This window comes from Reyranella sp. (genome assembly GCF_004297405.1).
GTDB lineage: Bacteria > Pseudomonadota > Alphaproteobacteria > Reyranellales > Reyranellaceae > Reyranella.
The window spans coordinates 1-54,258 of sequence record NZ_SCVC01000017.1 but is presented as its reverse complement, the minus strand read 5'-3'; the positions used below and the strand labels follow the sequence as shown (position 1 = coordinate 54,258).

Annotated in this window: 57 protein-coding genes, 2 tRNA genes and 1 riboswitch (1 of these 60 only partly in view); of the genes, 29 read left to right on the top strand and 30 right to left on the bottom strand. The window is 65.1% G+C overall.

Annotated elements, in window-relative coordinates; all coding sequences use genetic code 11:
* Window positions 1-289, top strand: the 3' portion of a protein-coding gene (locus tag EPO50_RS13500; RefSeq protein WP_296344816.1) for a hypothetical protein. 41 nt of this gene lie to the left of the window's left edge; 289 of the gene's 330 nt are visible here — the last part of the coding sequence; its start codon lies off the left edge, out of view; the stop codon is at window positions 287-289.
* A gap of 62 nt (window positions 290-351) precedes the next feature.
* Here EPO50_RS13500 and EPO50_RS13495 read toward each other — a convergent pair whose 3' ends face one another.
* The 3 genes from EPO50_RS13495 to polA all read right to left on the bottom strand — a co-directional run bounded on the left by EPO50_RS13495 (window position 352) and on the right by polA (window position 4,422).
* Entirely contained in the window at window positions 352-717 is a 366-nt protein-coding gene (locus tag EPO50_RS13495) for a helix-hairpin-helix domain-containing protein (RefSeq protein WP_296344815.1), read from the bottom strand.
* Between the two features lie 122 nt (window positions 718-839).
* On the bottom strand, window positions 840-1,457 hold the full coding sequence (locus tag EPO50_RS13490) for a glutathione S-transferase (RefSeq protein ID WP_296344814.1): 618 nt from the start codon (window positions 1,455-1,457) through the stop codon (window positions 840-842).
* A gap of 34 nt (window positions 1,458-1,491) precedes the next feature.
* Entirely contained in the window at window positions 1,492-4,422 is a 2,931-nt protein-coding gene (gene polA / locus EPO50_RS13485; protein WP_296344812.1) for a DNA polymerase I, read from the bottom strand.
* A gap of 59 nt (window positions 4,423-4,481) precedes the next feature.
* On the opposite strand from polA, the gene EPO50_RS13480 reads away from it, so the two are divergent.
* The 4 genes from EPO50_RS13480 (at window position 4,482) to EPO50_RS13465 (ending at window position 10,890) form a co-directional block, all read left to right on the top strand.
* A complete protein-coding gene (locus EPO50_RS13480) occupies window positions 4,482-5,387 on the top strand; it encodes an ABC transporter substrate-binding protein (protein ID WP_296344810.1) in 906 nt (301 codons plus the stop codon).
* 120 nt (window positions 5,388-5,507) lie between these two features.
* A riboswitch (yybP-ykoY riboswitch) is annotated at window positions 5,508-5,672 on the top strand.
* 14 nt (window positions 5,673-5,686) lie between these two features.
* Window positions 5,687-6,271, top strand: a complete 585-nt coding sequence (locus EPO50_RS13475; RefSeq protein WP_296344809.1) for a TMEM165/GDT1 family protein — start codon at window positions 5,687-5,689, stop codon at window positions 6,269-6,271.
* Between the two features lie 268 nt (window positions 6,272-6,539).
* Window positions 6,540-7,730 carry an efflux RND transporter periplasmic adaptor subunit gene (locus tag EPO50_RS13470; RefSeq protein ID WP_296344806.1) on the top strand — a complete coding sequence of 397 codons (1,191 nt, stop codon included), beginning with the start codon at window positions 6,540-6,542 and terminating at the stop codon, window positions 7,728-7,730.
* A 10-nt stretch (window positions 7,731-7,740) separates the two neighbouring features.
* The gene (locus EPO50_RS13465; protein WP_296344804.1) at window positions 7,741-10,890 is read left to right on the top strand and encodes a multidrug efflux RND transporter permease subunit; all 3,150 of its coding nucleotides are present in this window, start codon (window positions 7,741-7,743) and stop codon (window positions 10,888-10,890) included.
* Here EPO50_RS13465 and EPO50_RS13460 read toward each other — a convergent pair.
* From EPO50_RS13460 to EPO50_RS13450, 3 genes are read right to left on the bottom strand one after another with little or no spacing between them, the layout of a single operon-like run.
* Complete coding sequence (locus EPO50_RS13460; protein WP_296344802.1) at window positions 10,864-11,619, bottom strand: DUF4336 domain-containing protein; 756 nt, start codon at window positions 11,617-11,619, stop codon at window positions 10,864-10,866. The genes EPO50_RS13465 and EPO50_RS13460 overlap by 27 nt on opposite strands.
* A gap of 28 nt (window positions 11,620-11,647) precedes the next feature.
* Window positions 11,648-12,814: a GTP-binding protein gene (locus EPO50_RS13455; protein ID WP_296344800.1), complete on the bottom strand. Its 1,167-nt coding sequence runs from the start codon at window positions 12,812-12,814 to the stop codon at window positions 11,648-11,650.
* A 22-nt stretch (window positions 12,815-12,836) separates the two neighbouring features.
* Window positions 12,837-13,697: a CHAD domain-containing protein gene (locus EPO50_RS13450; RefSeq protein WP_296344797.1), complete on the bottom strand. Its 861-nt coding sequence runs from the start codon at window positions 13,695-13,697 to the stop codon at window positions 12,837-12,839.
* A gap of 197 nt (window positions 13,698-13,894) precedes the next feature.
* Here EPO50_RS13450 and EPO50_RS13445 point away from each other — a divergent pair, with 197 nt between their 5' ends.
* The 3 genes from EPO50_RS13445 to EPO50_RS13435 all read left to right on the top strand — a co-directional run bounded on the left by EPO50_RS13445 (window position 13,895) and on the right by EPO50_RS13435 (window position 15,389).
* Window positions 13,895-14,407: a flavin reductase family protein gene (locus tag EPO50_RS13445; protein WP_296344795.1), complete on the top strand. Its 513-nt coding sequence runs from the start codon at window positions 13,895-13,897 to the stop codon at window positions 14,405-14,407.
* Between the two features lie 84 nt (window positions 14,408-14,491).
* Window positions 14,492-14,566 (top strand) — tRNA-Gln (locus EPO50_RS13440).
* Between the two features lie 106 nt (window positions 14,567-14,672).
* Window positions 14,673-15,389, top strand: coding sequence for a YfdX family protein (locus EPO50_RS13435; RefSeq protein ID WP_296344794.1), 717 nt, complete (start codon window positions 14,673-14,675; stop codon window positions 15,387-15,389).
* A 54-nt stretch (window positions 15,390-15,443) separates the two neighbouring features.
* Here the strand turns inward: EPO50_RS13435 and EPO50_RS13430 are convergent, their stop codons facing one another.
* Complete coding sequence (locus EPO50_RS13430) at window positions 15,444-16,004, bottom strand: DUF488 family protein (protein WP_296344792.1); 561 nt, start codon at window positions 16,002-16,004, stop codon at window positions 15,444-15,446.
* On the bottom strand, window positions 16,001-16,888 hold the full coding sequence (locus EPO50_RS13425) for a LysR family transcriptional regulator (RefSeq protein ID WP_296344790.1): 888 nt from the start codon (window positions 16,886-16,888) through the stop codon (window positions 16,001-16,003). Before EPO50_RS13425 ends, EPO50_RS13430 begins: the two co-directional genes overlap by 4 nt.
* Window positions 16,889-16,981: 93 nt before the next feature.
* Between EPO50_RS13425 and EPO50_RS13420 the strand changes: the two genes are divergently transcribed.
* Window positions 16,982-17,728, top strand: a complete 747-nt coding sequence (locus EPO50_RS13420) for a sulfite exporter TauE/SafE family protein (RefSeq protein ID WP_296344788.1) — start codon at window positions 16,982-16,984, stop codon at window positions 17,726-17,728.
* Window positions 17,729-17,746: 18 nt separating this feature from the next.
* On the opposite strand, the gene EPO50_RS13415 is transcribed toward EPO50_RS13420, so the two are convergent.
* A complete protein-coding gene (locus tag EPO50_RS13415; protein ID WP_296344786.1) occupies window positions 17,747-18,136 on the bottom strand; it encodes a pore-forming ESAT-6 family protein in 390 nt (129 codons plus the stop codon).
* Between the two features lie 112 nt (window positions 18,137-18,248).
* Between EPO50_RS13415 and EPO50_RS13410 the strand changes: the two genes are divergently transcribed.
* From EPO50_RS13410 to EPO50_RS13395, 4 genes are read left to right on the top strand one after another with little or no spacing between them, the layout of a single operon-like run.
* A complete protein-coding gene (locus EPO50_RS13410; RefSeq protein ID WP_296344784.1) occupies window positions 18,249-18,686 on the top strand; it encodes a PaaI family thioesterase in 438 nt (145 codons plus the stop codon).
* 1 nt (window position 18,687) lies between these two features.
* A complete protein-coding gene (locus tag EPO50_RS13405) occupies window positions 18,688-19,182 on the top strand; it encodes a PaaI family thioesterase (protein WP_296344782.1) in 495 nt (164 codons plus the stop codon).
* 28 nt (window positions 19,183-19,210) lie between these two features.
* Complete coding sequence (locus EPO50_RS13400) at window positions 19,211-19,849, top strand: HAD-IA family hydrolase (RefSeq protein ID WP_296344781.1); 639 nt, start codon at window positions 19,211-19,213, stop codon at window positions 19,847-19,849.
* A 5-nt stretch (window positions 19,850-19,854) separates the two neighbouring features.
* Window positions 19,855-20,979 carry a DSD1 family PLP-dependent enzyme gene (locus EPO50_RS13395; RefSeq protein ID WP_296344780.1) on the top strand — a complete coding sequence of 375 codons (1,125 nt, stop codon included), beginning with the start codon at window positions 19,855-19,857 and terminating at the stop codon, window positions 20,977-20,979.
* On the opposite strand, the gene EPO50_RS13390 is transcribed toward EPO50_RS13395, so the two are convergent.
* The 3 genes from EPO50_RS13390 to EPO50_RS13380 form a co-directional block, all read right to left on the bottom strand.
* Window positions 20,980-21,678 carry a helix-turn-helix transcriptional regulator gene (locus EPO50_RS13390; protein WP_296344779.1) on the bottom strand — a complete coding sequence of 233 codons (699 nt, stop codon included), beginning with the start codon at window positions 21,676-21,678 and terminating at the stop codon, window positions 20,980-20,982.
* A 90-nt stretch (window positions 21,679-21,768) separates the two neighbouring features.
* On the bottom strand, window positions 21,769-22,128 hold the full coding sequence (locus tag EPO50_RS13385) for a DUF6285 domain-containing protein (RefSeq protein ID WP_296344777.1): 360 nt from the start codon (window positions 22,126-22,128) through the stop codon (window positions 21,769-21,771).
* Window position 22,129: 1 nt separating this feature from the next.
* On the bottom strand, window positions 22,130-23,167 hold the full coding sequence (locus tag EPO50_RS13380; protein WP_296344775.1) for a phosphotransferase family protein: 1,038 nt from the start codon (window positions 23,165-23,167) through the stop codon (window positions 22,130-22,132).
* 78 nt (window positions 23,168-23,245) lie between these two features.
* On the opposite strand from EPO50_RS13380, the gene EPO50_RS13375 reads away from it, so the two are divergent.
* The 10 genes from EPO50_RS13375 (at window position 23,246) to EPO50_RS13330 (ending at window position 34,025) form a co-directional block, all read left to right on the top strand.
* Window positions 23,246-23,692, top strand: a complete 447-nt coding sequence (locus EPO50_RS13375; protein ID WP_296344772.1) for a MaoC family dehydratase — start codon at window positions 23,246-23,248, stop codon at window positions 23,690-23,692.
* A 10-nt stretch (window positions 23,693-23,702) separates the two neighbouring features.
* Entirely contained in the window at window positions 23,703-24,650 is a 948-nt protein-coding gene (locus tag EPO50_RS13370; RefSeq protein WP_296344770.1) for a bifunctional riboflavin kinase/FAD synthetase, read from the top strand.
* Between the two features lie 262 nt (window positions 24,651-24,912).
* On the top strand, window positions 24,913-27,711 hold the full coding sequence (gene ileS, locus EPO50_RS13365; protein WP_296344843.1) for an isoleucine--tRNA ligase: 2,799 nt from the start codon (window positions 24,913-24,915) through the stop codon (window positions 27,709-27,711).
* A gap of 34 nt (window positions 27,712-27,745) precedes the next feature.
* Window positions 27,746-28,204: a signal peptidase II gene (lspA, locus tag EPO50_RS13360; protein WP_296344768.1), complete on the top strand. Its 459-nt coding sequence runs from the start codon at window positions 27,746-27,748 to the stop codon at window positions 28,202-28,204.
* A gap of 58 nt (window positions 28,205-28,262) precedes the next feature.
* The gene (locus EPO50_RS13355) at window positions 28,263-28,844 is read left to right on the top strand and encodes a DUF3035 domain-containing protein (RefSeq protein WP_296344766.1); all 582 of its coding nucleotides are present in this window, start codon (window positions 28,263-28,265) and stop codon (window positions 28,842-28,844) included.
* A 155-nt stretch (window positions 28,845-28,999) separates the two neighbouring features.
* Entirely contained in the window at window positions 29,000-30,223 is a 1,224-nt protein-coding gene (locus EPO50_RS13350) for a pitrilysin family protein (RefSeq protein WP_296344764.1), read from the top strand.
* Entirely contained in the window at window positions 30,220-31,542 is a 1,323-nt protein-coding gene (locus tag EPO50_RS13345; protein WP_296344762.1) for a pitrilysin family protein, read from the top strand. Before EPO50_RS13350 ends, EPO50_RS13345 begins: the two co-directional genes overlap by 4 nt.
* A 15-nt stretch (window positions 31,543-31,557) precedes the next feature.
* Window positions 31,558-31,698, top strand: coding sequence for a hypothetical protein (locus tag EPO50_RS13340; RefSeq protein ID WP_296344760.1), 141 nt, complete (start codon window positions 31,558-31,560; stop codon window positions 31,696-31,698).
* Window positions 31,699-31,710: 12 nt separating this feature from the next.
* Window positions 31,711-33,543 carry a DNA mismatch repair endonuclease MutL gene (mutL, locus tag EPO50_RS13335; RefSeq protein WP_296344758.1) on the top strand — a complete coding sequence of 611 codons (1,833 nt, stop codon included), beginning with the start codon at window positions 31,711-31,713 and terminating at the stop codon, window positions 33,541-33,543.
* Entirely contained in the window at window positions 33,540-34,025 is a 486-nt protein-coding gene (locus tag EPO50_RS13330; RefSeq protein ID WP_296344756.1) for a hypothetical protein, read from the top strand. Before mutL ends, EPO50_RS13330 begins: the two co-directional genes overlap by 4 nt.
* A 51-nt stretch (window positions 34,026-34,076) precedes the next feature.
* Here the strand turns inward: EPO50_RS13330 and EPO50_RS13325 are convergent, their stop codons facing one another.
* The 5 genes from EPO50_RS13325 to EPO50_RS13305 all read right to left on the bottom strand — a co-directional run bounded on the left by EPO50_RS13325 (window position 34,077) and on the right by EPO50_RS13305 (window position 38,301).
* On the bottom strand, window positions 34,077-35,477 hold the full coding sequence (locus tag EPO50_RS13325; protein ID WP_296344755.1) for an MATE family efflux transporter: 1,401 nt from the start codon (window positions 35,475-35,477) through the stop codon (window positions 34,077-34,079).
* 145 nt (window positions 35,478-35,622) lie between these two features.
* Window positions 35,623-36,231, bottom strand: a complete 609-nt coding sequence (locus EPO50_RS13320) for a histidine phosphatase family protein (protein ID WP_296344753.1) — start codon at window positions 36,229-36,231, stop codon at window positions 35,623-35,625.
* Window positions 36,228-36,797 (bottom strand): 16S rRNA (guanine(966)-N(2))-methyltransferase RsmD, encoded by a 570-nt coding sequence (gene rsmD / locus EPO50_RS13315; protein ID WP_296344751.1) that lies wholly within the window; start codon window positions 36,795-36,797, stop codon window positions 36,228-36,230. Before rsmD ends, EPO50_RS13320 begins: the two co-directional genes overlap by 4 nt.
* Complete coding sequence (locus tag EPO50_RS13310; RefSeq protein ID WP_296344749.1) at window positions 36,797-37,588, bottom strand: pseudouridine synthase; 792 nt, start codon at window positions 37,586-37,588, stop codon at window positions 36,797-36,799. The genes rsmD and EPO50_RS13310 overlap by 1 nt, the downstream gene beginning before the upstream one ends.
* Window positions 37,585-38,301, bottom strand: coding sequence for a gamma-glutamyl-gamma-aminobutyrate hydrolase family protein (locus EPO50_RS13305; RefSeq protein WP_296344747.1), 717 nt, complete (start codon window positions 38,299-38,301; stop codon window positions 37,585-37,587). Before EPO50_RS13305 ends, EPO50_RS13310 begins: the two co-directional genes overlap by 4 nt.
* 47 nt (window positions 38,302-38,348) lie before the next feature.
* Between EPO50_RS13305 and EPO50_RS13300 the strand changes: the two genes are divergently transcribed.
* Window positions 38,349-38,807, top strand: a complete 459-nt coding sequence (locus tag EPO50_RS13300) for a nucleoside deaminase (RefSeq protein WP_296344745.1) — start codon at window positions 38,349-38,351, stop codon at window positions 38,805-38,807.
* On the opposite strand, the gene queG is transcribed toward EPO50_RS13300, so the two are convergent.
* On the bottom strand, window positions 38,775-39,962 hold the full coding sequence (gene queG / locus EPO50_RS13295; RefSeq protein WP_296344743.1) for a tRNA epoxyqueuosine(34) reductase QueG: 1,188 nt from the start codon (window positions 39,960-39,962) through the stop codon (window positions 38,775-38,777). The genes EPO50_RS13300 and queG overlap by 33 nt on opposite strands.
* Window positions 39,962-40,450 carry a preQ(1) synthase gene (gene queF, locus EPO50_RS13290; RefSeq protein ID WP_296344741.1) on the bottom strand — a complete coding sequence of 163 codons (489 nt, stop codon included), beginning with the start codon at window positions 40,448-40,450 and terminating at the stop codon, window positions 39,962-39,964. The genes queG and queF overlap by 1 nt, the downstream gene beginning before the upstream one ends.
* Between queF and EPO50_RS13285 the strand changes: the two genes are divergently transcribed.
* Window positions 40,449-41,633 (top strand): FAD-dependent oxidoreductase, encoded by a 1,185-nt coding sequence (locus EPO50_RS13285; RefSeq protein ID WP_296344739.1) that lies wholly within the window; start codon window positions 40,449-40,451, stop codon window positions 41,631-41,633. The genes queF and EPO50_RS13285 overlap by 2 nt on opposite strands.
* Window positions 41,634-41,671: 38 nt before the next feature.
* A complete protein-coding gene (locus tag EPO50_RS13280) occupies window positions 41,672-43,252 on the top strand; it encodes an ABC transporter substrate-binding protein (RefSeq protein ID WP_296344736.1) in 1,581 nt (526 codons plus the stop codon).
* Window positions 43,253-43,292: 40 nt separating this feature from the next.
* Here EPO50_RS13280 and EPO50_RS13275 read toward each other — a convergent pair whose 3' ends face one another.
* The gene (locus EPO50_RS13275) at window positions 43,293-44,108 is read right to left on the bottom strand and encodes an N-acyl homoserine lactonase family protein (RefSeq protein WP_296344734.1); all 816 of its coding nucleotides are present in this window, start codon (window positions 44,106-44,108) and stop codon (window positions 43,293-43,295) included.
* A gap of 170 nt (window positions 44,109-44,278) precedes the next feature.
* On the opposite strand from EPO50_RS13275, the gene EPO50_RS13270 reads away from it, so the two are divergent.
* Window positions 44,279-44,548: a hypothetical protein gene (locus EPO50_RS13270; RefSeq protein WP_296344732.1), complete on the top strand. Its 270-nt coding sequence runs from the start codon at window positions 44,279-44,281 to the stop codon at window positions 44,546-44,548.
* 57 nt (window positions 44,549-44,605) lie between these two features.
* Here the strand turns inward: EPO50_RS13270 and EPO50_RS13265 are convergent, their stop codons facing one another.
* Genes EPO50_RS13265 through EPO50_RS13250 form a run of 4 tightly spaced genes read right to left on the bottom strand, consistent with a single transcriptional unit; the run spans window position 44,606 to window position 48,618 of the window.
* Window positions 44,606-45,583 carry a tripartite tricarboxylate transporter substrate binding protein gene (locus EPO50_RS13265; RefSeq protein ID WP_296344730.1) on the bottom strand — a complete coding sequence of 326 codons (978 nt, stop codon included), beginning with the start codon at window positions 45,581-45,583 and terminating at the stop codon, window positions 44,606-44,608.
* A gap of 7 nt (window positions 45,584-45,590) precedes the next feature.
* Window positions 45,591-46,223 (bottom strand): glutathione S-transferase family protein, encoded by a 633-nt coding sequence (locus EPO50_RS13260; RefSeq protein ID WP_296344728.1) that lies wholly within the window; start codon window positions 46,221-46,223, stop codon window positions 45,591-45,593.
* 28 nt (window positions 46,224-46,251) lie between these two features.
* The gene (locus EPO50_RS13255; protein ID WP_296344726.1) at window positions 46,252-47,121 is read right to left on the bottom strand and encodes an NAD(P)-dependent oxidoreductase; all 870 of its coding nucleotides are present in this window, start codon (window positions 47,119-47,121) and stop codon (window positions 46,252-46,254) included.
* Between the two features lie 51 nt (window positions 47,122-47,172).
* Window positions 47,173-48,618 (bottom strand): L-lactate permease, encoded by a 1,446-nt coding sequence (locus EPO50_RS13250; RefSeq protein WP_296344724.1) that lies wholly within the window; start codon window positions 48,616-48,618, stop codon window positions 47,173-47,175.
* Window positions 48,619-48,731: 113 nt separating this feature from the next.
* On the opposite strand from EPO50_RS13250, the gene EPO50_RS13245 reads away from it, so the two are divergent.
* Both EPO50_RS13245 and EPO50_RS13240 read left to right on the top strand, forming a co-directional pair.
* A tRNA-Thr gene (locus tag EPO50_RS13245) sits at window positions 48,732-48,807 on the top strand.
* Between the two features lie 617 nt (window positions 48,808-49,424).
* Window positions 49,425-50,201, top strand: coding sequence for an FkbM family methyltransferase (locus EPO50_RS13240; RefSeq protein ID WP_296344722.1), 777 nt, complete (start codon window positions 49,425-49,427; stop codon window positions 50,199-50,201).
* A 179-nt stretch (window positions 50,202-50,380) separates the two neighbouring features.
* Here EPO50_RS13240 and EPO50_RS13235 read toward each other — a convergent pair whose 3' ends face one another.
* The 6 genes from EPO50_RS13235 to EPO50_RS13210 form a co-directional block, all read right to left on the bottom strand.
* Window positions 50,381-50,884: a peptidoglycan-binding protein gene (locus EPO50_RS13235; protein WP_296344721.1), complete on the bottom strand. Its 504-nt coding sequence runs from the start codon at window positions 50,882-50,884 to the stop codon at window positions 50,381-50,383.
* Between the two features lie 24 nt (window positions 50,885-50,908).
* A complete protein-coding gene (locus EPO50_RS13230; protein WP_296344720.1) occupies window positions 50,909-51,841 on the bottom strand; it encodes a hypothetical protein in 933 nt (310 codons plus the stop codon).
* Between the two features lie 149 nt (window positions 51,842-51,990).
* Window positions 51,991-52,575 (bottom strand): protein-tyrosine-phosphatase, encoded by a 585-nt coding sequence (locus tag EPO50_RS13225; protein ID WP_296344718.1) that lies wholly within the window; start codon window positions 52,573-52,575, stop codon window positions 51,991-51,993.
* A 177-nt stretch (window positions 52,576-52,752) separates the two neighbouring features.
* Window positions 52,753-52,926, bottom strand: a complete 174-nt coding sequence (locus tag EPO50_RS13220; protein ID WP_296344716.1) for a lasso RiPP family leader peptide-containing protein — start codon at window positions 52,924-52,926, stop codon at window positions 52,753-52,755.
* Window positions 52,927-53,064: 138 nt separating this feature from the next.
* Window positions 53,065-53,928 carry a TauD/TfdA family dioxygenase gene (locus EPO50_RS13215; RefSeq protein WP_296344713.1) on the bottom strand — a complete coding sequence of 288 codons (864 nt, stop codon included), beginning with the start codon at window positions 53,926-53,928 and terminating at the stop codon, window positions 53,065-53,067.
* Between the two features lie 95 nt (window positions 53,929-54,023).
* Window positions 54,024-54,258 (bottom strand): OmpA family protein (locus EPO50_RS13210; protein ID WP_296344711.1); only part of this gene is annotated, 235 nt, incomplete at its 5' end.

Below are 54,258 nucleotides of genomic sequence, written 5' to 3'. Positions count from 1 at the left end.
CGCGGCAAGCGCCGAGGCCCAGACGCCGCCACTCAATTTCGATCAGGCGGCCTACGTCACCTGCAAGGAAGCGCACGCCATGCAGCCCGAGGCGCGCAAGCAGCTGGCGATCTTCTTGGCCGATCATGCCGCGCGCTATCGCGGCGTCGTCGTCCCCGATGGCGAGATGGGCGTGCAACTCGGCCATCTGGTGCGTGGCGGCTGCACGCTGGCGCCCGATGCCTATCTCTTCACGGTGATCGACCGGGCGCTCGTGGCCGAGCTGAAGAAGCTGCCAAAGCGGCGGTAACGCTGCATCTCGAAGATCGAGAGAAAGGCCGGGGGACCAACCCGGCCTTTTGCTTTGGTCGGTCAGTTCTTCTTGGCGGGCGTCGACGTTGGTGCCTGTGCGACCTGCTTGGCGATGATCCGGTCCTTGATCTTATCGTAGACGGTTTGCGGCACGAGGCTCTTGTCGACGAGTTCATTCTTGGCGCGATAGGGGCGGCCCTTGATGATGGCGTCGCTGCGTGCATCGCCGATTCCATCGAGCGTCATGAGCTGCTGCTTGGTTGCCGTGTTGATATCCAACGGCTCCGTTGTCTTGGCGTCGGCGGGCTTGGGCGCCGTCGTTGCGGCTGGCGGCGTGGCGGGTTTGGTCTGGGCGAATGCTGAGTCGGACAGGCCGACCAGCGCGCCGATCATCGCGAGTGCTGCCAGATGCGAACGAAAGTTCATGTCGGTAGCCTCCTTCCAGAACAACCCCAGGATTGGGGTTGTTCATGGAACGCCGGCGTCACGACCCGTTCAAGCGCTGGTGCTGCAGCCGCAGTGAAGCCCGTGGATGAAGCGCGAAGGCTTCAGGTCATCTTGACCATGACATGCCTGGCATAGGCTGGCCGCGCGGTGAGGCGGTCGTACCAGGCCCGAACGTTCTTGAGGTCGGGGCGTTCGATGTCGAGGGCGTACCAGCGATAGGCAAAGCAGCCGGCGGGAATGTCGCCCATGGTGAAGTGCCCGCCTGCCACGTAGCGGCGACCGTCGAGCCAGCCATCGAGGCGGGCGAACAGCTTGCCGGCATCCTCGGCCGCCTTCTTGATCGCAGCTGTGTCGCGCTTCTCTGGAGGAGTGCGGATCAGGCCCCAGAACGCAATGCGCATCGGTTCCGAAATGGTGCTGAGCTGCCAGTCCATCCAACGGTCGGCCTCGCTGCGCTGGCCGGGATCGCTGGGCCACAAGGTGCCCGCCGCATACTTGGCCGCTAGATAACGCACCGCCGAATTGCTCTCCCAAACGATGCGGCCGCCATCGTCGATGGTCGGTACGACGCCGTTGGGATTCATCTTCAGGTACCAGGCCTGGTCGTTGCCGCCGAACGCGCCACCGACATCCTCGCGCTCGTACTTGACGCCGCATTCATCGGCAGCCCACAGCACCTTCTGTACGTTGATCGAGTTGGCGCGGCCCCAGATCTTCATGTCGACATACTCCCCGTCTCACAACACATGAGCATCAATGCGCGGCCGCCCAGTTGTCGCCGACGCCAGTCTCGACGACCAGCGGCACGGTGAGGGAGGCGGCGCCTTCCATTATCTTGCGTGTCACGTCCTTGGTCTTGTCGAGCTCCTTCTCGGGAACCTCGAACAGCAGTTCGTCGTGCACCTGCAGCAGCATCTTGGCCTTGAGTTTGGCCGCGGTCAGCGCGCCCGGCAGCCGGATCATCGCGCGCTTGATGATGTCGGCCGCGCCACCCTGCAGTGGAGCGTTGATCGCCGCGCGTTCGGCGAAGGCCCGCATGCCCTGGCTCTTGTCGTGAATGAAGCGCAGGTGAATCTTGCGACCGAACGGCGTCAGCACATATCCGTGCTTGCGTGCGTATTCCTTGGTGTTGTCCATGTAGTCGCGGATGCCGGGATAGCGCAGGAAATACTTGGCGATGTAGTCGCGCGCCTCGGCCTGGCCGATGCCGAGCTGGTTGGCGAGGCCGAAGGCGGAGATGCCGTAGATGATGCCGAAGTTGATCGCCTTGGCGCGGCGGCGCATCAGCGGGTCCATGCCCTTGACCGGCACGCCGAACATCTCGGAAGCGGTGATGGCGTGGATGTCGTCGCCGCGTTCGAAAGCCTGCTTCAGCGACGCAATGTCGGCGACATGCGCGAGCAGTCGCAGCTCGATCTGCGAATAGTCGGCGCTGAGCAGCTTGCAGCCGGTCTCGGCGATGAAGGCCTGACGGATCTTGCGGCCTTCCTCGGTGCGCACGGGGATGTTCTGCAGGTTGGGATCGGTCGAGGCGAGCCGTCCCGTTGCGGCGCCTGTCATGTGATAGGAGGTGTGGACGCGGCCTGTCTTGGCGTCGACCTCGCGCATCAGCGCATCGGTGTAGGTGCTCTTGAGCTTGGCGAGCTGGCGATGCTCCAGGATCTTGACCGGCAGCGCATGGCCTTGCGCGGCGAGATCGTCGAGTACCGAAGCGTCGGTTGCCCAGGCGCCGTTCTTGTTGCGCTTGCCGCCCGGCAGCTTCTGTTCGTCGAACAGGATCTCGCCCAATTGCTTGGGCGATCCGACGTTGAATTCGCGGCCGGCAATCTTGTGAATTTCGGTCTCGAGTTCGGCGAGGCGCTTCTCGAAGTCCGCGCTGAGCCTCTTGAGCTTCAGCGCATCGACCTTGATGCCGGCTGTCTCCATGCCGAGCAGCACGGGGATCAGGGGGCGTTCGATCGTCTCGTACAGGGTCGTGACGCGCTCGGGCACCAGACGTGGTTTCAGCCGCGCCCAGAGCTGCATGGTGACGTCGGCATCCTCGGCGGCATAGTCGCGGGCCTTGTCGATCGGCACCTTGTCGAACGTCACCTGCTTGGCGCCGCTGCCTGCCACGTCGGAGAACTTGATGGTCTTCTGACCGAGATGCAGCTCGGCCAGTTCATCCATGCCGTGATTGTTCTTTCCGGCATCGAGTGCGAAGGAGATCAGCATCGTGTCGTCGACCGGGCCGATCTCGATGCCATGTCGGCGGAACACCGCCATGTCGTACTTGATGTTCTGGCCGACTTTCAGCACCGCCGGGTCTTCCAGCAGCGGCTTCAGCTTGGCGATCGCCGTCTTGAAGGGGATCTGCCCGTCCAGCAGCTTGCCGGCATCCTTGTCGCCGCCGTCGCCCAGGAGATCGAGCGCACCCTGCACGGCGCCGCCGGGGACGCGGTGCATCAGCGGCAGGTAGGCCGCGCGCCGCTTGGTCGAATTGACGTCGCCCCACGGGCCTTCGAGCAGCGCCAGCGAGACGCCAACGAGGCCAGCATTGTTCGAATCGAGTCCGTCAGTCTCGCAATCGAACGCCACCGTGCCGGCGCGGGTCGCCTCGGCGATCCATTCGTCGAGCAGCTTCTCGTCCTGGATCAGCTCGTAATCGGCCGCCGTGAAGTCGCGGTTGGGCTTCTTCGATGACGAAGCGGCAGGCGTTGGCGTGGGCTCGGCCTTTTTGACCGGCGCGGGCGCAGAAGTCGGCGCGACGGGCGCCGTCGCCTCGCCCAGTTCGCTGGTGAAGCGTTGCAGAAGGGTACGGAAGCCTTGCTGCTCCAGCCAGGGCAGCAGCACGTTGGGGTCGGGCTTCCTCTTGTCGAACGAGTCGGGATCCGCCGGCGCCGGCGCGTCGTCGCGCAAGGTCACGAGCTGCTTGGAGATGCGGATCAGCTCGGCATTGTTTTCGAGCGATTCGCGCCGCTTGGGCTGTTTGATCTCCTTGGTGCGCTCCAGCAGCGCTTCGAGGGTGCCATACTCGTTGATGAGCTGGGCCGCGGTCTTGATGCCGATGCCCGGCGCGCCCGGCACATTGTCCGTCGAGTCGCCCGCCAGCGCCTGCACGTCGACCACCTTGTCCGGTGTGACGCCAAACTTCTCGAACACTGCTTCAGGCCCCAGCTTGATCTTCTTGATCGGGTCCATCAGCTCGACGCCCGGCCGCACGAGCTGCATCAGGTCCTTGTCGGAGGACACGATCGTGCAGGTGCCGCCGGCCTCGAGCGCCATGCGGGCGTAGGTCGCGATCAGGTCGTCGGCCTCGTAGCCGTCGAGCTCACACACCGTGACGTTGAAGGCGCGCGCCGCCTCGCGGATCAGCGGGAATTGCGGGATCAGGTCTTCCGGCGGCTCGGGCCGGTTGGCCTTGTACTTGTCGTAGATCTTGTTGCGGAAGGTGACGCTGCCGGCATCGAGGATCATGGCGATATGGTCGATCTCGGGATTATCCAGCAGGTCGGCCACCAGCATGCGGCAGAAGCCGAACACCGCATTGATCGGCGTCCCGTCGGGCCGATTCATCGGCGGCAGGGCATGATAGGCGCGGAACAGGTAGCCCGAGCCGTCGATCAGGTAGAGGTGCCGGATCGGCTTGTTCTCGCCGGGGGCAGCCGTCTTAGCGGGGGCAGTAGGAGCTTTGGATTTCGCCATGCCCAAGGCGTAGCACGCGGGGCGCCGCGGCGGGAGGTGGGGCTGTGATAGGATCGGGCATGGCCGTCCTGCTCTCCGAGAGTTTCCGCGCGCTGTTCTATGCCCCGTTCTACGCCGCCGTGGCGACCGGCGCGTTCGAAAGGGCGGGTGTCGAGGTCGAGTTGCGGCCCTCGTCCGATCCGGCCTCAGCCAGCAAGGCCCTGCGCGCTCGACAGGTCGATGTCATGTGGGGCGGGCCGCTGCGGGTCATGATGCTACGCGACAGCGAGCCGGCCGCCGACCTGGTCTGCTTCTGCGATGTCGTGGCGCGTGATCCCTTCTTCGTGGTGGGCGCAAGGCCGCGGCCGGATTTCAAGCTGGCCGATCTTCTCTCGGTGAAGCTCGCCACTGTCTCTGAAGTGCCCACGCCCTGGATCTGCCTGCAGGACGATCTGCGGCGCGCCGGTTTCGATCCCGCGCGGGTTGATCGGATCACCGATGCGACGATGGGGGAGAACGAGACTGCATTGCGCGAGGGCAAGGTCGATGCCGTCCAGGTCTTCCAACCCTATGCCGAGCGGCTGGTGTCGTCGGGCGCGGGTTATGTCTGGTATGCCGCCGCCGACCGCGGGCTCACGGCCTACACGACGCTGGTTACCCGACGCGACGTGCTGGCCGAGCGCGCCGACGAGTTGATGCGTATGATCCGCGGCATCGATGAAACGCTGAAATGGTTTGCCGTGACCCCGGCCTTCGACATCGCTGGCAAGCTGCACTCCTACTTTCCCGACGTGCCGACGCCGCTGTTCGCAGCCTGTATCGAACGCTACCGGGCTCTCAGCCTCTGGGGACGCGATCCGGTGATCCGCCGCGAGGGTTACGATCGTCTGCACGCCGCCATGCGCTCGGCAGGCGTCCTCTCGCGCGACATCCCGTTCGAGGATGTCGTCGACACCTCCCTGGCGCGCCGCGCTGTTCAGGCTTGATGCCTTTGTCCCGGATGAAAGCTCAATCGAGGGGGCGCTTGTTGCCGGCGGAGCCTGCTTTTCATTTGCAGTCTGTGCGACGTTCCGTTGCTTGCAGGAAACGGTAAAACACCCTATCTACCCGCCGTCATCGGGGAGTAGCCGGCCTCATTCAGAGGTGGGTGCGTCAACAGACTTGGTCCTCACGGACTATGGCGCATCCGGCGATCAGCTTGGCGAGACCTTTGGCTTTCTAGCGTCTTCACCCGCGGGATCGGGCGGCGCTGGGAGCCATAGGTTCGTGCTCGATCCCGCTGAAGATGCCCCTCGTGGAAGCCTTCCTCATTTCAACAGGTCTCGTGGCTGTCGCCGAGATCGGCGACAAGACGCAGCTCCTGGCGATGATCTTGGCCAGCCGCTATCGCCGGCCCGTCCCGATCATTCTCGGTATCCTAGTGGCGACCTTGGCCAACCATGCGCTGGCCGCCTGGGCTGGTGCCGCGGTTGCCGCTTGGCTGGGGCCCGACGCGATGCGCTGGATCCTAGGTGTGCTGTTCCTCGTCATGGCGGCCTGGTGCTTGATCCCCGATAAGGAAGAAGAAGGTCCCAAGGTCGCGGGCGCTGCCGGTGCATTCATCGCCACTGCCATCGCTTTCTTTCTGGTGGAGATCGGTGACAAGACACAGATCGCCACCGTGGGCCTCGCCGCGCGCTTCAACGATCTCATCGCCGTAACCGCCGGCACGACGCTCGGCATGATGATTGCAAACGTACCGGCTGTGCTGTTCGGCGATGTGCTGGCGCGCAAGGTACCGTTGAAGCTCGTTCGCTCGCTGGCAGCCGCAGCGTTCGTGGTGTTGGGCGTGCTGGTCTTGTTGAAGATCGATATGGGCCTGCTTGGCTGATCGGCGAGGTCGACGGTGACGACGTCACAATGCCGTTACTGTTTGTTGTCGATCCTCGTCCTGTTCTCGCCACATTCGGCCGCGAAAGTCACACCGTCTGCGATGGCAAAAAAGACCTGAGAAAAATAACGCGGCACGTGCCGTGACAACGGCAGACGGCTATCGGGGGGGAATCAAAAATATTTGTGCGATCAACCGCACCGGCAACAGGCCGGGCGGATTGGCAGCGTGTGTGCTCGTTTTGGTGCAGGAGTAGTGGAGGAAGACCATGCGTATCGAATGGCCTTTGAAATTGGCGACATTGTTTGTAGTCGCTCTCGCTCCGCTGTTGGCAGCCTGCGACGATCAAGCCGCCGCCGATGCTCCCAAGGCCGTGTCGCCGGACGTGGGAATCGTCACGGTGAAAGAAGAGCCTTTTGCGTTGGTCCGCGAATTGCCGGGCCGCGTGGCACCGACGCGCGTCGCCGACGTGCGGCCGCGCGTTTCGGGAATCGTCACGGCGCGAATGTTCAACCAGGGCAGCGACGTCAAGGCGGGCGACGCACTTTACCAGATCGATCCCAAACCATTCGAAGTCGAATTGCAGGCGAGCGAAGCTGCGCTGGAGAAGGCAAAGGCTGGGCTCGATCTTGCCATCCCGCAGGCCACGCGGTCGGCGGCGCTGGCCAAGACGCAGGCTATCTCCACGGCGCAGCATGAAATCGCCGTCGCCACCGTGAATCAGGCGAAGGCCGAGGTCGCTGCCCGTGAGGCCGATGTCGAGCGGGCCAAGCTCAATCTCGACTACGCGACGATCCGGGCGCCGATCAGCGGGCGCATCGGCGCGGCACGCATCAGCGAAGGTGCGTTGGTCGTGCAGAACGACACGTCCAATCTCGCCACCATCCAGCAGCTCGATCCGATCTATGCCGACTTCACCCAGTCGGCTGGCGACCTCAACAAGCTGCGCCGTGCTCTCGAATCGGGCGACCTCGAACGGATCGCGCCCGATGCCGTGAAGGTGCGCCTGCTGCTCGACGATGGAACGCGCTATCCGCTGACCGGCAAGTTGCTGTTCTCCGAAGCCCGCGTCGACGCTTCGACCGGCCAGGTGACTTTGCGTGGTGAATTTCTCAATCCGGACAAGGTGCTCCTGCCGGGCATGTATGTGCGCGTCCTGATCGAGCAGGGCATCGACAGCGACGCGATCACGCTGCCGGAGCAGGCAATCCAACGCAACGGCGGCGGCGGCAGCGAAGTGTTCGTGGTCAAGGACGACAATCGCGTCGCCATCCAGTCGGTGCGTCTCGGCGCGCTGCAGGACGGCAAGTGGCTGGTGGTCAACGGGCTGAAGCCGGGTGACCGAGTCGTGGTCGACGGCTTCCAGAAATTCGTTGCCGGTGACAGCGTCAAGCCGCGTTCCATCAGCCAGTCTGCCGAGGCCGACACTCCGACGACAACCATCAGCGCGACCCGCTAACCGATCACCCATGCCGAGTTTCTTCATCGATCGGCCCATCTTTGCTTGGGTCGTTTCTCTCTTCATCTGCCTGATCGGCGTGATCTCGATTCCGCTGCTGGCGATCGCCCAGTATCCGGTTATCGCGCCACCCTCGATCTCGATCAGCACGAGCTATCCCGGTGCGTCACCGGAGAACCTCTACAACAGCGTCACACGCCTGATCGAAGAGGAGCTGAACGGCGCGTCGGGCATTCTAAACTTCGACTCTGCCAGCGATTCGCTGGGACAGGTCGAGATCATCGCGAACTTCGTGCCCGGAACCGATCCCAGCATGGCTTCGGTCGAGGTGCAGAACCGCATCAAGCGCGTCGAGGCGCGCCTGCCGCGGGCGGTGATCCAGCAGGGCATCCTGATCGAAGAAGCATCGAGTGCGGTGCTGCAGATCATCACGCTGACATCGACGGACGGCAGCCTCGACGAGGTCGGCCTCGGCGACTTCATGGTTCGCAACGTGTTGGGCGAGATCCGCCGCATTCCCGGCGTCGGCCGTGCGACCCTCTATTCGACGGAGCGCGCCCTGCGTATCTGGGTCGATCCGGCCAAGCTGGTCGGTTTCAACCTGACCGCTGACGATGTGAATCGGGCCATCACTGCACAGAACGCGCAGGTCGCATCGGGCAGCATTGGCGCCGAGCCCAGCAATCCGCGACAGGCGGTTTCAGCGCTTGTCCTGGTGAAGGGCCAGCTCAGCTCACCCGAGGAGTTCGGCGAGATCGTGCTGCGCGCCAATCCGGACGGTTCGACCGTGCGGCTGCGCGACGTGGCACGGGTCGAAATCGGCGGCATGGGCTACCAGTTCACGACCCGATTGAACGGCAAGCCGACCGCCGGCCTGTCGGTGATGCTGGCGCCGACCGGCAATGCGCTGGCTACTGCAAGTGCCGTCGAGGAGAAGATGAAGGAGCTGTCGCGCTTCTTCCCCGCGAACATCACCTATCAGATCCCCTACAACATCACGCCCGTCGTGAAAGCCTCCATCGAGAAGGTCGTCATGACCCTGATCGAGGCGGTCGTGCTGGTCTTCGTCGTGATGTTCCTGTTCCTGCAGAACATTCGCTACACGATCATTCCGACCATCGTGGTGCCGGTTGCTCTGCTCGGCACCTGCGCCACGCTATTGGCGGCGGGCTACTCTATCAACATGCTGACCATGTTCGGCATGGTGCTGGCCATCGGCATCCTGGTCGACGATGCCATCGTGGTCGTCGAGAACGTCGAGCGCATCATGACCGAGGAGGGGCTGTCGCCCAAGGAAGCGACCCGCAAGGCGATGTCGCAGATCACCAGCGCGATCATCGGCATCACGCTCGTCCTGATCGCGGTGTTCCTGCCGATGGCGTTCTTCCCCGGCTCGGTCGGCATCATCTATCGCCAGTTCTCGGTGACGATGGTGGCCGCGATCGGCTTCTCGGCGCTGCTCGCCCTGTCGCTGACGCCCGCCCTCTGCGCCACGCTCCTGAAGCCGGTCGCCGCCGGCCATGGGCACGCCAAGCGCGGTGTGTTCGGCCTGTTCAATCGCGGGCTCGACTCGGTGCGTGACCGTTACGTGGGGGTCGTCGGCTGGTCGCTGAAGCGCACCGGCCGGATGATGGGGATCTACGTTGCGCTGCTGCTCTGCCTAGGCTGGGCCTTTGTGCGCCTGCCCGGCGGCTTCCTGCCGATCGACGATCAGGGCTTCATCACGACCGACGTGCAGACCCCGGCCGATGCTTCATACAATCGCACGCAGGCGGCGGTCGAGCGGGTCGAACGGTATCTCGCAGAGAATCCGGGCGTGAAGGATGTCACCTTCATCACGGGCTACAGCTTCCTCGGCCAGGGCCTGAACACGGCGCAAGCCTTCATCACCTTGAAGGATTGGTCCGAACGCGGCCCGAAGGAGTCGGCGGAAGCCATCGTCGCGGATATCAACCGCGACATGGCGTCGGTCCGTGACGCGGAGATATCGGCCCTGCAGCCGCCACCGATCGACAATCTCGGTAACTCGAGCGGCTTCAGCTTCCGTTTGCAGGACCGTGGCCAGAAGGGGCAGGTAGCGCTGGTGCGGGCAGGTGACCAACTGGTCGCTGCGGCGAACGCCAGCCCGATCCTGCAGAACGTCTATGTCGAGGGCCTGCCGGCGGCGCCGCAGGTCAACCTGGTGATCGATCGCGAGAAGGCGAGCGCCTTCGGCGTAACCTTCGAGGACATCAACAACACGATCTCGACCAACCTCGGCTCGAACTACGTCAACGACTTCCCCAACCAGGGGCGCATGCAGCGCGTCATCGTGCAGAGCGAGGCGGCGAGCCGCATGAATGCCGAGGGCATTCTCGGTTACAATGTCAAGAACGCTCTGGGCCAGCTCGTGCCGCTCTCGTCCTTCGCCTCCATCGAATGGTCGAAGGGGCAGACGCAGATCATCGGCTTCAACTACTACCCCTCCGTCCGCATCAGCGGCGAAGCGAAGCCCGGCTATACCAGCGGCGATGCGATTGCCGAGATGGAACGGCTCGCCGGCGAGTTGCCGCGCGGCTTCGGGTACGAATGGACCGGCCAGTCTTTGCAGGAAAAGCTCTCCGGTTCGCAGGCGCCGTTCCTGCTCGCGCTTTCCGCGCTGATCGTCTTCCTGTGTCTTGCCGCTCTCTACGAGAGCTGGACGATTCCGATCGCGGTGCTGTTGACGGTGCCGCTCGGCATGTCCGGCGCGGTCCTCGCGGCCAATCTGCGCGGACTGTCCAACGACGTCTACTTCACGGTGGGCCTGATCACGATCATCGGTCTCGCCGCCAAGGACGCCATCCTGATCATCGAGTTTGCCAAGGACTTGCGCACACGCGGCACGCCGCTGGTCGAGGCGACGCTGGAAGCCTGCAAGCTGCGCTTCCGGCCGATCCTGATGACCGGACTCGCTTTCGTCTGCGGCGTACTGCCGATGGCGATCGCGACCGGCGCTGGTGGCAAGAGCCAGCAGGCGCTGGGCACTGGCGTAATGGGCGGCATGATCGCCGTCGTCGTGCTAGCGCTGCTGATGGTTCCGGTCTTCTTCGTCGTCGTGCAGCGCGTCCTCGGGCGCGATCGGGAGAAGGCGGCGGCGCCCGCCAAGCCGCAGTCAGTCGTCGAGCAGCCAGCGGAATGACCGACGAAGTTCGGATGTACCCGCGGTCTCGAACCAGCGGCCGTGGGCGATAATCATCCGGTCGGGATTCCAGGCGATCATCTTCTCGACGGCGGCCTTCATCTCCGGCCGTCGTTTGGCGAAAGTCGCCCGCAGGTCACGCGGTGTCTGGCCGTCGGGCGCAGCGACCCCGCCCAGCTTCGTAAGCCAGCGCAGAGCGAGCGATCCGACCTTATGAGACTCGAAGTTCTCGATGAGGTCGGCGAGCACCAGCGTGCGGGTCGGTCGGTGGAAGAACACGACCTCGGTCATGAAGCTGCCGCCGACCGGTAGGGTGGCGATCGTTTCGTCCCAGGGATAGCCCGCCTCCCGGTCGAGCGTGAGAAAGCCCGGCGCAATGTGACCCTTCGCCTGTTCCTCGATCCGCGGTGCCAGCCACACTTCGGCGCCAGTGAAGGCTGTTTTCCATTCCGGGATCCACCAATAGTGGATGCGATTGGGCCCGACGATCCAACGCACACGGCCCGCTGCCTCGATCTCTGCTTGCAGCGTCGGCAGGAGAGGCGTGGGCGAATGGATGAAGAGATCGCCGCCGACCCGGATCACCGTCATGCGGGTCGGGAACGGCATTTTGAACCCCGGCAGGACGCCGAAATGGATGATGGGCCCGTCGACGATCCAAAGATCGGGCGCGACGGGCTTCAGCGTGTTCAGCGGCGGGTAGGTGGCCTCGGTGTCATCGCTTGTCATGTCACGGGCGACAAGCGCTGCGAGACGTCTACTGCTTCTGCTCGTCTTTGCCCCAGCCCTTCTTCTCGGCGTCGAAGAAGGAGGCGAAGACCTTGCGGATCGTGCTTTCGGCAATATCGCGGGTGATGAACACGACACGGCTCTTGCGGTCGTCCCCTTCGGGCCAGGCATCGAGCGTCGCCGGCGGATGGAAGACGTGTTGCACGCCGTGGATCACCACTGGCTTGTCGGTGTCCTTGACGTTCAGGATGCCCTTCATGCGCAGGAGGTCGGGCCCGCGATAGGTCACCAGCGCGTCGAAGGCGGCAGCGACCGTCGACCAGCTCATCGGCTCGTCGAAGGTCATGCAGAAGGCCTTGATGCGATCGTCATGCCGGTTGGGATTGTGCGGATCCTGCTCCCCACCGTGCTCGTGTCCGTGATCGTGGTGGTCGTGACCGTGATCATGGGCATGCTCGTGACCATGGTGATGATGGTGGCCATCGCCGCCATGCTCGTGCTCGTAGGCCTCCTCGTGCAGCCAGCGCTTCACGTCAGCGGTCTTGGTCTCTGGATTGTAGAGACCGGCGTTCAGGATCGCGTTGGGGTCGATGTCGCCGCTGGCAACGGCATGGAACGGTGCACCGGGATTGAGCTGGTGCAGGCGGCTCTTGAGCTGTTCGAGCTTCGGCCCCTCGCTGATGTCGGTCTTGGTGAGCAGCAGCCGGTCGGCCACCGCGGCCTGCTTCACGGCTTCCTCGTGATTGTCGAGCGTGCTCTCGCCGTTCACGCCGTCGACCGTCGTCACCACACCATCGAGGCGATAGCGCGACGCGAGCAACGGGTCGGTCATGAGTGTGTGCAGGATGGGGGCGGGGTCGGCCAGTCCGGTGGTCTCGACCACCATGCGCTTGAACGGCGTCACCTCGCCGCGCGAGCGCTTCAGGAACAGCTCGCTCATGGTGCGCACCAGGTCGCCGCGCACGGTACAGCAGAGGCAGCCCGAGTTCAGCGTGACCATGCCCTCGTCGTCGGACTTCTCGACCAGCAGATGGTCGAGCCCGATCTCGCCGAACTCGTTGATGATCACCGCGGTGTCGGCGAGCTCCGGTCGTCGCAGCAGCTTGTTCAGGAGGGTGGTCTTGCCGCTGCCGAGGAAGCCCGTCAGCACGGTGACGGGAATGCGCTGTTCGGCGGCGTTCTGCGTGTCACTCATGAAACTCTCGCTAGGAAGGGTGTCACGCCAGCCAGAAGCGCTCAGTCTTCTTGAAGTCCTTCCAGGCCCGTTCCAGCTTGCGGCGGCGGCGTTTGTCGCCACCCGCCGCCTGCTTGGCGAGGGTCTTGAGCGCACCGGCCACGTCTTCCGTCGGCCGGGTCGCCGTGGCGATGTCGGCCAGCATCTGGGCTGCCACCGCGCGGTCGTTCAAGGCACCGAGCGCGCCCTGCAGGCGCACTGTCGACTCGATATAGGGCTTGGCTGCTGCGGAGGCAAAGGCAGGCTGCAGGAAGGTCGCCGCATAGCGCTGCTTCTTGATCGCGATGCGCAGCTCGTGCAGCTCCTCGGCATCGAGCTCCTCCAGGCCGCGGCCACGCCGCTCCACCTTGCGGTGCCGCTTCTCGAGCACTTCCCGCCCGAAATCGTCGAGGCGCGTGTTCCGACCCGATGGCGGCTGGGCGGCAAAGGCGACGAGCTGCCGGTCGAAGGCGTTGTACCGGGCGCCGGACATGGCAGCGCGAGCCCGCTGCAGGTGGACGGCGGCAAGCCGGGCGGCGATGCGGCTCACTGCGGGCGGCACTTCTTCGGCGGTCTCGGTCAGAAAGACGTGCAGGTCGCGGGCCGGCGCACATTCACCGGCCAGCCACTTGGCCTCGGCCGACAGGGCACGGACGTTCGGGCCGTTGAGGGCGCCACGGAAGACGCTGAAAGCCGCACGCATCCGCCGGAAGGCCACCCGCGTCTGGTGGATGCCGATCGACCGACGGCTCTGCAAAACGATGGCGCGGTACTTGGAAAGATCGACATGGCAGTTCGCCACGATGAGCCGCAGGGCGACATCGGGGGCCATTTCGGAAGAGAGTTTGGTCGCGGGGGCCGCCATGCAGGCCGACCGTAGCGGCTGCCGACGATGGGGCAACCGCAAAGAACGACAGTCTGATGAAGGTTTTATTGCATCACGATGAATGCGCTTTCCGGCTGGAATTCGGGGATTTCGCTGGCCGGCCGGGCGTTTAGCGGAATTTCTGCATCAGCCTTTGCAGTAGCGGTGGCCGGTCGGCGTGCTTTAGAGTCGCTCCCATGAGCATCGATGCGACTGCCTTCAAGAAGGGCATGCGCCATCTCGCGGCGAGCGTCACCCTGATCACCACCAGGCACCGGGAGCTGCGCGGAGGGCTGACGGCAACGGCGGTTTGTTCGGTTTCCGCCGAACCGCCGCAGATTCTGATCTGCGTCAACAAGACGGCGAGCGCCCACGATCCGATCGGCGAGGCGGGCTTCTTTTGCGTCAATATCCTGGCCCCCGACCATCGCAAGCTGGCGGAGCGTTTTGCCGGCATGGACGGCGTCGAAGGCGACGAGCGCTTCTGCGACATGGGCGATTGGTTCACCCTCTCGACCGGCGCGCCGGTGCTGAAGGGGTGCCCCGTCTCGTTCGACTGCAAGCTGGTGACCAAGGTCGCGGCTGGCACCCACACGATCTATATCGGCGAAATCGTCGATCTCGCCCTCGATCCCGAGGCGAAGCCGTTGCTCTATGCCGACGGCGCTTTTGTGCACGTCGACGCCCTGAAACACGCCAACGCGGCCTGAACGACGGGTTGTGGACGGGTCGCGCCCGGGGTTGCGCTGCGGCGCGAACCCTCTATGTTCCGCCCCGCCCAAACGGACGCCTGCTGGGGCGTAGCCAAGCGGTAAGGCAGAGGATTTTGATTCCTCCATTCCCAGGTTCGAATCCTGGCGCCCCAGCCAATCGCCTTCCTAGATTGAACATTGCCAATGTAGCGGCAACGGAGCCGCGACGTCCCGGGGCCTAGCGTCTCCCTTACGAGCCTGTCGCTCGAAGAGGAGAACAGTCATGAAGGTCTTCAAGGGTATTACCGCAGCACTGCTCGGAACCACCCTGCTGGCGGGCGCCGTCTATGCGCAGCAGACGCCATCGGCGCCTACGCAGGCCGCCGCACCGACGGCCGCCCAGCAGAAGGAAGCCGCCCGCGACTTTGCCAAGCTGTCGGCCGATGGCGCCATTGCCTTCCGCGCGCTTCACCTCGCCCGCGTCGCGATCTTCGATGCCGATCCTGCCGCCGCGAAGAAGCTGGTTGCCGATGCGCGCGCTGCGCTGGCCAAGGCCAAGACCGATTCGACTGCCTTCCAGAAGGCCGAGGCGGACCTCAAGATGCCGCAAGGCATGAAGGGTGCGCCGGTTGCCGGCTCCGCGTCCACGCAGCCCGTCGCCTGGTTGCCGATCGACGGCCAGCTGACCCTGGACGAGGACTTCGTGGCGACGTCGGCCAAGGCCGCAGCCGTTGCCGAGGCAAACAAGTCGCTTGAAAAAGGCCAACGCGCCGAGGCGATCGAGAAACTTCGCGTTGCCGACGTGAAGGTGATGTTCGCGATGGCGCTGGCGCCGCTCGACAAGACCATGGCCGACGTCGACCAGTCGGCGAAACTTCTCGACGAGGGCAAGTACTACGAAGCCAATGCCGCCCTGAAAAAGGTCGAGGAAGGTGTCCGCTACGACGCGATTCTCGCTACCGCTCAGCCGGCGAAGGCCGAAGCGCCGAAGCAGAAGTAACAACGCCAACCTCCTCCCCTGTGCCGACGCCGCACGGGGGAGGAGAGCCGTTGGTCAAGTCCGTTTCATCGCGCGTTCGCGTGCTCGCCAGATTTGGGTGAGCCGCGTTGCGCGGTCCTGCGCCGTTGTGAAGAGATCGGGCAGCCCGTCCTTGCTGTCGGCCAGCAGTCGCTCCTCGATGACTGCGTGTGTTTCGATGCGGCCATCGGCCAGGAGGTGTTCGATCGGTGCGCCGCGCTCAGCGAGGCGCCGCGATACCAGCACCGTACGATGGCAGTCGAGCGGCTCCTTCTCGGCGCACATCAGGCAGAGCGCGCTGTCCGCAGCGCCCGAGACCAACCGGTCCAGCGCCTCGCTGAATTCCGGCTTTGCCGCGAGCGTCTCGTAGCTTCCACCGGCCTGGGGTTTTCCGCCGAGGGCAGCGCCTTCATAACGATAGAGAATGTCGGCCGTAGCGAGGCGGGCCGCCAGTCTTTCGCGGCCGAACTGCGGGAAGCGCCGCGAATAGGGCGTCGAACGCACATCGACCAGCACCTCGACGCCAGCCGCGGTCAGGAGATCGACGAAGCGTTCGATCGGATGATTGGAGTGGCCGATGGTCTTGATCGGTTTCATGCGAGCTGCCGGACCAGATCGATGAAGCCCAGTGTCGCGGCCGAATGCTCGTCGCGACGGCAGGCCAGATTGAGCGGCACCTTGAGTGCAGGCCGCCCGGTGAGCGGGCGATAGGTTACACCCTCCAGGGGGAGGCGGCTCAAGGAGGCCGGGACGATGGTAATCCCCAACCCCGCGGCGACGAGGTTGAGGGTGGAGACGATGCGCGGCGCCTCCTGGCTGACGTGGGGGCTGAAGCCCGCCTCGCTGCAGGCGGCGATGATCACGTCGTAGAGGCCGCGGCCGTCGGGGCGGCGGTAGAGGATGAAATCCTCGGCTGCGAGATCCTTCAGGGTGAGTTTCGGCCGACGCGTCAGGCGATGGCGGGCCGGCAGCGCTGCCGACATCTCCTCCTGCAGCAACGCATGCACGGTGAGTCCCTGCGGGTCGGCAAGGCCGGCGCGGATGAAGGCAATATCCAATCGCTCCTCGCGCAGGCCAGCCAACAGTTCGCCCGAACTGCTCTCCTCCAGCACGAACGAGACGTCAGGTCGTGTGCTGCGGAATTCGCGGATCGCGCGCGCGACCAGCGGATGGAAGGGCGCCGACGTGGTGAAGCCGACGGCGATACGGCCGGTTTCGCCGCGCGCCGTGCGACGTGCCCGCACGGTGGCTTGGTCGACAGCTGCGAGGATCGCTTCGGCATCGACCAGAAAGGAGCGGCCGGCATCGGTCAGGCTCACGCCGCGCGGATGGCGGATGAAGAGCGTCGCGTCGATCTCTCGCTCAAGGGCGCGGATCTGCTGGGAGAGGGGCGGCTGCTGGATGTGGAGTTTCTCCGCCGCGCGCGTGACGTGACCCTCACGGGCAACGGCGACGAAGTAGCGGAGGTGGCGCAGTTCCATAGATATCCATCGGATATGGATATGCCACTTATCATATATTTGAGGACTGGATAAGCCCGACATAGCGTGTGGCCATCGACAGGCGAGGGCGAGATGACGATCGCGATGGCAGCAAGCCTCGGGCTCCTGATGGTCTTCACAGCATTCCTGTCCGGCATCTTCGGGATGGCGGGCGGCATGGTGCTGATCGGCGTGCTGCTGTTCCTGCTGCCGCTGCCCATGGCGATGGTGCTGCACGCGGTGACGCAGATGGCGTCCAACGGATGGCGCGCCATCCTGTGGTGGCGGCACATCCAGTGGCGGATCACGGTCTTCTATGTACTGGGCTGTTTCATCGCTGTCGGCGCCTGGTCGCTGACGCTTTACGTTCCCGAGAAGGCGGTGGCGCTCCTGATGCTGGGCTGCTCGCCTTTTGTGCTGCGCATCGTGCCCGAGCGGTTGTTGCCTGCGACCCTCGGACCGTTGCAGGCGATGGGCGGTGGCATCGCGTGCATGGCGTTGATGCTGCTGACCGGCGTTACCGGTCCTTTGATCGACCAGCTCTTCCTGCGGTCGCAAATGAACCGGCGGCAGATCGTGGCGACCAAGGCTTCCTGCCAGGTGTTCGGCCATGGCTCGAAGCTTCTCTACTTCGGTGCGTTGATCGAGCAGGCGGGCTCGGTCGAGCCCTGGGTGTTGGTGATCGCGGTGGCCGCCTCGATGATCGGCACGTCGCTCGGCAAGCAGATTCTCGAGCGGCTGTCAGACGGCCAGTTCCGCATGTGGGCTGGCCGTCTGATCACCGTGCTGGGACTCTACTATGTCGGCTACGGTTTGGTGCTGTTGACGGGAGTAGCCTAGACGGATCTTCCCTGGCGCTTACTTGGGAAGAGACGCGCCCGCCTGCTTGATGGCGGATGCCAGGGCCTGACACACTTTCTCGACGCTTGTATTCTGCGCCTTGGCGGCAGCTGCTAGGTCCTGGGTCGTGCCCATCGACGAGACGGTGCCCTTCTTGCCGAGAGCCTCGGCCTCATCACCTTCCTTCGCGTCCGCGGGCTTGGGAATCAAGCCGAGCATTTTCTGCTGCGTCGTGACGGTCTCTGCGTCTGCGAAGCCTTTCTCCTGGCAATACTTCACGACACCGAGCTGGTTGCGGGCGCCGTTGTACGCCACCTTCATTTGATCCGCCGTCTGTGCCAGAGCGGGGCTCGTCACTGCCAGCATCACGCACGCAGAAACCAGCAGTCCTTTGGCATCGATCTTCATTGCATACTCCGATCTTTACTCAGGGAACCCACCCCCTCTCGCGAGCGCGACAAGACACAGGATCGTCGTGGCCTAATTGTGGGCGTCGAGACATTTCTGTGTAGGATGACCTGTGATCAAATCTGTTTCGAAAATTCCGCCGGGCTTTCGCGAAATCACCGAGGCGTCCGGCTTTGCTGCCGCCAATGGACCGTGGTTCGAGAAAGTCGAAGGCCGTCGCGTTTGGCGCGGCTTCCTGCCCGGTCCGCAACACGCCAACGCTCTGGGCATCGTCCATGGCGGCATGCTGGCGGCCTTTCTCGATTCGGCCCTGGGTTCGGTCGTGTGGCGCGCTATCGACCGGCGTTGTGTGACCTTGCGGCTGACCCTCGACTATCTGTCGCCCGCTCGCGTCGGCGACTGGCTCGAGGCGACCGGCGAACTCGTGGGCCAGGACGAGCATATGGTGCATGTCCGGGGTCGCCTCTATGGTCCGCGCCACGATGTGTTGGGCGGGCTGGGCGACTTCGCGTTGCTCAGCGTTCGCCGCCAGATTCCCGCTAGGAGTTAGAGTGATCGACGACAATCCACCCGAAGGTTTCATCCGCATCGATTTCGACCGCGGCCGGCCCGATCCGACCTTCAACACCCATATCGGCAACCTCTACGCCAAGCGCGGCGAGAAGGGCACGCGCGACGAGTTCGTCATGGGCTTTCGCGTGCAGTCTCACATGTGCAATCCAGCGGGTGGCCTGCATGGTGGCATGATGATGAGTGTCGCCGACCTTGTCGGCACGATGGGCGGCGGCACCCTGGTGGGGCTGCGCAAGTTCCTGCCGACGGTGAACATGACCTTCGATTTCGTGGCGCCCGCCAGGGTCGGCGACTGGGTCGAAGGCCGGGCCGAAGTGGTGCGCCAGACCCGCTCGCTGCTCTTCACTAACATCTATCTGACGGTGGGTGAGGAGAAGATCCTGCGCGCCTCCTCGATTGCCAAGATCCCGTCGGGTGACGGCTTCACCTTCAACAAGGCCCGCCTGGCGCGCGAGGAGGCGGCCCCGTCCTAGGCCGCTTCCTATCTGCTATGCTTGCTGCATGAGTAACGTGTTTCCCAAAGCCGTGCTGTTCGATCTGCTGACGGCGTTGATCGATTCCTGGACGCTGTGGAATTCGGTGGCGGGTTCGGAGGCGTCGGGGCGGCGCTGGCGGGCCGAGTATCTGCGCCTGACTTATGGCTGCGGGGCCTATGTGCCGTACGAGACGCTGGTGCGCGATGCGGCGCGCAACACCGGGCTCGCGAAGAGTGCGGCCGATGCCCTCGAAGCGCGCTGGCTCGACCTGCCGGTATGGAGTGGTGCGCAACAGGCCCTCGACGCGCTGACGGGACGGACCAAGCTTGCGGTGGTGACCAACTGCTCGATCCGGCTGGGTGCGCTCGCTGCGGGACGCCTGAAGACGCCGTGGGATTGCGTGATTACGGCTGAGGAAGCCGGCGCCTACAAACCCGATCCGCGGCCCTATCGCTTGACGCTCGAACGGCTCGGCGTCGCTCCACAGGAAGCAGCTTTCATTGCCGGATCGGGGTACGATCTCTTCGGTACGTCGGCCGTGGGTCTCAGGACCTACTGGCATAACCGCGTTGGTCTTGCGCGCCCCGACGGCGCACCGGCCGCTGCCCTCGAAAGGCCCACGCTCGACGATCTCATCCCCTGGCTCGAAGGACGCCTCTCGTGAAGCTGATGGACATCGAAACGCCGGCCGCGCTGATCGACGAGGCGCGCATGGCGGCGAACATCGACCGCATGCAAAAGCACCTCTCGGGGCTCGGGGTGCGGCTGCGCCCGCATGTGAAGACGTCGAAGTGCATCGAGGTTGCGCGTCGCCAGCAGGAGGCAGGTGCCAAAGGCATCACGGTTTCCACGCTGAAGGAGGCGGAACAATTCTTTGCCGCGGGCTTTGCCGACATCCTCTATGCCGTCTGCATGGCGCCGGAGAAGCTTGATCGGGCCCTGGCCCTGATCCGCCGCGGGTGCGGGCTCACCATCCTGGTCGATTCAGTGACGGCCGCGCAGGCCGTCGTCGCCAAGGGCAGGGAAGCGGCCCACGCTTTCGAGGTGATGATCGAAATCGATTCCGACGGCCATCGTTCGGGCGTGCAGCCTGAGGCGGCGGAGCTGATCGAGATCGGCAGGGTCCTGCGGGAGGGCGGCCAGCATTTGAAGGGCGTGCTGACCCATGCCGGCAGCTCCTACGATTTCGATACGGAAGAGGCGTTGCAGAAGCTTGCCGAGCAGGAGCGGGCACTCTGCGTGCGGGCGGCCGAACGGTTGCGCGCGGCCGGCATGGCCTGTCCCGAGGTCAGTGTCGGATCGACTCCGACGGCGCTCGCGGCCCGGAACCTCGCGGGCGTCACCGAGGTGCGTGCTGGCGTATATGTCTTCTTCGATCTCGTGATGTCGAATGTAGGCGTCTGCACGCCGCAGCAAGTGGCATTGTCGGTGTTGGCCACCGTGATCGGGCATCAGCCGGAGAAGGGGTGGGTGATCGTCGACGCCGGCTGGATGGCCATGAGCCGGGATCGCGGCACGCAGCGCCAGAAGATCGACTATGGCTATGGGGCCGTCTGCGATGCGTCAGGCGGCGTGATCGACGGCCTGTTCGTGTCGGGGGCCAACCAGGAACACGGCATCATCTCGCGCCGCGATGGGGCAGCCGATCCCGGCGTGGTCCAGCGCTTCCCGATCGGCACCAAGCTGCGCCTGTTGCCCAACCATGCCTGCGCTACCGGCGCGCAGTATCCCTTCTATCTCGCGGTATCGCCCGACGGTGACGCCGCGCCGTGGCAGCGCTTCCAGGGCTGGTAGCTAGACCGTCGCACCGAAATGGCTGCCGAGCGCGCGGCGGCCGGAGTCGGTAAGCCGAACGGTGCGGCTGCGGCGCAGACGCTCGGCCCAGCCGCGCTTGAAGAAGGTGTCGGCGATTGCCGCGCCCAGGGCGCCGGAGATGTGCGGCCGCCGCTCGCTCCAGTCGAGGCACTGCCGCGCGAAGTGGCGCGAGCTCGCCTGTCGCGCGCCTGGTAGATCGACGCCCAGCCGCTCGCAGAACAGCTCGCCCGGCTGTGTGAGCTTCCAGTCGCGCGGCCCTTTGGGTTCGAGATAGCCGTGCTGGGTCAGCGAATCGGTGACGGCGATGCCGACCTGGCCCGCGAGGTGATCGTAGCAAGTACGGCAGAAGCGCAGGTCGGGATCGCGCCGCCAGGCGGCAGTCCTGGAGGCAGGCGTGGCGCGCGTGCCGGCCAGTGCCATCAGCGATTCGATGGCATGGGCCACGTCGGAGGAGGCCAGGCGATAGAAGCGGTTGCGGCCCTGCGCGCGGGCCGCCAGCAGATTGCCCTCGACCATGCGCGAGAGATGCCCGCTCGCGGTCTGCGCGGTGATGCCGGCAGTGATCGCGAGATCGGACGCGGTATGGGCACGGCCGTCCATGAGAAGGGAGAGCATGGCGGCACGCGCCGGGTCGCCCATCAGGGCGGCGACTTCGGAGAGAGCGTTCACGGTGATCATGGCTGGACTCTATGCCCACGTCGGGCAGGCCGCCACGGTCAATGGTTCGGCGGCAGCCGAAGCATCAATGTGAGGGTCGTATGTCCTCGGCTATCGCCACTTCGGGTTGGCGATGGCGATCTTGTCGGCCGTGGTGGCTTCGAGGTGTGCCATCAGGGCCGCATCACGCTCGTCGCGTTCACCGGCACGCAACTGACGCGCCAGCTCGTGGTTGAGCTCCGGCAGCGTGCCCTCACGCCCGAGGAGGCTGACCAGCCGCTGGCGCTCGCGCGCGTCGGCGTCAGGGCCCAGCCGCGCTTCGCGTTCCAGGATCGCGAGGGAATTTACGGCGACTCGCGTTTGAAAGCCGAGCCGCGGGTCGACGCGGTCCAGCGTGGGCGTCGCCTCCTCGCGCAGGAAGTCGGCGATGGCAGCCAGCAGTTCGCTCGCGGTCGGACGATCCTGCGCCATGTCAGCCTCCGGTCTTCAGCAGTTGCAGCAGGTCGACTTCGGTCTCGACGGCGCGCCGGCCGATCGAGGCGAGCTCCATGGACTTTTGCGCACCCGAGAGGTGCTTCCACGCCTGCGTGTGGCAAATGATGCCCCAACGCACCGTGCCGAAGACCTCCCACCAATGCGCCCGCGCCGGATCGACCTTGATGCCGCCCGCGCGTTCGTAGGCCGCCCACAATGCCTCGCGACTGCCGAAGCCGCCGGCCGGCTTGTCGACGGCGCCGAAGCGCCAGCTCTTCACGCAGAGCCACCCGAGATCCTCGATCGGATCGCCGAGATGCGCACCTTCCCAGTCGAGGATCGCCGTCACGCCCGTTTCATCAGCGAGATAGTTGCCGGTGCGATAGTCGCCATGCACCAGCACCGGCCGCACCGTTGTCGGCGGCTTGCGGCGGTCGAGCCAGGTAAGGGCGAGTTCAAACACCGGCTGCGAGGTGCCGAGTGTATCGAGCAGGCCGCGCAGGCTTGCGATGTGATGACCGGCTTCGCGCCGGTCGAGCGGCGGCAGACTCGCGGGATCGACGGCGTGGATGCGCGCCAGGATCTCGCCGAGTTGACCGGCCATCTTTTCGCGGGCCGCCGCATAGGGCGGATCGCGCAGCAACTTGCGGGCGATCGCGATGCCGCCGACGCGGCGCATCACGAAAGCTTCTCCGAGCCCATCTTGAGGTTCCAGTTCGAACAGCACTTCGGGCGCGCGGACGCCTGCCTGCCAGGCGGCGCGAATGACGCGGAACTCGGTGCCTCGGTCGAGAGCAGCGGAGCGTTCGCTTCCGGCTTTGCTCTGGCTGGCTGCCGAGGTCGGCGGGTCGCGGCGCAGGATCAGCTCGTGGCGAGTGCCGTCGACGAGGGCATCGAAGCTCCAGGTCTGGCGTGACGCGCCGCCGGATTGGCGGGTCAGGCCGTCGATGGTCGCGGGGCGGCCGAAGTGGCGCCCTGCTGCAGTTGCCAGACCTGAAGTTACTGCTTCGGTTTCAGAGGGTATGTGAACGGTCATTTACCCGGACTGTGGCACAGGCCCCGCCGCATGGTAAGAGGGCGCGCCCAAACGGCACCCAAGCGGGGAGATTAGCCAGTGTCGAATGCCTTCGCCGCCATGAACGGCCTGTTTCTGGAAGACCTCAAGCCCGGCATGTCGGCCATGTTCGGTAAGACCGTGACCGAGGCCGATATCGCGGCGTTCGCCGGCGTCTCGGGGGACACCAACCCGATCCATTTGCACGATGGCTTTGCGCGCACGACCCGGTTCGGCCAGCGCATCGCCCACGGCATGCTGAGCGGTGCCTTCATCTCGACCGTGATCGGCACCAAGCTGCCCGGCCCCGGTGCGGTTTATATTTCCCAGACCATGAACTTCATGGCGCCGGTGATCATCGGCGACACGATCACCGCCGTCGCCACCATCACCGCCATCGACGAAAAGCGCCGCCGCGTGACGCTCAAGACCCAGTGCCTGAACGGCGACAAGGTCGTGATCGACGGCGAAGCCACCGTGCTGGTGCCGCGGCGCGATGCAGCCTGAGCCGGCCGGCATGATCCCGACGTTTGACGACTGGCGGTCCGTCCCGGCCGACTGGAAGGGCGGAGTAGTGGCGCTGGGCAATTTCGACGGTGTCCATCGCGGCCACCAGGCGCTGCTGGCGCGTGCCGCCGAACAGGCTGCCGCACTCAAGGCGCCGATGGTGGCGCTCACCTTCGAGCCGCATCCGCGCCGCTTCTTCGTGCCCGATACTGGCCCGTTCCGACTTACGTTACCGGCGGCCAAGACAAGACTGCTGGGCGAGTACGGCGTGCAGGCGGTGCTGGCACAGCACTTCGACGCCGCATTCGCTTCCCTCACCGCCGATGCGTTCATCGCGGACGTGCTGCTGAAGGGGCTGGGCGCGCGCCATCTCGTCTGCGGTTACGATTTCACCTTCGGTGCGCGCCGCAGCGGCAATGTCGAACAGCTGCATGCCGAGGGCCAGGCCAAAGGCTTCGGCGTCACCGTGCTCGATCCGGTGATGCGTGAAGGCGAGATCTATTCCTCGACCCGCATTCGCGAGGCGCTGCGCGCCGGCTGGGTAAGCGAGGCGGTCGATCTCCTCGGCCATAGCTGGGAGATCGAAGGCGTTGTGGAGATGGGCGACCAGCGCGGCCGCACCATCGGCTTTCCCACCGCCAACGTGGCGCTGGGCGAGTATCTGCGTCCACGCTTCGGCGTTTACGCGGTGCGTGCGCTGGTCGATGGCACGTGGCGCAATGCCGTGGCCAATCTCGGCAAGCGTCCGACCTTCGGCAAGCTGCAGGAGAATTTCGAGGTCCACCTGTTCGACTTCGCCGGCGACCTCTACGGCAAGGTCCTGCGCGTCGAACTGATCGACTTCATCCGGCCCGAGATGAAGTTCGCCGGCCTCGATCAGCTCAAGGCCCAGATCGCCGCCGACGGCGCGGCGGCGCGAGCGCTCCTCGCCGATCGGCCCGCGACAAGCCCTCAATGAAGAGGTCGGAGACAGAGGACGCCAAGTTGCATGGCCGATTCCGGCTCCTTGACCCTCCGGACCCCCATCCCTAGATTGCCGGCCCTATGTTTATCGGGGCCCTTCAGGAGCGAATTATCCGCCCGGTCCGCTGACCGCGGCCGGGTCGTCCTGCCTGTCTGCGGCGGTCCCAGGGCCTGCCGCTTTTGCTCCTCCCAGTGCCGAGTTTCTCGTGACAACTGACTATAAATCCAGCGTTTTCCTGCCCAAGACGGACTTCCCCATGCGCGGCGGCCTTCCCAAGAAGGAGCCGGAGCTGCTGAAGCGCTGGGCCGACATGAAGCTTTGGGATCGCCTGCGCGCCGAGAGCAAGGGCCGGCCCAAGTTCGTGCTGCACGATGGCCCTCCCTACGCCAACGGCAATCTTCATATCGGGCACGCGCTGAACAAGATCCTGAAGGACCTGGTGAGCCGCACCCAGCAGATGCTGGGCAAGGACAGCCACTATGTGCCGGGTTGGGACTGCCACGGTCTGCCGATCGAATGGAAGATCGAGGAGCAGTACCGCGCCAAGAAGCGCGACAAGGACCAAGTGCCGGTCGTCGAGTTCCGCAAGGAATGCCGTGCCTTCGCCGATCACTGGATCACGGTGCAGCGCGAGGAGTTCAAGCGCCTCGGCGTCGACGGTGACTGGGACAACTACTACTCGACGATGAAGTACGAGTCCGAAGCCGTCATCGTGGGCGAGCTCGGCAAGTTCCTGATGAACGGCGGGCTCTACAAGGGCTCCAAGGCCGTATTGTGGAGCGTCGTTGAGAAGACGGCGCTGGCCGAGGCCGAGATCGAATATCACGATCATGTCTCCGACACGGTCCATGTTCGCTTCCCGGTGCTGAAGTCGGCGGGCGGCAAGCTCGATGGTGCGTCGGTGGTGATCTGGACCACGACCCCCTGGACCATACCGGGCAACCGCGCGCTCGCCTACGGGCCTGAGATCGCCTACGCGTTGGTCGAAGTGGCTGCCGTCGGTGAGGGCAGCAAGGCCCGCGTCGGCGAGAAGATGGTGCTGGCCAAGGAGCTGGTCGACGCCGTTGCGGAAACCGCGAACTTTACGCCCAAGCATCTCGCCGATGTCACCGCCGCCGACCTTGAAAGCGTGGTCGCCGCGCATCCGCTGCGTGGCAAGGGATATGAATTCGACGTGCTCCTGCTGTCCGGCGCCTTCGTCACGGCCGATGCCGGCACGGGTTTCGTGCACATCGCACCGGGCCATGGCGCGGACGACTATGAGCTGGGCGTGGCCAATGGTGTCGAGGTGCCGGATACCGTGGCCGAGGACGGGGCCTACTATCCGCATGTGCCGCTGTTCGCCGGCAAGCGCGTCTATACGCCCGAAGGCAAGAAGGGCGATGCCAACCGCACCGTGATCGCCGCCCTCGACGAGGCCGGCAAGCTGCTGGCGTCGGGCCGCATCACGCACAGCTACCCGCATTCTTGGCGGTCCAAGGCGCCGGTCATCTTCCGCAACGCGCCGCAGTGGTTCATCGCCATGGACAAGCCGATCCCCGAGATCGGCGGCACCTTGCGCGAGAAGGCGCTGGCGGCGATCGATGCGACGCGCTTCGTGCCGCGTGCCGGCTACAACCGTCTTCGCAGCATGATCGAGACGCGGCCTGACTGGAACGTCTCGCGCCAGCGCGCCTGGGGCGTGCCGATCGCGGTGTTCGTGAACAAGCAGACCGGCGAGCCGCTGCGCGACGCCGAAGTGATGGGCCGCGTCGTCGAGGCCTTCAAGCTGGAAGGCGCCGACGTGTGGTTCGACAGCCCGCCTGAACGCTTCCTCGGCAACAAGTACAACGCCGACGATTTCGAGCAGGTGACGGACATCCTCGACGTCTGGTTTGATTCGGGTTCGACACATGTCTTCACGCTCGAAGGCAATCCCGACCTCAAGTGGCCGGCCGATCTCTATCTCGAAGGCTCCGACCAGCATCGCGGCTGGTTCCATTCCTCGCTGCTCGAAAGCTGCGGCACTCGCGGCCGCGCACCTTATGATGGCGTGCTGACGCACGGCTTCACGCTCGATGAGCAGGGCCGCAAGATGTCCAAGTCGCTGGGCAACATCACGGCGCCGCAATCGGTATGCGACCAGTACGGCGCCGACATCCTGCGCCTCTGGGTGGTCGGCACCGACTACACCGAGGACCAGCGCATCGGTCCGGAGATCCTGAAGCACCAGGCCGAGGCCTATCGCCGCCTGCGCAACACGCTGCGGTATCTGCTGGGCAGCCTCGACGGCTACTCTGCTGCCGAAACGGTGACCCATGCCGACATGCCCGAACTCGAACGCTGGGTGCTGCATCGGCTGGCCGAGCTCGACACGATCTTCAGGCAGGCGGTCGACGATTTCGACTTCCACAGGATCGCGACCGAGCTGCACAATTTCTGCGCCGTCGACCTCTCGGCCTTCTATTTCGACATCCGCAAGGATGCGATCTACTGCGACGCGGCTTCGTCGTTGCGCCGGCGCGCGGCGCGGACGGTGATGGCCGAGCTCTTTTCCTTCCTCACTGCCTGGCTGGCGCCCATCACCTGCTTTACGGCGGAAGAGGCCTGGCTTGCGCGGCCGCAGGATGTGCCGGACGGCAAGGCCGACAGCGTGCATCTGCGCGTCTATCCGACGATTCCTGCGGCGTGGCTCGACGCCGACCTCGGGGAGAAGTGGAAGACCGTGCGGGCGCTGCGCCGCGTCGTCACCGGGGCGCTGGAACTGGAGCGTGCGGAGAAGCGCATCGGGTCAAGCCTTCAGGCGGCGCCGCACGTCCACGTCGCGCCGGAGTACCTCGAGGCGTTGAAGGGCCTCGACCTCTCGGAGATCTGCATCACGTCGGGCGGCGATCTGGTGCCGGGCGACGTGCCTGACGGCGCATTCACTCTGGCTGATGTCGCGGGTGTCGGCGTCGTGCCGGCGCTGGCCGACGGTACCAAGTGTGCACGCTGCTGGCAGGTATTGGAGGAGGTCGGTAAGTCGGCCGCCCACCCGCTGATCTGCCACCGTTGCGAGGACGCGGTCTCTGCATGAGTGACGCGATATGAGGCCGATCGATCGTCAGGCGATGGCCCTGCTCCTCATCACTCTGGTGGCGGACCAGGTCTCCAAGCAGCTCCTGCTCGGGTACTTGCTGAAGGCAGGCGCTATCGTGTCGGTAATCGATGGCTTTTTCCGCCTGGTGATCGTGTGGAATCGGGGCGTCAGCTTCGGTCTGCTCGGTGGCGACCAGGCTCTGCCGCCGTGGGTCCTCTCGGCGGTCGCGATAGCCGTCTGCATCGGCCTCTTCTTCTGGCTGCGACGAACCGACCGGCCCCTGACAGGATGGGGCATCGGCCTTGTCATGGGAGGGGCCATCGGCAATGTTATCGACCGCGCGCGGTGGGGAGCGGTGTTCGATTTCGCTGATTTCCACATAGGCCAATGGCACTGGCCGGCGTTCAATGTCGCTGATTCGGCGATCGTCGTCGGCGTCGGCTTGATGCTGATCGATTCGCTGCTGGCCGAGAAGAAATCTGCTCCATGATGGGGCGCCCTGATACAGCCATGATCGACCGACAGAAACAGGCTTCGAAGGACCAACGATGACACGGATACGCCCGATCCCGGTGGCTTTGCTCGCCTGCACCGCTCTTACGCTTGGCGGCTGCGGTGCCTTCGAGAATCTCGGTGGCAGCAAGAAAGTGTCGCCCGACGAATTCAAGATCGTGTCTCACTCGCCGCTCACCATGCCGCCCAATGCCGAGCTGCGTCCGCCGCGGCCGGGCGAGGCGAGGCCGCAGGAGATGACTCCGGCCGACCAGGCCAAGGAAGCGCTGTCGCCGGCCCTGGCGGGCCGTACCCAGGAGCGCATCAACGCCGGCCCCAATGCACCGCGCGCCAACAGCAATTCCGAGCAGGCACTGGTCGCTCGCGCTGGCCAGGGTGGTATCGACCCCGAGATTCGTGGCCGCGTGAACCAGGACACCAAGACCCTGGCCGACAGCGACAAGACGTTCATCGACAGCCTGATCTTCTGGCAGGATTCACCGCCGCAGGGCGTGCTCATCGATCCGTCCAAGGAACAGCAGCGCATCCGCGACGCGCAGGCGGCCGGTCAGCCCGCGACCGGGCCGACCCCGACCATCACCCGTCGCAAGCGCGGCCTGCTCGAAGGCATCTTCTGAGTTCGCTCCTGCCTTTTCCCGGCCGCCGTGCTCTGCTCGGCGGCCTTTTCGCGGGTGCCGTCGTCTCGCCGCCGGCCACGGCGCTTGCCAAGCTCTTTGCCGTCGAGCGGCGCAACGCCGAGACCTTCACCCTGCCCAACGGCCTGCAGGCCATCGTGCTGCCCTCGCGGCGCGCACCCATCGTCACCCAGGTGGTGGTCTACAAGGTCGGCAGTGCCGACGAGACCTTCGGCAAGACCGGCGTCGCACACTTTCTCGAACACATGATGTTCAAGGGCACCGACAAGGTGCCGGGTGGAGAGTTCTCGCGCATCATTTCGCGCAACGGCGGCCGCGACAACGCCTACACGACTTTCGATTCGACGGGCTACCATCAGACGATCGCGGCCGAACGGCTCGAGCTGATCATGCGCATGGAAGCCGATCGCATGACCGGCATCCGCATCAGCGATCGCGAGATCGTGCCGGAGCGCCAGGTGATCCTCGAGGAGCGCCGCATGCGCGTCGACAACGTGCCGTCGGCGTTGCTCGACGAGGCGGTGCGCGCGCAGCTCTATGGCCGCCACAAGCCCTATGCCATGCCGGTCATCGGTTATCCCGACGACATCAAGAAGCTCAGCGTCAACGATCTCTCGACCTTCTATCGCCGCTACTATGCACCCAACAATGCGGTGCTGATCGTTGCCGGCGATACGACGACCGAGGCGGTGCGCAAGCTCGCGGAGAGGTATTACGGTCCGATCGCGAGCCGCAAGACGGAGCCGCGGCGGCGGCCGTCGAAAGGCGCGCCGGACCTGCCGCAGAAGGTGATTCGCGCCGATGCGCGGGTGGCCGAGCCGCGCTGGTCGCGCCTGTGGTTGGCGCCGTCCTATCGCATGGGTGAAACCAAGCACGCCTATGCGCTACAGGTGCTGGCGCGCCTGTTCGGCGGCAGCGAGACCAGCCGACTGTGGCGGGCGCTGGTCGTCGACGGCAAGGTCGGCCTTTCGGCCTGGGCGTCCTACAGCCCGGCAAGCCTCGGCCTCACCTCGTTCGACATCGGTGTGCATCCCGCGCCGACGCGCAGCATGGCCGATGTCGAGAAGGCGGTGATTGCCGAGATGAAGCGCCTGCTCGATGGCGGGGTTAAGCCGGAAGAGGTGGAGCGGGCGCAGAACCAGCTCCTGGCCGGTGCCATCTATTCGCAAGACTCGCTGGCGAGCGGCCCGCGCATCTACGGCACCATGTTGAGCACCGGCGGCACGGTGGCCGATGTCGATGCCTGGCCGCAGCGGATTTCGGCCGTCACGCCGGCCGAAGTGCAGGCGGCAGCGGAATATGTCTGGCGCGACGACGGCGCAGTGACGGCGATGCTGACGCCGGCCGAAGGCAGCCGATGAAACGCTTCTTCGCCGCCCTCCTGGCCGGCCTCGCCCTGCTGTCGTTGCCGGCAGCGGCCGGCGCCATCGAGATCAAGCAGATCACCACGCCGCTCGGCATCAAGGCCTGGCTGGTCGAGGACAAGAGCACGCCGGTCATCGCGCTCTCATTCTCCTTCGTGGGTGGCACTGCGTCCGATCCGGCGGGTCTTTCCGGCGCCACCGACCTGATGGCCAATCTCCTTACCGACGGGGCCGGGGCGATGAAGGCCCAAGCCTTCCGTCAGCGCCAGGAGGACGCGGCCGCGTCGATCGGTTTCAGCGCCTCGCTCGACCGGGTGAGCGGATCGCTGCGCGTACTGTCGGCCAACCGCGACGAAGGTTTCGAGCTGTTGCGCCTGGCGATGATCGAGCCGCGCTTCGATCCCGAGATGGTCGACCAGCGCCGCGCCCAGACCATCGCCGCGCTCAACCAGGCGGCGCAGCGTCCGGCGTCGGTGGCGGGGCGCACCTTGATGGCGACCTTGTTTGCCGGCCATCCCTACGCCGCTGATCCCCAGGGCGCGCGCGAGGATCTCGCGAAGCTGACACCGGATCTTCTGAAGAAGCGCGCCGCCGCCATACTCCTGCGCAACGGTCTGACCGTAGCGGCCGTGGGCGATATCAGCGAGGCAGAGCTCGCCCGCCAGATCGACAGCGCTTTCGGCAAGCTGCCGGTCGGCACGTCGCCGGCATTGCCACCGCAATGGGTGCCTCCGACCAAGCCGAGAACGGTGGTCGTCGAGCGCCCGGTGCCGCAGAGTACCGCCCTGATGGCGTTGCCCGGCATACCGCGCGACGATCCCGACTGGTACGCCGCGCTGGTGATGAACCATGTGCTGGGCGGGGGCGGCCAGCAGTCGCGCCTGTTCAACGAGGTGCGCGAGAAGCGCGGCCTCGCCTACAGCGTTTCGAGCGGCCTCCGGACCTACAAGAGCGCCGCACTGCTGGTCATCTCCACAGGCAGCGCCAACGAGCGCGTTGCCGAGGCGATCCGCGTGATCAAGGCCGAGATGGTGCGCCTCAGGAACGATGGCATCACCGAGCAGGAACTCACCGATGCCAAGACCTATCTCACTGGTGCGCTGGCCCTGTCGCTCGATTCGTCGGGCTCGATTGCGAGCCTGCTGCATTCGATGCAGGTTGATGGGCTTTCGCCGGATCACCTCACCAGGCGTGGCGCGCTGATCGCCGCCGTGAAGCTCGAGGACGTCCGCAAGATGGCGCGCCGACTGCTGCGCGACGAGGCGCTGACGACTGTGGTGGTCGGCAAGCCGGTCGGCGTCACGCCCGAACCTTAGGGATCAAGCGCCTAGATGGTAAGCGCACTGATGATGCTGGAAACCATGTTTGCCGCGGAACTGCTGGGCATCGATGCCTTTGCGGCCAAAAAGGGCAAGGTCCTGACCCGGCAGTATCTCTCGGCGCGCGTATCATCCACAGGGCGCCGGTCGTAAACTCATGGCGCCATGAGCGCTCCCGCCCGTCATCTGCGTCGTCTGCCGTCGACGCTCGTCAACCGCATCGCCGCCGGCGAAGTGGTCGAGCGTCCGGCGAGCGCGGTCAAAGAACTGGTCGAGAATGCGATCGACGCCGGTGCCCGTCGAATTGCCGTCACCCTGAAGGAGGGTGGCCGTACGTTCATCGCGGTGGTCGACGACGGTGTCGGCATGTCGGCCGGAGAGCTGACGCTCGCCGTCGAGCGTCACTGCACGTCGAAGCTGCCCGGCGACGATCTCACCGACATCCGCACACTCGGGTTTCGTGGCGAGGCGCTGCCGTCGATTGCCTCGGTTAGCCGTTTCACCATCACCTCGCGGCCGGCCGGTGCCGACACCGCCTGGAGCCTCGAAATCGAAGGCGGCGCCAAGGGCGAGCCCAGGCCCGCGGCACATCCCGCGGGCACGCGCGTGGAAGTGCGCGACCTATTCTTTGCGACGCCGGCGCGGCTCAAGTTCCTGAAAGAACCGCGCACCGAGTCGAGCCACGTTGCCGATGCGTTGCGCCGCCTCGCCATGGCGCACCCGGCGGTCTCCTTCCGGCTGGAGAGCGAGGAGCGCACGCTGATCGATCTGCCGGCCGCCAATCCGTCGCTGCTCGGGAAGGCCGATGCGGCGCGGCTGGAGCGGCTCAGCGCCATCATGGGCCGCGAGTTCGGCGAGAACACCGTGGCGATCGACGCCACGCGCGAAGGCTTCCGGCTGACGGGCTTCGCCGGCCTGCCGACGCTCAACCGGCCGACCGGCCAGCACCAGTATCTCTTCGTCAACGGCCGTCCAGTGCGCGACAAGCTCCTGGCCGGGGCAGTGCGCGGTGCTTACCAGGATTTCCTGGCGCGCGATCGCCATCCCATGGTGGCACTGTTCCTCGAAGCGCCGACCGAGCTGGTCGACGTCAATGTGCATCCCGCCAAGACCGAGGTGCGCTTCCGCGACGCCGGCATCGTGCGCGGCCTGATCGTGGGTGCATTGCGTACGGCGCTATCGGCCGCTGGCCATCGCGCCAGCACGACCGTGGCCGATGCGGCCCTAGGTGCCTTCCGTCCGCACTCGGGCTTCTCGATGCCGCTGCCGATGGGCAATCGCGGGAGTGGCGGCTTCACGACAGTGCCACGAGGGCTGGCCGAAGCCGCCGTGCAGTTCATGGCGCCGATGGCGATGCCGTCCGCACGCGTCGAGAACGAGGCCATGCCAGCGGCCAATGGCAACGGCGAAGCGCCGCACTATCCGCTGGGTGTGGCGCGGGCACAGCTTCACGAGACCTATATCGTGGCCCAGACCGACCAGGGCGTGGTCATCGTCGACCAGCACGCCGCGCATGAGCGGCTGGTGCACGAACGATTGAAGAACCAACTCGAAGCCGAGGGCGTGAAGCGTCAGGCGCTTCTGCTGCCCGAAGTCGTCGAGGTGGGCGACGACGGCGCGCGACGTCTGGCCGCCCGGCAAGCCGAACTTGCCGAGATGGGGCTGGTGCTGGAGCCGTTCGGGGTGGGCGCCGTCGTGGTGCGCGAGACGCCGGCGGTGCTGGGCGAGGTCGATATCCAGGGGCTGGTGCGGGATCTCGCCGACGAACTGGCCGAGATGGGCGATCACCTTGCGCTCAAGGAGAAAGTCGAGCAGGTGTGCGGGACGCTCGCTTGTCATACCTCGGTGCGTGCCGGCCGCCGGCTCACCGTCGAGGAGATGAATGCGCTTCTGCGCCAGATGGAGGCGACACCGCATTCCGGTCAATGCAATCACGGCCGCCCGACCTATGTCGAACTCAAGCTGGCCGACATCGAGCGGCTGTTCGGAAGACGATGAAGAAGTTTTTTGTGCCGGCGCTCGCCGTCGTGGTTGCTGCCGGTTTTGCGTCGATGGCCTTCGCGCAGACGCGCGCGCCTGCGCCCTCGGCGTCGCCGCCGCAGCCGGGCACGGTGACGCCGGCGCCGGCCTCGCCACTCGATGGCCTGTGGCGCGGCACCAGCGATGGCGGTTCCTGCAACGCGCCGCTCGACTATCAGCTCACGATCGAGTCCGGCATCGTCGATGGCTCGGCCTACGACACGACGGCGCAGGGACCGGTGCCCAATACGAAGAAATCCGCACCGCCGCCGCCCGGTCCCGGTCTGTGGCAGGTCCACGGCCTCGCGAGGGCCACCGGCCCTTTCAAGTTGATCAGCGTCGCGTCGGTGAAAGGCACCGATCAGCGCCGTGCCCAGCTCTCCGCGCGCAGTGAGGGCGATGCCCTGATTGTCAGCGAAACCAGCGGCTGCCGCCGTACCGCCAGACTGGTGAGGGGCTGAACCTAACCTCCCCATTAAGAATGGGGAGGTACCCCCGAAGAGGCAGAGGGGTCAGCGGCCTGGGGCGAGGAGGCCCAGTCGTTCTCGGTTGAGCCAGCGGGCGATCAACAGGATGGCGACGACGACCAGGCCGGTCGCGAGGCCGATCCAGATGCCAATGCCATTGAGTTTGAAGACGAAGGCCAGCACCACACCGGCCGCCAGGCCGATCGCCCAGTAGCCGACGCCGGCATAGATCATCGGCACGCGCGTATCGTGCAGGCCGCGCAGCATGCCGGCGGCCACGGCCTGGCCACCGTCGGCGATCTGGAACAGGGCGGCGAGAAAGAGGAACGACACGGCGAGCTCGATCACCGGCGCGTTGGCTGGTGTGCCGAGATCGAGGAACAGGCCGACCAGGGTGCGCGGCAACAGCACCATAGTGAGCGCGGTCAGCACCATGAAGCCGGTGCCCATCACGAACGCCGTCCAGCCGGCACGCCGGATGCCTTCGGGATCGTTGGCGCCATAGGCGCGGCCCACGCGCACGGTGGCGGCCTGGCTGAGGCCGAGCGGCACCATAAAGCAGAGCGAAGCGATCTGCAGCGCGATCGAGTGGGCCGCGATCGAGGCGGCGCCGATCAGGCCCATCAGAAAGGTCGAGGCGTTGAACACCGTGACCTCGAAGACCAGCGTCGCACCGATCGGCAGGCCGAGCTGCCACAGCTCGCGAAAGCGTGGCCAGTCGGCGCGCCAGAACCGGCCGAGCAGGTGATAGCGGCGGAACTTGCGGTCGGTGTAGACCACGATCGCGAGCGCCAGGAACATCAGCACCGTCGAGAAGGTCGTGGCGATGCCTGCGCCGACCAGGCCCAGGGCCGGCAGGCCGAGATGGCCGAAGATCAGTGCCCAGGCGGCGACGGCGTTGATCACGACGGCGGCGACGCCGGTCGCCATTGCCCACATCGGACGCTCCAGCGCCGACACGAAAGACCGCAGCACCAGAAAGAAGAAGAACGGCAGGATCGACCACTGCAGTGCGCGCATGTATTCGCCGGCGGCGGCAGCAAGGCGCGGTTCCTGGCCCATCAACAACAGGACATCCTCGCAGTGCCAGAGCACGATCCAGATCGGCACGGCGATCACCACGGCCGCCCACATGGCCTGGCGCACGGTGCGGCGCACATCGCGCACCGAGTGGCTCTTGCGGCCGAGTTCGCGCGCGATCATCGGCGCAGACGCCGTCGTGATGCCGAGCCCGAAGATCATGGTGGCGAAGTAGAGGTTCGAGCCCAGCGCACCGGCGGCCAGCGCGTCGGCGCCCAGCCAGCCCAGCAGCACGACGTCGGTTGCTGTCATCGCGGTCTGCGCGAGATTCGTGAGAATGAGCGGCCAGGCGAGCGCGAGAGTCGCGCGTGCCTCCGCTCCCCACGCACCGCGCGCGGAGCCCATCGTCGAAGCCAGATTGGACATGCGGAGTTTTTTAACGATCTTCGCGGTACTTGGCGAAGCAACTCTGCTCGGCATGGGCCGCAACGCTGCGGGCAGTGCCTGCAATGCCACACTCGTAGCCGTTAAGACCTAGAATCTTTTCGGCGAGCACAAGCTCACCTCAAACCTAGCTGCAGGAAATCCGTTCCTCGCGGCCGTCGATCAGGCGGAAGAAGGCGTCTTGCGGCTTTTCGAGAACGAACATGGCGCGCGCATCGAGGCCGAGATGTAGCCCGCGCATCACCGCGCCGCTGACGCCGTGGCTCACCACGACGGTGCGGGTCCTCGAAGCCGCAATCATCGCCAGCATCTCTGACGAGCGCTGGTTCAGTTGCAGGTGCGTCTCGCCGCCGGGCGGGCAATAGCCGTGCGGATCGGCGCGCCAGTCAGCGAGCGCCGTCGGATGCGTGACCTCGATCTCCTTCCACGAGAACCCTTCCCACTGGCCGTAGGAGAGTTCGGCAAGGCGCATGTCCTCGCGCCAGTCGGTGGCGGGAATGCCGAGTTCGCGGCCGACAATCTCAGACGTCTCGCGCGTGCGGCCAAGCGGGCTGCGAAGGAAGATCGTCGGGCCGGGCTCGCGTGCCAGCTCGATCTTGAGCGTGCGGCCCATGGCCTCCGCCTGGGCACGGCCTCGGTCCGTGAGGTCGGAGTTCTTGGTGCCCTGCATGCGGCGCTCTGTGTTCCAGGCGGTTTCGCCGTGGCGCAGCATGTAGAGTGGGGCGGTAAGCTTCATCGTTTACGCTTCAGGATCACGATCTTGGCGGCACCATAGCGCCTCTCGTCGATCACCTCGAATCCGGCGGGAGGGTCGAGGTCCTCGTTATGCGCCAGTTCGACGGTGGCGACCGCGTCGGGCGCGATCCAGCCGGCCTCGGCCAGCGCGGCCAATGCCGGTGCGGCCTGGCCGGAGCGATAGGGCGGATCGAGGAAGACGAGATCACAGGGGTCGCGGCCGGGCGGTGGCCGTGCCGCATCGGCACGCACGACTTTGGCCGCTCCCGTCTCGCCGAGCTTGCGAAGATTTTCGCCGATCAGCTTGATCGCCGTCGCGTCGTTGTCGAGGAAGGTGGCGTGGGCCGCGCCGCGTGACAGCGCTTCCAGGCCGAGCGCACCGGAGCCCGCGAAAGCGTCGAGCACGCGCGTGTCGATCAGGGGTGACGTGCCATCGTCGCGCCACTTGGCGTGCATCAGGACATTGAACAGCGCCTCGCGGGCGCGGCTGGCCGTCGGCCGGGTCGCCATCCCTTCCGGCGTGGCGAGCGTGCGCCCGCGATGCTTGCCACCGATGATCTTGAGCATCAGGAGCGTCGGCGCTTGGCCTGGGAGGCAGGACGTGGTTGCGGCTTCGCCCAACCCTGCTTGCGTGCGGGCCGCTTCACGCCCATCAGATTGTCGAGTGCCTGCGCCGGGATCTCGTCGATGTGATTGCGCTCCAGCTCGCCGAGATGGAACGGCCCGAAGGCGACGCGGATCAGGCGGACCACCGGCAGGTCGAGAAAGGCCAGCACGCGCCGGACTTCGCGGTTCTTGCCTTCGGTCAACGCAATATCGAGCCAGGCATTGGAACGCTGCTGGCGATCGAGGCTCGCCTGGATCGCGCCATAGCGCACGCCCTCGATGGTGATGCCATTGGCGAGGGCGGCCAGCCGCGCCTCGTCGACAGCGCCGTGCACACGGGCGCGATAACGCCGGGTCCAGCCATTAGCCGGCAGTTCGAGCTGGCGGGCGAGGCCACCATCGTTGGTGAGGAGCAACAACCCTTCGGACATGTAGTCGAGGCGCCCCACGGTGACGACGCGCGGCATGCCCTTGGGCAGCGAGTCGAAGATGGTGCGCCGGCCTTCGGGATCGCGCGCCGTCACCATCTCGCTGGGGGGCTTGTGGTAGCGCCACAGGCGGGCCCGATCGGCTTGCGGCAATGGCTTGCCGTCGACCTCGATGAGGTTCTGATCGGTCACGACAAAGGCCGGCGTCTCCAGCACCTTGCCATCGACCTTGACGCGGCCGGCTTCGATCCAGCGCTCGGCGTCGCGACGCGAGCAGAGGCCGGCGCGCGCCAGCCGCTTGGCAATTCTCTCGGGTTCGCTCACGTCGGTGCCGCCGCTCCCAGGAAGGCGCGGAAAAGCTTCGCGTCGCCTTCGGAGATCAAAAATTCAGGATGCCATTGCACGCCGATGCAGAAACGATAGGCCGGCGCCTCGATGCCCTCGATGACGCCATCGGGCGCGGTGGCGTTCACGATCACGCCTTTCGGCGCATCCGCAGCGGCCTGGTGATGGGCGCTGTTCACGGCGAGCTCGTCGGCGCCGACGATGTCGTGGAGCTGCGTGCCCTTCGCCACTTTCACGATGTGGCCAGGCTCGTTGCGCGGGTTGGGCTGCTCGTGCGCCAGTGGTTCGGAGATGGTGTCGGGAATATGCTGGATCAGCTTGCCGCCCAGCACGACGTGCAGGAGCTGCTGGCCGCCGCAGATGCCCAGGACCGGCTTGTTCTGGTCGAGCGCGCCCTTGGTCACGGCGAACTCGAAGGCGGTGCGGCGATCCTTGGTGATCACCGTGGCGTGCTTGTTGCCGCCGCCATAGTAGGAGGGGTCGACATCGAAGGCTCCGCCGGTCACGACCAGGGCGTCGATGCGCTCCAGATAGTCGGCGACGCGGTCGGGCTCGTGCGGCAACGCCACGGGCAGGCCGCCGGCCGCATCGATAGCGTCGAGATAATTCTGGCGCAGCGCATACCAGGGAAACTTGGAGTATCCCCCTGGCTTTTCCGCATCCAGGGTGACTCCGATAAGGGGGCGGGGCATGCGGCCCAAGATACGCGTGTGGGCTCGTGAGCGCTATAGTGGCCGGCATGCCCGATGCGTCGAACCTCACGCCCATGGAACGCGCCCTCGCCGCAGCCCGCGCCGCCGGTGCGCGCGGCGAGGTGCCGATCGGCTGCGTGATCGTGGGGCCGGACGGTGCGCTGCTGGCGGAAGAGGGCAATCGCACCGAGGCGCTGAGCGATCCAACGGCGCACGCCGAGATGCTGGCGATCCGCACGGCGGCGGCGCGGCTCGGCTCGGCTCGGCTGGTCGACTGCGATCTCTACGTCACCCTCGAACCCTGCCCGATGTGCGCGCAGGCGATTTCCTTTGCCCGGCTGCGGCGCGTCTACTGGGGGGCGGGTGATCCCAAGGGCGGCGGCGTCGAGCACGGTCCGCGCATCTTCGATCAGCCGACCTGCCATCATCGGCCGGAACTCTATCCCGGCCTCGGCGAGCGCGAGGCGGGCGAGCTACTGCGTGCGTTCTTCAGGGAGCGGCGCTGACCACTCGTCGCACACCTCCGCGTCGGGCTCGGTAACCGTCCGGCGGCGACGCTCGAACTCGGCCGGCGCCAGTTGCGACAGTGCCCAGACGGCCGCGCCGCGCACCAGCGGCGAAGCATCCTTCAACAGCCGCTCGACCGCCGGCAGCGATGTCGCTGGCGTCCGGCTGTTGCCCAGCGCATAGGCGACGTTGCGCAGGAAGCGGTCGCGGCCGATGCGCTTGACCGCCGTGCCGGAGAAGCGCGTGCGGAAGGTTTGGTCATCGAGCGTGGCGAGATCGGCCAGGTGTGGCCCATCGAGCACGGCGCGCGGCACGAAGGCCGTCTCGCGGGCCTCCTGCGCGAACTTGTTCCACGGGCAGACGGCCAGGCAATCATCGCAGCCATAGATGCGGTTGCCGAGTGCGGGCCGCAGCGCACGGTCGATGGCGCCTTCATGCTCGATGGTGAGGTAGGAGATGCAGCGCCTTGCATCGAGCCTGTAGGGCGCAGGGAAGGCATTGGTCGGGCAGACATCGAGGCAGGCGCGGCACTGGCCGCAATGGTCTTTCTCCGGCTCGTCGGCAGGCAGCTCGACCGACAGCAGCAGCTCGCCCAGGAACAGCCACGAGCCGAACTGGCGCGACACCAGATTGGTGTGCTTGCCCTGCCAGCCATGACCGGCTTGCTGCGCGGCGAGTTTTTCCATCAGGGGCGCGGTATCGACGAAGACCTTGAGATCGTGCTGATAGGTATCCCAGATGAAGCGGCCCAGCGCCTTCAATCGGGTCTTCATCACATCGTGATAGTCGCGGCCCTGCGCATAGACCGAGACGGCGGCCCGCTCACTCTCGGCCAGCACGCTGCGGGGATCGCTCGCAGGGCCATAGTTCAACACCACCGAGACGACAGTCTTGGCGTCGGGCCACAGAGTTTCGGGATCAATGCGCTCCTCGGCGCGATCGCTCAACCATCCCATGTCGCCGTGGAAACCCTGGTCGACGAAGGCAGCCAACCGTTCGAGCCGTTGCCGTCGCGCGTCGGGCGCGAGCCTGGCCGGCGCGAAGCCCACGGCATCGAAGCCGAGCGCCAGCGCCTTGTCACGGATGGCGTCGCGTAACGCGCGCGGGCTGGCGCGCTGTGGCGGCCGCGTCGGTGTCGGCGGTCGCCGGGTCATTATCCCCGGCCGCGATAGGGGGCGACGCCGGTGTCGGGCAGCCACAGGCCCTTCGGCGGTGCGCCAGTTTGCCAGAAGACGTCGATCGGCATGCCGCCGCGCGGATACCAGTAGCCGCCGATGCGCAGCCAGCGCGGCGCCAAGGTCTTCACCAGCCGCTTGCCGATGCCCACGGTGCAATCTTCGTGAAAGGCGGCCTCGTTGCGGAAGCTGTTGAGGTAGAGCTTCAGCGATTTGCTCTCGACCAATTTTGCACGCGGCACGAAGTCGATCACCAGATGCGCAAAGTCGGGCTGGCCGGTTACCGGGCAGAGCGAGGTGAATTCCGGCTGCGTGAAGCGCACGAGATAGAGCGTCCCCGGATGCGGGTTCGGCACCGTCTCGAGGATGGCCTCTGCCGGCGAGGCGGGCAGGGCGGCGGGTCGTCCGAGCTGACGGAGCTTTGCGTATTTAGCCATGGCGCCATCATATGCTAAGCGGACGGACATGACTCACAGGGTTGCTATCGTGGGTGCCGGGCCGTCGGGCTTCTATGCCGCAGACGGGCTGTTGCGCGGCCAGCCAGACCTTCACATCGACGTCATCGATCGCCTGCCGACCCCGTTCGGCCTGGTCCGCGCCGGCGTCGCACCCGACCATCAGGGCACCAAGGCGGTGGTCCGCCAGTTCGACAGGTTGTTGGCCCAGCCCGACCTGCGCTTTGCTGGCAATATCGAGGTCGGCCGTGATCTTTCATGGGACGAACTCGTCTCGGCCTACGACGCGGTGATCGTTGCCACCGGCATGGTGGTCGATCGCAAGCTCGGCATCCCCGGCGAGGAGCTGCCCCATGTCTGGGGCTCGTGGCGGTTGGTGGCCTGGCTGAACGGCCATCCCGATTTTCGCGAGGGTCCCGATCTCACGCAGGTGAAGTCCGTCGCCGTGATCGGCAACGGCAATGTCGCGCTCGACGTGGCGCGCGTGCTGGCCAAGAGCGCCGAGGAGATGACGAAGTCCGACATCGTGCCCGAGGCGGGGACCGCCATCACGGCCGCCCCGATCACGGACATCCATGTGATCGGGCGCCGCGGCGCGGAGCATGCCTCCTTCACCAACAACGAGCTGGCCGAGATGGGCCGGCTGGTGCGCGCGGTGTCGGTAGCCGACGCCAGTGTGCTGGAGGCAGTCGCGCCTGCGAGCGATTCGACACCGGAGAAGCTGCGCAAGACCAAGAACATCGACAGCCTGAAGGGCTTTGCCGCTCACAAGGCGGGCGAAAAGCCCGTCACGGTACACTTCACCTTTCATGCGACGCCGAAGGCAATTCGCGCCGGCGAGGTCGAGCTCTCGACCGGTACGGTGAAAGCCGACCTGGTGATCACCTGCATCGGCTACACCGGCCAGCCGTTCCCGAAGGGTGAGGGCATATTTCCCGTGGGTTGGGCGCGGCGTGGGCCAAGTGGCACCATTCCGACAAATCGGGCCGACAGTCACGCGGTAGCGCAGCAAGTGCTGGCCTGGCTGAAGGACCGCGACCCCAAGAGCGGGCCGGACGTACTGCCTATCGCGGTCGATGCCGCGGGTTGGCATCGCATCGACAAGCATGAGATTGCCGCAGGAGCGGCTGTCGGCCGACCTCGCGTCAAGTTGACGGAGTGGCAAGCCCTGCTGGATATCGCGCAGGGCGATTGAGCGGTCTATTCTGCCGTCTTAAGAACAAGGGAGCTTCCATGTTGCGTATTACCCGCCGTTTGGCCGTCGCGGCTGCGGCCGTGGCCGCCATTTTGCCGTTCGCGGCGCCTGCCTCGGCGCAGAGCACCCTCAAGGCCTCGCTGCATTCCGACCTCAAGATCATCGATCCGATCTGGACGACGGCGCTGATCACGCAATATCACGGCTACCTCGTCTACGACACGCTGTTCGCTCTCGACGACAAACTGCAGGTGCAGCCGCAGATGGTCGACACCTGGAAGATGAGCGACGACAAGCTCACCTGGACCTTCACCTTGCGCGACGGCATGACCTGGCACGACGGTGCGCCGGTGACGGCTACCGACTGCGTCGCCTCGCTGAAGCGCTGGGGCGCCAAGGACACGATGGGCCAGAAGCTCATGTCCTACGTGACAGAGCTCTCGGCGCCCGACGACAAGACAATCAAGATGGTGCTGAAGGAGCCGTACGGCCTGGTGCTCAGCACTTTGGGCAAGCCGGGTTCGAACGTGCCCTTCATGATGCCGGCACGCATTGCCGCCACCGATCCCAATACGCAGATCACCGACGCTACCGGCTCCGGCCCCTTCGTCTTCAAGAAGGATGAATGGAAGCCGGGCGAGAAGGTCGTCTACCTCAAGAACACCAAGTACAAGCCGCGCTCCGAACCGGCATCGGGGTTGGCCGGAGGCAAGCTTGCCAAGGTCGACCGCATCGAATGGCTCTGGATCCCCGACGCGCAGACGCAGGTCAGTGCGCTCCTGAACGACGAGGTCGACCTGATCGACATCGTGCCGCCCGACCTTCTGCCGCTTGTACAGAAGGAGAAGGGCATCAAGATCATGGTCATCAACCAGGCGGGCCGTCAGTACTCGATGCGCTTCAACGTGCTGCACAAGCCGTTCGACGATCCCAAGGTGCGCCAGGCCGTCCTCTATGCCCTGAACCAGAAGGATTTCCTCGACGCCAATGTCGGCAACCCGGAGTTCTACAAGGAGTGCAAGTCGCTGTTCCCGTGCGGCTCGCCGCTGGAATCGGCCAAGGGCTGGGAGGACAAGCTCAGTGGCAATGTCGCCAAGGCCAAGCAGCTCCTGCAGGAAGCGGGCTATGACGGCACGCCGATCGTGCTGATGCACCAGACCGACACGCCGGGCCACAACAACCTCGCCACTGTCGCCAAGCCGCAGCTCGAGAAGGCAGGCTTCAAGGTCGATCTGCAGTCGATGGACTGGCAGACCCTGGTCGGCCGCCGCGCCAAGAAGGATCCGATGTCTGCGGGCGGCTGGAGCGCCTACTTCACCTCCTGGGCCGCCGTCGACGTGCTCGATCCGGTGGCGACGTCCTTCCTCAACGCCTCTTGCGAGAAGGCGACCTTCGGCTGGACCTGCGATGCCGAGCTGGAGAAGCTGCGCGACGCCTATGCCAAGGAGACCGATCCGGCCAAGCAGAAGGCGATCGCCGAGCAGGTCCAGCTGCGCGCTGTCGAGTATCCGACGCACGCACCGCTCGGCCAGTTCCAGACTCCGACGGCGCTCGGCCGCAAGGCGACGGGCCTGCTGCCGTCACCGGCGATGGCGCTGTGGAACGTCGAGAAGAAGTGACCTGCTGCGGGCGCGGCACCCCAGTGCCGCGCCCCTCAACTCAATCCAACCTGACGCTCACGCCCTCAAGCCCCTTGGCCGAGGGCGGGAAGCGCTTCATCACTTCGGCATCGTGGCCGGGGATAACCATCTCGGTGTGACCGTCGGCGAGCTTCTTCAGCTTGTCGTAGCCCGCCAGCATGTCGGCGACCGAGAAGACGATCGAGAAGAGCTTGTCGTTGTTGACGCCCCAGAAATAGTGGCTGGCGTCTGAGGCGAGCACGAGCCAGCCATTGCGCGTCATGATGCGTACCGACTGGATGCCCATCGTGTGGCCGCCGATCAGGTGCAGCGAGATGCCGGGCTGCAGCTCCTCGTCGCCGTCGTGGAACACCAGCCGGCCTCCGTAAAGCGCGCGCACCATGCCGACGATGTCCTCGCATTCGTAGGCGTGGCGGAACGGGCTCTTGCACATGTGCCGGCCGGTCGCGAAGTTCATCTCCTTGTCCTGAAGATGAAAGCGCGCCTTGGGGAAGCGGTCCCAGTTGCCGATATGGTCGTAGTGCAGGTGAGTGACGATGACGTCTTCGACTTCGGCCGCGTCGATGCCGAGATCGCCCAGGAGGTCGGCGGGGTTCTTCTTCACCTCGCGGCCGCGCTGCTTGCCGACCGTGGCGTTGAAGCCGGTGTCGATGACGATGGGTTTGCCGCCCAGCGCCCGCTTGCCGCTCTCGTCCAGCGGGATCGCCACCCAGACGAAATAGTCCATCGGGAAGTCGGCATCGTGCGGGTCGGGGTTGATTTGGACTTCCCAAGCCTTGCGCGGCAGGTGGGCATACTTGACCGCATGTACCTCGTAGATGGGCGTCGAACGCATCTTTATTTCCTTCCCGACGGGTTGTTGGGGCGGAGCGTAGCGCGTCGGCCCTTTCCGGCGCTATAGTCGCGCCATGGCCCGCACGGACCTCCTCGTGACGCGAATTAGCAACCCGGTTTGCACTGCAGACCGGGCCGTTGCTGTTCGTCCGTCACCAGAGGAATCACCCGATGTCCGCCTCCGCCTCTTCCGCCGTTCTGGCGCTCAAGCGTAGCAATTCCACCGTTCGTTATTGTTTCGAAGCCGATGTCGAGCCCGGCGTGCTGCCGCGTGCGCTCGAGCTCCTGGCCAAGCGTGGACTCGTGCCGGCGCGCGTCTTTGCGCAAGCCGATGCTGATGCGCTGAATGTCGAGATCGAGGTCGAGGGGCTGGCGCCCGAGACCGCCGAACATGTCGGCCGCTGTCTAGGCGAGATCGTGGGCGTCAGACAGACGTTCTGAGGCCGGGGCGCTGAGTGTTAGGGGCGCACTACGTCGGCAGCGCCCCCCCTCAACGACTCAATCCACCGTGATCTTGTTGTCGCGGATGACCTTGCCCCAGGCCGCGACCTCGTCCTTGGCGAACTTGTCCATCTGCGCGGCATCCCAGTCCTTCAGGACCATGCCGAGCTGGTTGGCGCGTTCGCGCGTGGCATCCATCTTGGCGATCTTGCGCATCGCGGCGTTGAGCTTGTCGATGACCGGCTGCGGCGTGCCGGCCGGCGCGAAGAGCGCGAACCAACCATCGAGGATGAAGCCCGGCAGGCCCGCTTCCGCAGTCGTCGGAATATCCGGGAAGGCCGGCAGGCGCTCCGTGCTGGCGAGCGCCAGCGCCTTCAGGTTGCCGTTGCGGATATGGCCGGAGACTGACGGCGGCGTCACGATGAAGAGCTCGACCTGGCCGGCCACGGTGTCCTGAGTCGCCGGGCCTGAGCCCTTGTAGGGCACATGCATGAGGTCGATGTCGGCCGCCTTGTTCAGCATCACGCCGCCGAGATGCGGCACCGAGCCGGGGCCGACCGAGGCGTAGTTCAGCTTACCTGGGTTGGCCTTGGCGTAGGCGATGAAACTCTTGAGATCGCTGACCGGCACTTTCTTCGGCACCACGATCACATGCGGCCCGATCGCGCCCATGGCGATGCCGACGAAATCCTTGGGATCCCAGTTCAGGTTGCTGATCAGCGCCGGATTGGCGGCGTGGAAACCCGAATACTGCATGAGCAGTGTGTAGCCATCGGGCTTGGCGCGGGCCACCAGGGCGGCGCCAATATTGCCGTTGCCGCCGCCGCGGTTGTCGACCAGTACCTGTTGCCCCATTTCCTGGCTGAGCAGATCGGAATAGAGCCGCGCCACGAGATCGGTGCCGCCGCCAGGCGGGGCGGGAACGACCATGGTGATCGGCTTGTCGGGATAGTTGGTCTGCGACCATGCAGGCATGGCGAGAGTGGTGGCCGCCAGGGCCAGGAGAGGGGCAGCGACCAGACTGCGTCGTTTCATTGACTACTCACGAATTGGGAAAGTTACGCTTCCACACATTGGCCAGCTCGGGTAGCGCATCGGCCCGACGGGCGATGGCGAAGAGCCGGGGCGTCTCGATCTCGAACCAGCCGCGCTTGGGGCGCCAGCGGGTCATGATGTCGACATAGATATCGAGGGCGGAGAAGCGTTCGCCCAGGAACCAGGGGGTGCCGGCCTCGCGTTCGACCTGCCGCCACAGCCGCTGGGCATAGGCGTCAGTAGCGGCGCGGAACGGATCGCGTGCGGCATTGACCGACACGAAGCGCGCCGGATCGTCGGCATAGGTGAAGGTCGGATAGATGTTGGCCACCAGGAAGACCAGCCAGCGCAGGAACTTGGCCCGCTCGGGCGCGCCGGGGCCGGGGACCAGTGCCTCGCTGCCCGTGACGTCGGCCAGCAGGAGCGTGATGGCCGCGCTCTCGCTCATGATGCTGCCGTCGGGCATGACCAGCGTCGGCACCTGGGCGAGAGGATTCACCTTCTCGAGCTTCTCGCCCGCGCCGGGGGTGCGGAAGAGATCCTCGACCGGTTCGTAGCGATACTTCAGCCCGTACAGTTCGAGCTGAGCCTCGACGATCGTCGAGCCCCAGCCGGGACGTCCCCAGAGCGTGTAGGTCATCGCGCTCTCCGTTGGTGTGATGCCGTGCTCAGGGCTTTTGCAGCGGTTGGATCAGGCTCGACGTATCCCAGCGGCCACCGCCGCGCGCCTGTACGCGCTCGTAGAACTGGTCGACCAAGGCGACCAGTGGCATGCCGGCTTTCTGACGCTTGCCCTCGGCCATGGCGATGCCGAGATCCTTGCGCATCCAGTCGACGGCGAAGCCATAGTCGAACTTGCCGTTGACCATGTTCTGCCAGCGATTCTCCATCTGCCAGCTCTGCGCCGCACCCTTGGAGATGGCGCTCATCACCTTCTCCATGTCGAGGCCGGCGCGCTGGCCAAGGTTCAGCGCTTCGGCGAGGCCCTGCACGATGCCGGCGATGCACATCTGGTTCATCATCTTGGTGATCTGGCCCGAACCCGGTGGGCCGATCAGCGTCACGGCCTTGGAAAAGGCATCTGCGACCGGCTTGGCCTTGTCGAAGGGGCCCTGTTCGCCGCCGCACATCACGGTGAGCTGGCCGTTCTCCGCGCCCGCCTGCCCGCCCGAGACCGGCGCATCGATGAACTCGATGCCGAGCTTCTTGCCTTCGGCGTGGAGTTCACGAGCGATATCGGCAGAGGCCGTGGTGTTGTCGAAGAAGATCGCGCCCTTGGCCATCCCGGCAAAAGCGCCGTCGGGACCGAGCACGACCGAGCGCAGGTCGTCGTCGTTGCCGACGCAGCAGAAGACGATCTCCTGGCCGGCCGCGGCTTCCTTGGGCGTCCTGGCGGCGTTGCCCTTGTGCTTCTGCGTCCAGGCTTCCGCCTTGGCGAAGGTACGGTTGTAGACAGTGACCTCGTGGCCCTTGGCGGCGAGATGACCCGCCATCGGAAAGCCCATCACGCCCAGACCCAGAAATGCCACCTTGGCCATAGTTCACTCCCGCGCAGTCGATTGCGGGCGGATCATAGAGCCAAATCGAGCCTAAGCCAGCAGGACGAGGATGGTCGCGAAACCGACCAGTAGCGGAGGCAGGGCGAGCGGCCAGGCGCGTCGGTAGAGCACCGATTCGGCGACCGGCAACGCCAGGATCGCCGCGCCCATCGAAACGCGGATCGGCGAGAGCATGGTGAGGTTGGTGCAGACGCTGTTTTGCACCGCAGCGATCCACGCCGGGTCGATCGAGATGGCGCGCGCCAGCGCGGTCACCATCGGCATCAGCATGGCGTTGGCAGCCGAACCACCCCCCGTGAGGAAACCGCCGACCGCGGCGAACATTGGCACACTCATCGCCGAGCCTCGGCCCGCGACGTCGCGCAACGCATCGGCGATCGTATCGGCCATGCCGGAACCGACGTAGAACTGCGCCATCACCACGAACAGCAAGGTGACGGCGCAGGAGCGCCAGGCGCCGCGGCCGGTTTCTGCCAAGACGCGACCGAGCGACGCCCGCGCGAGCCACACGGTGACGACGCCGATCAGGACCAGCCAGAAGCCCGGCGCATAGAGCGGCGCGAAGGCTGGCTGGCCCTCGAAGGGCCGCATCGCCCACAACGGCTTCAGGAGATCGCGCAACGGCGGCACCAGTCGCGTAGCGCAAAGCGCTATCGTCAGCGCGACATAGGGCGCGTTGGCGTGCAACGCCGACTTGAGCCGCGCCGCGTCCGGCCGCTCGTCGCGCCAGAACCGCACGGCCAGCAGGAACGCCGTGGGGGCGGCGCCGGCGATCTCGACATCGGTGTACCGGTTGGCGAGCCAGATCAGACCGAGCAGCAACGCCGTCCACACCGCGTCGTCGATCTTCTGCGCGATCGAGGTGGCAAAGCCCGCCTCGCGCGCAAATCGCCAGTAGAGGCCGAGATAGAGGACATGGATCGGGATCTGCAGCAGTGCCGAGGAGAGGCCCAGTTCGTTGGGCGTGAGGCCGGCCAAAGTTGCGCCGACCGTCGTTCCGGTGGCCAGCGCGCCCCAGGGCACCAGCGACTGGCTGTAGAGGCCGAGCAGCAGCGCCGACATGCCGTTGAGCCCGAGGCGACGGAGTGCGGCGAGGGCGATGATGTAGCCGACACCGAAGCCTGTCACCGATTCGGCGAACGGCGCCAGCAGGAAGCAGACCGACCACAGCCGTCGCGGATTGGCCTCCAGCGCGCCACCATTGGCCACCGCGCCGCGTGCCTGCTGGCAGCGATGGAAGAACATGCCGGCGGCGATGATGGCGATGACGTGCCAGGCGAGCCAGGAGCCGGCGGCCGTCTCGTGTACGAAAAGGCCGGCCAGAGCTTCCCCACCGCGCGCGCCGGTGACGATCACCGCCGAGGCTGCCAGCGTGGCCGAAAGCCCCACCAGGCCTGCGACAAGGGCACTCGCACGGCCAGAGGCCAGCAGGCCCAGCACCAGGAGCAGCGGAAGGAGGGCCAGGATCGTCGTCATGCGGCGCTTTTAGGGCCTTTCGGGCGTTTCCATGCTTCGGGGGCTGCCGAACCGAGCCCGCCAAAAACGCCACCTTGCGCCTTCGTGCCCTTTCCCTTAGAACCCGCCGCCATGCCCCGATAGCTCAGCTGGTAGAGCACGTCATTCGTAATGATGGGGTCGGCGGTTCGATTCCGTCTCGGGGCACCAAAGCTTTTCCACATCGTTGCAGATCAAGCACTTAGACCCACGTCTCTGTTGCGCCTGAGGGGAATTCTGGAAAAGCGCGACAGTTCCGTCGCGTTTTGTCCGCCTTCTTCGTGTGGACTTCTGTCCAATGGTCCAGGCCGACCTCATCAGGCTGCACCGGTATGTCGCGGCGTTCCGCTCCCGGCAGCTTCGTCCCCTGACTCAGCGCGCGGGAAGAGGCATTCTTCGTCTCCGTGAAGTTGAGCAAGCCCTCGCTCTTCGCATGCCCCTCGAAGCCTTGGTGGCTGCTCGAGTGGCCTCGGCATCGTTGGCCGTCTTCAAACTCCTCCACGGATACGCCAATGCCCTTGCCGGCAGTGTCGCAATGAAACACGGTGGATGGCGAGGGTTCGTACCGTTGCTCGTGCACACACTTTGGTTTGGGCTGAAGAGGTTCAGGGTTGATAAAGCCGATCGCGAATCGCACCCACGATTATCTATCCAAGGGCCCTGCCTGGTTGGCGCAAGCGTACATCAACCTAGTTTCGTTTGTGAGCCGCAACCTATTACCGCGCTCACTGAGTACTCGCGTCCACAATTCAGTGTGCGGCTACATCTATGGACGCCAATGGCAGCCAATGCGCTTTGCGGCGCGCAGGGTGCGGATGGGGAAGGGAACAGACGTGTCGTTTGTTCCCGAACTCAGCGGCTTCGAAGCCGAGGCGCTGTTTTGCAGGCAGTTCCACTACGAGCCGGCGTTGGTAGGATGGCTCGAAGACAATGTTGTTGCGAAGTACGACTTGATCATCGAGATCGGCGCCAATGTCGGCATCTACACGGTCTTTCTCGATGCCCTGTACCGGTCCGCATCGTTGTCGAGAGATGTGACGCCCCGCATCGTTTCGTTCGAGCCTTCTGAGAAGGCGTATCGCCGTCTGATCGCCAACCTTGCGGCCAATGGGACATCCTTTGTCAGCACCTACCAAGCAGCGATCGGTCGATCCTCTGGGGCGCAGACCTTTTTCGAGCCCACCGGCCATTTGACGAATGGCTCATTCATGCGGCCATTTTCCGAGCTCTTTTCCGATGAGATCACAGAAAGTACCGTCGTAACGCTCGCTGCTTCGGAACTGGACTATTGGCTGGGGAGAGCAGGCGGTCGATCACTCATCAAGATCGACGTCGAGGGATTCGAACCTCATCTGCTCGAAGCACTCAGGCCGTTGATCGAAAAGTATCATCCAGACATCGTGATCGAAGTTCTACCGTTCACAGCCCAGGCTCTGAACGAGTGCGATGCCCTCTCCGGGTACGATCGGTATCTGATTTCGATGGAGGGACTCAGTCGTAAGGCTTCATTCGAAGGGGATAAGGACCACTATGACTGGTTGTTGTGCTGGTCGGGGCAGCCGTGAACAGTCGGTTTCACTGCCGCAAGGGCGCGTGACGTTGAACCGGCCGAGCCGCTGAAGACGCTGTGAGACAACTCCCGCGAAAGAAGTAGCCGAGTGGCACCACTACTTTTCCTCGCGCGAGAACGCACCCGCCAATCGGGGAAACGCTTCGGCGTGCCGCTAGTGGCCTATGCCGGTGCTCACACGTTGGGTATCGGCCTGGGGGGAAGTGGAGGAGGCTGCGGCTTGGGTGGCGTGGGCGGCGCGGGTGGCGTGGGCGCCGACCCTCCGCCGCGAAGCATAGGCGTGATCCCGCGCTTGATGTCGGTCAGCGCATCCCGAATGACGTCCCCGAGTTCCTTGGCGTCGATCCTTTCCTCAAAAACGAGAGTGCCGAACGATGCCGGAAATTTGGTCAGTCCTTTTACGCCGAACCGAAGGATCGTCATGTAGGAGTAGATCAGGAGATGCAGCGTCGGCCCACGTGGATCGACCCGGCCATCCGCTACCGAAGCGAATTCGACCTGAAATTCACGAATGGCTGCGATCGTGAGGGGGCCACAAATGCCATCGACCGCGAGCAGCGACTTGTTCTGCATGCCGCGCATGACATTGAGCAGGATCTGCACCAGCCCGACGTCGGACCGTTGGTTGACGCCTCCCCCGCCCACAGAACCGGAGAGAACCGACTCACCTGTTGCCATCTAAGCCTCCTGCGCAAATCGGGGCTACGGTGAAGGTACGGGTAGAACCTGCAGTGCCTTCTTCGCCACTTCCCTGGCGACGGATTCGGCGCCCAGCTCACCGATCTGTTCGCCGACCGCCTCGCCGCCGGCATGTTCGGCGATGCGTTTCAGCAACTCCACGCGGATCTTCTTGGTACCTACTTCCTCTACGGCATCGACGACGCCTCGCTCGACGGCCTGGCCGGCAGCGCGTGACATGAGAGCTGCGCCACCTTCGATGAGGGCTACGATAGCAAGGGCGATGACCGCCTTGGTGATGAAGGGGCCTGGATCTATCTCGAACCTCAAGCGGAATTTGTAGAGAATTAAGCCGTTCGGTTGCAGGCGCTGCTCGAGGAAGACCTCGCAGTTTCCCGCGCCGCAAGAGACGTCAACGCACTTGAGACTGAGCGGCAAGATATCTGGTTGCTGACCCGGCTGGTAGAAACCTTTGGCAAAGAAGCGGTCCAAGGTCGTATCGATACGATCGAGCTTTTCCTTGCCGTCTCGCTGACCGCCGGCGTTGTCCGGCTTGATCTCATAGAACTGCTTCTTGTTGTTCCTCGTCGTCATGATGTCGGGGATGCCCTTGCCGGGCTTGTCGAATGTCGCGCGGTTCACCTTGCCGGGGTGGTTGCCGTTCAAATAGTCGAAGTACGACCCGGGAAGCCTCTGCCCTTTGAGCCCACTTGGATCGATCCAGTGAATGGGGCCGCCGACCGGAAAGACTGACAGGGTGTCGCCCACGTTCACGATGTAGTTGAAGCTTATTTGCAAGCCCGACCAGTAGGAGACGGCAGATACCACCGACGATGGAAGCTTCAGTGCGCCTTCACCAGGTGTGAAAAGGAAATCCTTGCCCGCGGCCGCAAGCTTACCGCCGAAAAAGTCCGGGTTGCGGAGGAAATCCACGACTTTCTTGAGCGTATCGGTCACGACGCACCTGCCTCTGCAAGGAGTGCTCGTCCTGGATGTATCCAAATGTACTAGTTCGACGGCGTCAACGAAAAGCTCAGACAGTGTCCGCGGCCGCTGGTGTCACAGGAACGCCACGGACGCGTTCACTGTTGGAGCGACCTGGCCGACTAGATGGGGCTTGCCATCTGCACTTCACGCCCACGCGCCAACTGTTTCATCCAGGTGGCCAGGTCGGGGCGATGCTCCACCTGGTAGCCATAGTGTTTCCGGAGCGCATCGACGAGGCGGCCTTTGCGGCCGAGAAGCTCGTCGGCATAACCGATCATCACTGAATTGGGCCAGGCCTGCGGGCGGATCTTGCGCAGCCTCTCGAACAGAGTCGCTTCCGGCTCGTCGGGATAGAGCTGGGCGAGGAGCGACAGCATGCCGGCCGTGGAGCGCGATACGCCCATATGGCAATGCACCAGCAGGTGGCCGTCCTGACGGTTGGTGCGCGAGGTCGCCAGCTCTTCACCGAACTGCAGGATCGCCTCGACGTGCGTTGCCGTCGGCATCATCCTCCCGGGCTCCGGGTCGATGATGTCGTGGAAGCGAAGAAGCGTGCGATGGTGCGGCGCATAGGCGGAGAAAGCATCGACGTCGGCGCGATCGGGATCGAGCATCGACAGCACATGCGAGACTGGCGCGCTGTGAGCAGCGGACAATTCATCGATGCCACAGATCGTGAGAACTGAAATCGAGATGGGCTTCATTGCGATCCTCGTGCCTTTTCGGCCCGGCAGATAGCACATTGTCCGTCGGCCCGAGGAGGAATGAAGCGCGTTGCGCTGGCTCAGGCTTCACTTGTTGGTGCGCGCCGGAAACCTACGAGTGCGGCGTGATCGTGCACACGAGCGAGCCGACACGGGGGCCGTAAGGTCGCTGACTCGTCAGCGCGTGCGGCGGTGATGCTTCCCTTTGCCGCCGTCACTACGTCCGTTCCAACCGACCGACTGAGTGATGTCGCGCAAGGTTCCCCATTGCACCAGAACCGGGGGCGCATAAGGCTTCTTCAGGATCGGCTCATCGACGGACGAGGCGTCCTGTTTTCCATTGTCATTCATGTGGTTCCCACATCCCACAGAGTTCCCAAACTGCTCGGCCGGACTTCCACCCAGCTAGGCAGCCTCGCCATATTCATGGCGAGCGGTGCAGTCAATGTTCTCAATGCAATGCGTGTGAAATGTGGACGCCCGTGCAATTTATGCCGCCAGTGCCGATTCGCTTGCGGGATCACCGGCAATCCGGCTGTGCCACATGATGCGCCGCTGGGTCATGTCCCACGGCGTCGCCTGGTGCAGCAGGCAGCGATTGTCCCACACCACAGCATCACCAGCCGCCCAGTCATGATGGTAGATACGCGGGGGCCGGCAGGCGAAATCAACCAGCTCCTCGAGGAAGCTTTGGGATTCCTCACGGTCCATGCCGGGAATGTCGTGTGCATGACGGCCAATCAACAGCGACTTGCGACCGGTCTCAGGGTGCGTCTTCACCAGAGGTCGGAGGGGGATCGGTCCGTTGTGCAAGCCATAGCCGCTGTATTCGCCATCCGACTTGCGGGTCTCATGGCCGAGCTTCGACTGGCTGTAGTGCAGTGAATGATAAGCTTGCAGCGTTTCGACCCGCGCCCTGCGTGCATCGTCCAGCGCATCATAGGCGGCGCGCATGTCCGCCCAGCCGGTCTGGCCACCGACTGTCGGCACTTCCTCGGCGCTGAACACGGCGCCCTTGGCCTGAACGGGCATGTAGGTGCTGTCGGCATGCCAGCCCATGTTGCCCTTCAGGATCTTCATCACGTCGTCGTTGTCTTTTTCGATCCGGAGCGTGCCGTCCGACTTCACGTTGCTGATTGCAGCCATCTCGAATTCCAGCGGACCGAAATGCTTGGCGAAAGCGATCTGCTGATCGCGTTTCAGGAACTGGCCGGGAAAAACCAGCAGCGCATACTTCAGCCAGGTGGCATGAAGCTCGCGCCAGGTCGCTTCATCGATCTCGGCGAGCTTGATGCCGGTGACGACGGCGCCGAAGGTGGCGTCGAGAGGCTTGATCTCGAGACGGGTGGCCATGGCGGGAACCTCGTGATCGTTCGCTCCCGCATCTTACTCAAAAAAGAACGGCCGGGCATTGCCCGGCCGTTCCCTCGATTTCGCAGTTCGGGATCTTACTGGACGACGATCTCGACGCGGCGGTTCTGCGGCTCGCGGACGTTGTCGCCGGTCTGAACCAGCAGGCCCTGCTCGCCACGACCGATCACCGCGATGGCCGTCGCCGGGACACCTTCACGCACCAGAGCGTCCTTCACAGCGTTCGCACGGCGCAGCGACAGCGCCATGTTGTACTGCTCCGAGCCCGACGTATCGGTGTGGCCCGTCGCCGTGATCCGCGCGTTGCCCTTG

Coding starts and splice junctions, on each gene's coding strand:
- EPO50_RS13495 (WP_296344815.1), bottom strand. CDS start 717: ATGAACTTTCGTTCGCATCTGGCAGCACTCGCGATGATCGGCGCGCTG.
- EPO50_RS13490 (WP_296344814.1), bottom strand. CDS start 1,457: ATGAAGATCTGGGGCCGCGCCAACTCGATCAACGTACAGAAGGTGCTG.
- polA (WP_296344812.1), bottom strand. CDS start 4,422: ATGGCGAAATCCAAAGCTCCTACTGCCCCCGCTAAGACGGCTGCCCCC.
- EPO50_RS13480 (WP_296344810.1), top strand. CDS start 4,482: ATGGCCGTCCTGCTCTCCGAGAGTTTCCGCGCGCTGTTCTATGCCCCG.
- EPO50_RS13475 (WP_296344809.1), top strand. CDS start 5,687: ATGCCCCTCGTGGAAGCCTTCCTCATTTCAACAGGTCTCGTGGCTGTC.
- EPO50_RS13470 (WP_296344806.1), top strand. CDS start 6,540: ATGCGTATCGAATGGCCTTTGAAATTGGCGACATTGTTTGTAGTCGCT.
- EPO50_RS13465 (WP_296344804.1), top strand. CDS start 7,741: ATGCCGAGTTTCTTCATCGATCGGCCCATCTTTGCTTGGGTCGTTTCT.
- EPO50_RS13460 (WP_296344802.1), bottom strand. CDS start 11,619: ATGACAAGCGATGACACCGAGGCCACCTACCCGCCGCTGAACACGCTG.
- EPO50_RS13455 (WP_296344800.1), bottom strand. CDS start 12,814: ATGAGTGACACGCAGAACGCCGCCGAACAGCGCATTCCCGTCACCGTG.
- EPO50_RS13450 (WP_296344797.1), bottom strand. CDS start 13,697: ATGGCGGCCCCCGCGACCAAACTCTCTTCCGAAATGGCCCCCGATGTC.
- EPO50_RS13445 (WP_296344795.1), top strand. CDS start 13,895: ATGAGCATCGATGCGACTGCCTTCAAGAAGGGCATGCGCCATCTCGCG.
- EPO50_RS13435 (WP_296344794.1), top strand. CDS start 14,673: ATGAAGGTCTTCAAGGGTATTACCGCAGCACTGCTCGGAACCACCCTG.
- EPO50_RS13430 (WP_296344792.1), bottom strand. CDS start 16,004: ATGAAACCGATCAAGACCATCGGCCACTCCAATCATCCGATCGAACGC.
- EPO50_RS13425 (WP_296344790.1), bottom strand. CDS start 16,888: ATGGAACTGCGCCACCTCCGCTACTTCGTCGCCGTTGCCCGTGAGGGT.
- EPO50_RS13420 (WP_296344788.1), top strand. CDS start 16,982: ATGACGATCGCGATGGCAGCAAGCCTCGGGCTCCTGATGGTCTTCACA.
- EPO50_RS13415 (WP_296344786.1), bottom strand. CDS start 18,136: ATGAAGATCGATGCCAAAGGACTGCTGGTTTCTGCGTGCGTGATGCTG.
- EPO50_RS13400 (WP_296344781.1), top strand. CDS start 19,211: ATGAGTAACGTGTTTCCCAAAGCCGTGCTGTTCGATCTGCTGACGGCG.
- EPO50_RS13395 (WP_296344780.1), top strand. CDS start 19,855: ATGGACATCGAAACGCCGGCCGCGCTGATCGACGAGGCGCGCATGGCG.
- EPO50_RS13390 (WP_296344779.1), bottom strand. CDS start 21,678: ATGATCACCGTGAACGCTCTCTCCGAAGTCGCCGCCCTGATGGGCGAC.
- EPO50_RS13385 (WP_296344777.1), bottom strand. CDS start 22,128: ATGGCGCAGGATCGTCCGACCGCGAGCGAACTGCTGGCTGCCATCGCC.
- EPO50_RS13380 (WP_296344775.1), bottom strand. CDS start 23,167: ATGACCGTTCACATACCCTCTGAAACCGAAGCAGTAACTTCAGGTCTG.
- EPO50_RS13370 (WP_296344770.1), top strand. CDS start 23,703: ATGATCCCGACGTTTGACGACTGGCGGTCCGTCCCGGCCGACTGGAAG.
- ileS (WP_296344843.1), top strand. CDS start 24,913: ATGCGCGGCGGCCTTCCCAAGAAGGAGCCGGAGCTGCTGAAGCGCTGG.
- lspA (WP_296344768.1), top strand. CDS start 27,746: ATGGCCCTGCTCCTCATCACTCTGGTGGCGGACCAGGTCTCCAAGCAG.
- EPO50_RS13355 (WP_296344766.1), top strand. CDS start 28,263: ATGACACGGATACGCCCGATCCCGGTGGCTTTGCTCGCCTGCACCGCT.
- EPO50_RS13345 (WP_296344762.1), top strand. CDS start 30,220: ATGAAACGCTTCTTCGCCGCCCTCCTGGCCGGCCTCGCCCTGCTGTCG.
- EPO50_RS13340 (WP_296344760.1), top strand. CDS start 31,558: ATGGTAAGCGCACTGATGATGCTGGAAACCATGTTTGCCGCGGAACTG.
- mutL (WP_296344758.1), top strand. CDS start 31,711: ATGAGCGCTCCCGCCCGTCATCTGCGTCGTCTGCCGTCGACGCTCGTC.
- EPO50_RS13330 (WP_296344756.1), top strand. CDS start 33,540: ATGAAGAAGTTTTTTGTGCCGGCGCTCGCCGTCGTGGTTGCTGCCGGT.
- EPO50_RS13325 (WP_296344755.1), bottom strand. CDS start 35,477: ATGTCCAATCTGGCTTCGACGATGGGCTCCGCGCGCGGTGCGTGGGGA.
- EPO50_RS13320 (WP_296344753.1), bottom strand. CDS start 36,231: ATGAAGCTTACCGCCCCACTCTACATGCTGCGCCACGGCGAAACCGCC.
- rsmD (WP_296344751.1), bottom strand. CDS start 36,797: ATGCTCAAGATCATCGGTGGCAAGCATCGCGGGCGCACGCTCGCCACG.
- EPO50_RS13305 (WP_296344747.1), bottom strand. CDS start 38,301: ATGCCCCGCCCCCTTATCGGAGTCACCCTGGATGCGGAAAAGCCAGGG.
- EPO50_RS13300 (WP_296344745.1), top strand. CDS start 38,349: ATGCCCGATGCGTCGAACCTCACGCCCATGGAACGCGCCCTCGCCGCA.
- queG (WP_296344743.1), bottom strand. CDS start 39,962: ATGACCCGGCGACCGCCGACACCGACGCGGCCGCCACAGCGCGCCAGC.
- EPO50_RS13285 (WP_296344739.1), top strand. CDS start 40,449: ATGACTCACAGGGTTGCTATCGTGGGTGCCGGGCCGTCGGGCTTCTAT.
- queF (WP_296344741.1), bottom strand. CDS start 40,450: ATGTCCGTCCGCTTAGCATATGATGGCGCCATGGCTAAATACGCAAAG.
- EPO50_RS13280 (WP_296344736.1), top strand. CDS start 41,672: ATGTTGCGTATTACCCGCCGTTTGGCCGTCGCGGCTGCGGCCGTGGCC.
- EPO50_RS13275 (WP_296344734.1), bottom strand. CDS start 44,108: ATGCGTTCGACGCCCATCTACGAGGTACATGCGGTCAAGTATGCCCAC.
- EPO50_RS13270 (WP_296344732.1), top strand. CDS start 44,279: ATGTCCGCCTCCGCCTCTTCCGCCGTTCTGGCGCTCAAGCGTAGCAAT.
- EPO50_RS13265 (WP_296344730.1), bottom strand. CDS start 45,583: ATGAAACGACGCAGTCTGGTCGCTGCCCCTCTCCTGGCCCTGGCGGCC.
- EPO50_RS13260 (WP_296344728.1), bottom strand. CDS start 46,223: ATGACCTACACGCTCTGGGGACGTCCCGGCTGGGGCTCGACGATCGTC.
- EPO50_RS13255 (WP_296344726.1), bottom strand. CDS start 47,121: ATGGCCAAGGTGGCATTTCTGGGTCTGGGCGTGATGGGCTTTCCGATG.
- EPO50_RS13250 (WP_296344724.1), bottom strand. CDS start 48,618: ATGACGACGATCCTGGCCCTCCTTCCGCTGCTCCTGGTGCTGGGCCTG.
- EPO50_RS13240 (WP_296344722.1), top strand. CDS start 49,425: ATGCGCTTTGCGGCGCGCAGGGTGCGGATGGGGAAGGGAACAGACGTG.
- EPO50_RS13235 (WP_296344721.1), bottom strand. CDS start 50,884: ATGGCAACAGGTGAGTCGGTTCTCTCCGGTTCTGTGGGCGGGGGAGGC.
- EPO50_RS13225 (WP_296344718.1), bottom strand. CDS start 52,575: ATGAAGCCCATCTCGATTTCAGTTCTCACGATCTGTGGCATCGATGAA.
- EPO50_RS13220 (WP_296344716.1), bottom strand. CDS start 52,926: ATGAATGACAATGGAAAACAGGACGCCTCGTCCGTCGATGAGCCGATC.
- EPO50_RS13215 (WP_296344713.1), bottom strand. CDS start 53,928: ATGGCCACCCGTCTCGAGATCAAGCCTCTCGACGCCACCTTCGGCGCC.